This window comes from Synechococcus sp. MIT S9509 (assembly GCF_047303035.1).
Lineage (GTDB): Bacteria > Cyanobacteriota > Cyanobacteriia > PCC-6307 > Cyanobiaceae > Synechococcus_C.
In genome coordinates this window covers 1536722-1588770 of the sequence record NZ_CP138940.1, presented here as the reverse complement: position 1 = coordinate 1588770, position 52049 = coordinate 1536722, and the positions used below count along the sequence as shown (strand labels likewise).

The 52049-nt window shown below is 51.0% G+C and carries 71 protein-coding genes and 1 tRNA gene (2 of these 72 running past the window's edge); 36 read left to right on the top strand and 36 right to left on the bottom strand.

Translation table 11 applies throughout. From position 1 onward, the window contains the following. Together msrA and SIB73_RS09335 are read left to right on the top strand one after the other, a co-directional pair. Positions 1 to 209: the end of a peptide-methionine (S)-S-oxide reductase MsrA gene (gene msrA, locus SIB73_RS09340; protein ID WP_413405669.1), read on the top strand. Its footprint begins 415 nt before the window's first position; 209 of the gene's 624 nt are visible here — the last part of the coding sequence; its start codon lies beyond the left edge, outside the window; its stop codon occupies positions 207 to 209. Positions 210 to 382: 173 nt separating this feature from the next. Continuing rightward, positions 383 to 559: a hypothetical protein gene (locus tag SIB73_RS09335; RefSeq protein WP_413405671.1), complete on the top strand. Its 177-nt coding sequence runs from the start codon at positions 383 to 385 to the stop codon at positions 557 to 559. A gap of 37 nt (positions 560 to 596) precedes the next feature. Here SIB73_RS09335 and SIB73_RS09330 read toward each other — a convergent pair whose 3' ends face one another. From SIB73_RS09330 to SIB73_RS09310, 5 genes are read right to left on the bottom strand one after another with little or no spacing between them, the layout of a single operon-like run. Next, positions 597 to 851 carry a hypothetical protein gene (locus SIB73_RS09330; protein WP_413405672.1) on the bottom strand — a complete coding sequence of 85 codons (255 nt, stop codon included), beginning with the start codon at positions 849 to 851 and terminating at the stop codon, positions 597 to 599. 25 nt (positions 852 to 876) lie between these two features. Beyond that, complete coding sequence (locus SIB73_RS09325; RefSeq protein ID WP_413405674.1) at positions 877 to 2367, bottom strand: leucyl aminopeptidase; 1491 nt, start codon at positions 2365 to 2367, stop codon at positions 877 to 879. 37 nt (positions 2368 to 2404) lie between these two features. Next, entirely contained in the window at positions 2405 to 2992 is a 588-nt protein-coding gene (locus SIB73_RS09320; RefSeq protein WP_413405676.1) for a GIY-YIG nuclease family protein, read from the bottom strand. Positions 2993 to 2997: 5 nt separating this feature from the next. After that, entirely contained in the window at positions 2998 to 3585 is a 588-nt protein-coding gene (locus SIB73_RS09315) for a hypothetical protein (RefSeq protein WP_413405678.1), read from the bottom strand. A gap of 34 nt (positions 3586 to 3619) precedes the next feature. Next, a complete protein-coding gene (locus SIB73_RS09310; RefSeq protein ID WP_413439585.1) occupies positions 3620 to 4381 on the bottom strand; it encodes a response regulator transcription factor in 762 nt (253 codons plus the stop codon). 88 nt (positions 4382 to 4469) lie between these two features. On the opposite strand from SIB73_RS09310, the gene SIB73_RS09305 reads away from it, so the two are divergent. Genes SIB73_RS09305 through pyrF form a run of 3 tightly spaced genes read left to right on the top strand, consistent with a single transcriptional unit; the run spans position 4470 to position 6801 of the window. Beyond that, positions 4470 to 4796, top strand: a complete 327-nt coding sequence (locus SIB73_RS09305) for a DUF1825 family protein (protein ID WP_413405682.1) — start codon at positions 4470 to 4472, stop codon at positions 4794 to 4796. Between the two features lie 41 nt (positions 4797 to 4837). After that, positions 4838 to 6082, top strand: a complete 1245-nt coding sequence (gene tyrS / locus SIB73_RS09300) for a tyrosine--tRNA ligase (protein WP_413405683.1) — start codon at positions 4838 to 4840, stop codon at positions 6080 to 6082. Next, positions 6082 to 6801 carry an orotidine-5'-phosphate decarboxylase gene (gene pyrF, locus SIB73_RS09295; RefSeq protein WP_413405685.1) on the top strand — a complete coding sequence of 240 codons (720 nt, stop codon included), beginning with the start codon at positions 6082 to 6084 and terminating at the stop codon, positions 6799 to 6801. Before tyrS ends, pyrF begins: the two co-directional genes overlap by 1 nt. A gap of 275 nt (positions 6802 to 7076) precedes the next feature. On the opposite strand, the gene SIB73_RS09290 is transcribed toward pyrF, so the two are convergent. The 7 genes from SIB73_RS09290 to SIB73_RS09260 form a co-directional block, all read right to left on the bottom strand. Then, a complete protein-coding gene (locus tag SIB73_RS09290) occupies positions 7077 to 8456 on the bottom strand; it encodes an NAD-dependent succinate-semialdehyde dehydrogenase (RefSeq protein ID WP_413405687.1) in 1380 nt (459 codons plus the stop codon). A gap of 20 nt (positions 8457 to 8476) precedes the next feature. After that, a complete protein-coding gene (locus SIB73_RS09285) occupies positions 8477 to 8782 on the bottom strand; it encodes a hypothetical protein (protein ID WP_413405689.1) in 306 nt (101 codons plus the stop codon). Positions 8783 to 8823: 41 nt separating this feature from the next. Beyond that, positions 8824 to 9423, bottom strand: coding sequence for a glycerol-3-phosphate 1-O-acyltransferase PlsY (gene plsY / locus SIB73_RS09280; protein WP_413405690.1), 600 nt, complete (start codon positions 9421 to 9423; stop codon positions 8824 to 8826). Next, the gene (locus SIB73_RS09275; protein ID WP_413405693.1) at positions 9423 to 10397 is read right to left on the bottom strand and encodes a DUF3086 domain-containing protein; all 975 of its coding nucleotides are present in this window, start codon (positions 10395 to 10397) and stop codon (positions 9423 to 9425) included. Before SIB73_RS09275 ends, plsY begins: the two co-directional genes overlap by 1 nt. Before the next feature lie 125 nt (positions 10398 to 10522). Further along, entirely contained in the window at positions 10523 to 10930 is a 408-nt protein-coding gene (locus SIB73_RS09270) for a DUF3119 family protein (RefSeq protein WP_413405695.1), read from the bottom strand. A gap of 17 nt (positions 10931 to 10947) precedes the next feature. Beyond that, a complete protein-coding gene (locus tag SIB73_RS09265) occupies positions 10948 to 11697 on the bottom strand; it encodes an MlaE family ABC transporter permease (protein WP_413406305.1) in 750 nt (249 codons plus the stop codon). A gap of 23 nt (positions 11698 to 11720) precedes the next feature. Then, on the bottom strand, positions 11721 to 13079 hold the full coding sequence (locus tag SIB73_RS09260; RefSeq protein ID WP_413405697.1) for an MFS transporter: 1359 nt from the start codon (positions 13077 to 13079) through the stop codon (positions 11721 to 11723). Between the two features lie 89 nt (positions 13080 to 13168). Between SIB73_RS09260 and SIB73_RS09255 the strand changes: the two genes are divergently transcribed. After that, a tRNA-Gly gene (locus tag SIB73_RS09255) sits at positions 13169 to 13239 on the top strand. A 36-nt stretch (positions 13240 to 13275) separates the two neighbouring features. Here SIB73_RS09255 and SIB73_RS09250 read toward each other — a convergent pair. Further along, the gene (locus tag SIB73_RS09250) at positions 13276 to 15354 is read right to left on the bottom strand and encodes a glycogen debranching protein (protein ID WP_413405699.1); all 2079 of its coding nucleotides are present in this window, start codon (positions 15352 to 15354) and stop codon (positions 13276 to 13278) included. A 69-nt stretch (positions 15355 to 15423) separates the two neighbouring features. On the opposite strand from SIB73_RS09250, the gene SIB73_RS09245 reads away from it, so the two are divergent. The 3 genes from SIB73_RS09245 to gluQRS all read left to right on the top strand — a co-directional run bounded on the left by SIB73_RS09245 (position 15424) and on the right by gluQRS (position 17466). Beyond that, complete coding sequence (locus SIB73_RS09245) at positions 15424 to 16089, top strand: MBL fold metallo-hydrolase (protein WP_413405701.1); 666 nt, start codon at positions 15424 to 15426, stop codon at positions 16087 to 16089. 152 nt (positions 16090 to 16241) lie between these two features. Next, complete coding sequence (locus tag SIB73_RS09240) at positions 16242 to 16517, top strand: HU family DNA-binding protein (RefSeq protein ID WP_006043393.1); 276 nt, start codon at positions 16242 to 16244, stop codon at positions 16515 to 16517. A 52-nt stretch (positions 16518 to 16569) separates the two neighbouring features. Further along, complete coding sequence (gene gluQRS, locus SIB73_RS09235; protein WP_413405703.1) at positions 16570 to 17466, top strand: tRNA glutamyl-Q(34) synthetase GluQRS; 897 nt, start codon at positions 16570 to 16572, stop codon at positions 17464 to 17466. Between the two features lie 256 nt (positions 17467 to 17722). On the opposite strand, the gene SIB73_RS09230 is transcribed toward gluQRS, so the two are convergent. Next, positions 17723 to 17923: a hypothetical protein gene (locus SIB73_RS09230; RefSeq protein WP_413405705.1), complete on the bottom strand. Its 201-nt coding sequence runs from the start codon at positions 17921 to 17923 to the stop codon at positions 17723 to 17725. A 7-nt stretch (positions 17924 to 17930) separates the two neighbouring features. Between SIB73_RS09230 and SIB73_RS09225 the strand changes: the two genes are divergently transcribed. Beyond that, positions 17931 to 18233, top strand: coding sequence for a hypothetical protein (locus SIB73_RS09225; RefSeq protein ID WP_413405707.1), 303 nt, complete (start codon positions 17931 to 17933; stop codon positions 18231 to 18233). Between the two features lie 24 nt (positions 18234 to 18257). Further along, positions 18258 to 18542 (top strand): lactate dehydrogenase, encoded by a 285-nt coding sequence (locus SIB73_RS09220; RefSeq protein ID WP_413405709.1) that lies wholly within the window; start codon positions 18258 to 18260, stop codon positions 18540 to 18542. A gap of 62 nt (positions 18543 to 18604) precedes the next feature. On the opposite strand, the gene SIB73_RS09215 is transcribed toward SIB73_RS09220, so the two are convergent. After that, positions 18605 to 19246 carry an alpha/beta fold hydrolase gene (locus SIB73_RS09215; protein WP_413405711.1) on the bottom strand — a complete coding sequence of 214 codons (642 nt, stop codon included), beginning with the start codon at positions 19244 to 19246 and terminating at the stop codon, positions 18605 to 18607. 468 nt (positions 19247 to 19714) lie between these two features. Here SIB73_RS09215 and psbF point away from each other — a divergent pair, with 468 nt between their 5' ends. Beyond that, positions 19715 to 20014 (top strand): cytochrome b559 subunit beta, encoded by a 300-nt coding sequence (gene psbF, locus SIB73_RS09210; protein WP_413405713.1) that lies wholly within the window; start codon positions 19715 to 19717, stop codon positions 20012 to 20014. A 561-nt stretch (positions 20015 to 20575) separates the two neighbouring features. Further along, complete coding sequence (locus SIB73_RS09205; protein WP_413405715.1) at positions 20576 to 21172, top strand: pentapeptide repeat-containing protein; 597 nt, start codon at positions 20576 to 20578, stop codon at positions 21170 to 21172. Between the two features lie 371 nt (positions 21173 to 21543). Here SIB73_RS09205 and SIB73_RS09200 read toward each other — a convergent pair whose 3' ends face one another. Beyond that, positions 21544 to 21687, bottom strand: coding sequence for a hypothetical protein (locus SIB73_RS09200; protein WP_413439584.1), 144 nt, complete (start codon positions 21685 to 21687; stop codon positions 21544 to 21546). A gap of 398 nt (positions 21688 to 22085) precedes the next feature. Here SIB73_RS09200 and SIB73_RS09195 point away from each other — a divergent pair, with 398 nt between their 5' ends. The 3 genes from SIB73_RS09195 (at position 22086) to SIB73_RS09185 (ending at position 23606) form a co-directional block, all read left to right on the top strand. Continuing rightward, on the top strand, positions 22086 to 22562 hold the full coding sequence (locus SIB73_RS09195; RefSeq protein ID WP_413405717.1) for a hypothetical protein: 477 nt from the start codon (positions 22086 to 22088) through the stop codon (positions 22560 to 22562). Positions 22563 to 22728: 166 nt separating this feature from the next. Beyond that, positions 22729 to 23040: a hypothetical protein gene (locus tag SIB73_RS09190; RefSeq protein WP_413439583.1), complete on the top strand. Its 312-nt coding sequence runs from the start codon at positions 22729 to 22731 to the stop codon at positions 23038 to 23040. A 200-nt stretch (positions 23041 to 23240) separates the two neighbouring features. After that, positions 23241 to 23606 (top strand): hypothetical protein, encoded by a 366-nt coding sequence (locus SIB73_RS09185; protein WP_413405722.1) that lies wholly within the window; start codon positions 23241 to 23243, stop codon positions 23604 to 23606. Positions 23607 to 23720: 114 nt separating this feature from the next. On the opposite strand, the gene SIB73_RS09180 is transcribed toward SIB73_RS09185, so the two are convergent. Beyond that, positions 23721 to 23909: a hypothetical protein gene (locus SIB73_RS09180; RefSeq protein ID WP_413405724.1), complete on the bottom strand. Its 189-nt coding sequence runs from the start codon at positions 23907 to 23909 to the stop codon at positions 23721 to 23723. An 88-nt stretch (positions 23910 to 23997) separates the two neighbouring features. Beyond that, the gene (locus SIB73_RS09175; protein WP_413406307.1) at positions 23998 to 24228 is read right to left on the bottom strand and encodes a hypothetical protein; all 231 of its coding nucleotides are present in this window, start codon (positions 24226 to 24228) and stop codon (positions 23998 to 24000) included. Between the two features lie 737 nt (positions 24229 to 24965). Here SIB73_RS09175 and SIB73_RS09170 point away from each other — a divergent pair. Beyond that, positions 24966 to 25136: a hypothetical protein gene (locus SIB73_RS09170; RefSeq protein WP_413405726.1), complete on the top strand. Its 171-nt coding sequence runs from the start codon at positions 24966 to 24968 to the stop codon at positions 25134 to 25136. Next, a complete protein-coding gene (locus SIB73_RS09165; RefSeq protein ID WP_413405728.1) occupies positions 25133 to 25378 on the top strand; it encodes a hypothetical protein in 246 nt (81 codons plus the stop codon). Before SIB73_RS09170 ends, SIB73_RS09165 begins: the two co-directional genes overlap by 4 nt. 21 nt (positions 25379 to 25399) lie before the next feature. Here SIB73_RS09165 and SIB73_RS09160 read toward each other — a convergent pair whose 3' ends face one another. Beyond that, on the bottom strand, positions 25400 to 25636 hold the full coding sequence (locus tag SIB73_RS09160) for a hypothetical protein (protein WP_413405730.1): 237 nt from the start codon (positions 25634 to 25636) through the stop codon (positions 25400 to 25402). A gap of 154 nt (positions 25637 to 25790) precedes the next feature. On the opposite strand from SIB73_RS09160, the gene SIB73_RS09155 reads away from it, so the two are divergent. After that, on the top strand, positions 25791 to 25967 hold the full coding sequence (locus SIB73_RS09155; protein ID WP_413405732.1) for a hypothetical protein: 177 nt from the start codon (positions 25791 to 25793) through the stop codon (positions 25965 to 25967). A gap of 42 nt (positions 25968 to 26009) precedes the next feature. Here the strand turns inward: SIB73_RS09155 and SIB73_RS09150 are convergent, their stop codons facing one another. The 4 genes from SIB73_RS09150 to SIB73_RS09135 form a co-directional block, all read right to left on the bottom strand. Next, positions 26010 to 26297, bottom strand: coding sequence for a phosphoribosyltransferase family protein (locus tag SIB73_RS09150; protein ID WP_413439791.1), 288 nt, complete (start codon positions 26295 to 26297; stop codon positions 26010 to 26012). 45 nt (positions 26298 to 26342) lie between these two features. Then, positions 26343 to 26699 carry a hypothetical protein gene (locus SIB73_RS09145; RefSeq protein WP_413439582.1) on the bottom strand — a complete coding sequence of 119 codons (357 nt, stop codon included), beginning with the start codon at positions 26697 to 26699 and terminating at the stop codon, positions 26343 to 26345. A gap of 269 nt (positions 26700 to 26968) precedes the next feature. Beyond that, complete coding sequence (locus SIB73_RS09140) at positions 26969 to 27292, bottom strand: DUF3104 domain-containing protein (protein WP_413405736.1); 324 nt, start codon at positions 27290 to 27292, stop codon at positions 26969 to 26971. Positions 27293 to 27801: 509 nt separating this feature from the next. Next, a complete protein-coding gene (locus tag SIB73_RS09135) occupies positions 27802 to 27948 on the bottom strand; it encodes a hypothetical protein (protein WP_413405738.1) in 147 nt (48 codons plus the stop codon). A gap of 161 nt (positions 27949 to 28109) precedes the next feature. On the opposite strand from SIB73_RS09135, the gene SIB73_RS09130 reads away from it, so the two are divergent. Beyond that, positions 28110 to 28313 (top strand): hypothetical protein, encoded by a 204-nt coding sequence (locus tag SIB73_RS09130; protein WP_413405740.1) that lies wholly within the window; start codon positions 28110 to 28112, stop codon positions 28311 to 28313. Between the two features lie 819 nt (positions 28314 to 29132). Next, entirely contained in the window at positions 29133 to 29330 is a 198-nt protein-coding gene (locus tag SIB73_RS09125) for a helix-turn-helix transcriptional regulator (RefSeq protein WP_413405741.1), read from the top strand. Between the two features lie 325 nt (positions 29331 to 29655). On the opposite strand, the gene SIB73_RS09120 is transcribed toward SIB73_RS09125, so the two are convergent. The 3 genes from SIB73_RS09120 to SIB73_RS09110 form a co-directional block, all read right to left on the bottom strand. Further along, entirely contained in the window at positions 29656 to 29958 is a 303-nt protein-coding gene (locus tag SIB73_RS09120) for a DUF1330 domain-containing protein (RefSeq protein ID WP_413405743.1), read from the bottom strand. A 727-nt stretch (positions 29959 to 30685) separates the two neighbouring features. Next, positions 30686 to 30880 carry a hypothetical protein gene (locus SIB73_RS09115; protein ID WP_413439581.1) on the bottom strand — a complete coding sequence of 65 codons (195 nt, stop codon included), beginning with the start codon at positions 30878 to 30880 and terminating at the stop codon, positions 30686 to 30688. A gap of 369 nt (positions 30881 to 31249) precedes the next feature. Next, positions 31250 to 31828 (bottom strand): glutathione S-transferase family protein, encoded by a 579-nt coding sequence (locus SIB73_RS09110; protein WP_413405745.1) that lies wholly within the window; start codon positions 31826 to 31828, stop codon positions 31250 to 31252. Between the two features lie 272 nt (positions 31829 to 32100). Between SIB73_RS09110 and SIB73_RS09105 the strand changes: the two genes are divergently transcribed. After that, positions 32101 to 32436, top strand: coding sequence for a hypothetical protein (locus tag SIB73_RS09105; protein ID WP_413405747.1), 336 nt, complete (start codon positions 32101 to 32103; stop codon positions 32434 to 32436). A gap of 563 nt (positions 32437 to 32999) precedes the next feature. On the opposite strand, the gene SIB73_RS09100 is transcribed toward SIB73_RS09105, so the two are convergent. The 6 genes from SIB73_RS09100 to SIB73_RS09075 all read right to left on the bottom strand — a co-directional run bounded on the left by SIB73_RS09100 (position 33000) and on the right by SIB73_RS09075 (position 37057). Next, the gene (locus SIB73_RS09100; RefSeq protein ID WP_413405750.1) at positions 33000 to 33557 is read right to left on the bottom strand and encodes a hypothetical protein; all 558 of its coding nucleotides are present in this window, start codon (positions 33555 to 33557) and stop codon (positions 33000 to 33002) included. Positions 33558 to 34331: 774 nt separating this feature from the next. Next, positions 34332 to 34721 carry a large conductance mechanosensitive channel protein MscL gene (mscL, locus tag SIB73_RS09095; protein WP_413405752.1) on the bottom strand — a complete coding sequence of 130 codons (390 nt, stop codon included), beginning with the start codon at positions 34719 to 34721 and terminating at the stop codon, positions 34332 to 34334. Between the two features lie 169 nt (positions 34722 to 34890). Continuing rightward, on the bottom strand, positions 34891 to 35301 hold the full coding sequence (locus SIB73_RS09090; RefSeq protein WP_413405754.1) for a hypothetical protein: 411 nt from the start codon (positions 35299 to 35301) through the stop codon (positions 34891 to 34893). Positions 35302 to 35321: 20 nt separating this feature from the next. Continuing rightward, entirely contained in the window at positions 35322 to 35519 is a 198-nt protein-coding gene (locus SIB73_RS09085; RefSeq protein WP_413405756.1) for a hypothetical protein, read from the bottom strand. A gap of 336 nt (positions 35520 to 35855) precedes the next feature. Then, positions 35856 to 36359: a hypothetical protein gene (locus SIB73_RS09080; RefSeq protein WP_413405758.1), complete on the bottom strand. Its 504-nt coding sequence runs from the start codon at positions 36357 to 36359 to the stop codon at positions 35856 to 35858. Between the two features lie 239 nt (positions 36360 to 36598). Next, a complete protein-coding gene (locus tag SIB73_RS09075; protein ID WP_413405760.1) occupies positions 36599 to 37057 on the bottom strand; it encodes a hypothetical protein in 459 nt (152 codons plus the stop codon). A 340-nt stretch (positions 37058 to 37397) separates the two neighbouring features. Between SIB73_RS09075 and SIB73_RS09070 the strand changes: the two genes are divergently transcribed. Then, entirely contained in the window at positions 37398 to 37553 is a 156-nt protein-coding gene (locus SIB73_RS09070; RefSeq protein WP_413405762.1) for a hypothetical protein, read from the top strand. 1808 nt (positions 37554 to 39361) lie between these two features. Here the strand turns inward: SIB73_RS09070 and SIB73_RS09065 are convergent. Next, a complete protein-coding gene (locus SIB73_RS09065; RefSeq protein WP_413405764.1) occupies positions 39362 to 39658 on the bottom strand; it encodes a hypothetical protein in 297 nt (98 codons plus the stop codon). A gap of 412 nt (positions 39659 to 40070) precedes the next feature. Between SIB73_RS09065 and SIB73_RS09060 the strand changes: the two genes are divergently transcribed. Further along, complete coding sequence (locus SIB73_RS09060) at positions 40071 to 40562, top strand: hypothetical protein (RefSeq protein ID WP_413405766.1); 492 nt, start codon at positions 40071 to 40073, stop codon at positions 40560 to 40562. A gap of 77 nt (positions 40563 to 40639) precedes the next feature. Here SIB73_RS09060 and SIB73_RS09055 read toward each other — a convergent pair whose 3' ends face one another. Further along, positions 40640 to 40996: a VanZ family protein gene (locus SIB73_RS09055; protein WP_413405768.1), complete on the bottom strand. Its 357-nt coding sequence runs from the start codon at positions 40994 to 40996 to the stop codon at positions 40640 to 40642. Between the two features lie 31 nt (positions 40997 to 41027). Beyond that, positions 41028 to 41165 (bottom strand): hypothetical protein, encoded by a 138-nt coding sequence (locus tag SIB73_RS09050; protein WP_413405770.1) that lies wholly within the window; start codon positions 41163 to 41165, stop codon positions 41028 to 41030. Between the two features lie 64 nt (positions 41166 to 41229). On the opposite strand from SIB73_RS09050, the gene SIB73_RS09045 reads away from it, so the two are divergent. Next, positions 41230 to 41460, top strand: a complete 231-nt coding sequence (locus SIB73_RS09045) for a hypothetical protein (protein ID WP_413405772.1) — start codon at positions 41230 to 41232, stop codon at positions 41458 to 41460. 1208 nt (positions 41461 to 42668) lie between these two features. Here the strand turns inward: SIB73_RS09045 and SIB73_RS09040 are convergent. After that, complete coding sequence (locus SIB73_RS09040) at positions 42669 to 43355, bottom strand: response regulator transcription factor (RefSeq protein ID WP_413405773.1); 687 nt, start codon at positions 43353 to 43355, stop codon at positions 42669 to 42671. Between the two features lie 135 nt (positions 43356 to 43490). Between SIB73_RS09040 and SIB73_RS09035 the strand changes: the two genes are divergently transcribed. The 11 genes from SIB73_RS09035 to SIB73_RS08985 form a co-directional block, all read left to right on the top strand. Further along, positions 43491 to 44444, top strand: a complete 954-nt coding sequence (locus tag SIB73_RS09035; RefSeq protein WP_413405775.1) for a PhnD/SsuA/transferrin family substrate-binding protein — start codon at positions 43491 to 43493, stop codon at positions 44442 to 44444. 104 nt (positions 44445 to 44548) lie between these two features. Further along, positions 44549 to 46024: a sensor histidine kinase gene (locus tag SIB73_RS09030; protein ID WP_413439580.1), complete on the top strand. Its 1476-nt coding sequence runs from the start codon at positions 44549 to 44551 to the stop codon at positions 46022 to 46024. A gap of 371 nt (positions 46025 to 46395) precedes the next feature. Beyond that, on the top strand, positions 46396 to 47256 hold the full coding sequence (locus SIB73_RS09025) for an NAD(P)H-binding protein (RefSeq protein ID WP_413405780.1): 861 nt from the start codon (positions 46396 to 46398) through the stop codon (positions 47254 to 47256). A gap of 343 nt (positions 47257 to 47599) precedes the next feature. Continuing rightward, positions 47600 to 48196: an AAA family ATPase gene (locus tag SIB73_RS09020; protein ID WP_413405782.1), complete on the top strand. Its 597-nt coding sequence runs from the start codon at positions 47600 to 47602 to the stop codon at positions 48194 to 48196. Then, positions 48184 to 49110, top strand: coding sequence for an alpha/beta hydrolase (locus tag SIB73_RS09015; RefSeq protein WP_413405784.1), 927 nt, complete (start codon positions 48184 to 48186; stop codon positions 49108 to 49110). Before SIB73_RS09020 ends, SIB73_RS09015 begins: the two co-directional genes overlap by 13 nt. Positions 49111 to 49422: 312 nt before the next feature. Continuing rightward, positions 49423 to 49626: a conjugal transfer protein TrbI gene (locus SIB73_RS09010; protein ID WP_413405785.1), complete on the top strand. Its 204-nt coding sequence runs from the start codon at positions 49423 to 49425 to the stop codon at positions 49624 to 49626. A 157-nt stretch (positions 49627 to 49783) separates the two neighbouring features. Beyond that, positions 49784 to 49906 carry a hypothetical protein gene (locus SIB73_RS09005; protein ID WP_413439579.1) on the top strand — a complete coding sequence of 41 codons (123 nt, stop codon included), beginning with the start codon at positions 49784 to 49786 and terminating at the stop codon, positions 49904 to 49906. A 50-nt stretch (positions 49907 to 49956) separates the two neighbouring features. Then, complete coding sequence (locus SIB73_RS09000; RefSeq protein ID WP_413405789.1) at positions 49957 to 50661, top strand: class I SAM-dependent methyltransferase; 705 nt, start codon at positions 49957 to 49959, stop codon at positions 50659 to 50661. Positions 50662 to 50831: 170 nt separating this feature from the next. After that, on the top strand, positions 50832 to 50990 hold the full coding sequence (locus tag SIB73_RS08995) for a metallothionein (RefSeq protein ID WP_413405791.1): 159 nt from the start codon (positions 50832 to 50834) through the stop codon (positions 50988 to 50990). A 191-nt stretch (positions 50991 to 51181) separates the two neighbouring features. Beyond that, a complete protein-coding gene (locus SIB73_RS08990) occupies positions 51182 to 51634 on the top strand; it encodes a hypothetical protein (protein WP_413405793.1) in 453 nt (150 codons plus the stop codon). A 255-nt stretch (positions 51635 to 51889) separates the two neighbouring features. Further along, positions 51890 to 52049: the 5' portion of a SemiSWEET transporter gene (locus tag SIB73_RS08985; protein ID WP_413405795.1), read on the top strand. The gene runs 110 nt beyond the window's last position; 160 of the gene's 270 nt are visible here — the first part of the coding sequence; the start codon lies at positions 51890 to 51892; its stop codon lies beyond the right edge, outside the window.

Sequence of the window (52049 nt, the reverse complement as noted above, 5' to 3'; positions counted from 1 at the left end):
CGGCAGGCGAGCTGGGTGTGTCTGAATCAGCGCTCAAGGTGGAGATCAAACCGTTGGAGAAGTTCTGGCCCGCCGAGGATTATCACCAGAATTTCGCTGAGCTGAATTCGGTCAAATACAAGTACTACCGCTGGGCCTGCGGAAGGGATAAGCGCCTGGATGCGATCTGGGGGGACAAGGCGCGCAGCAGCGAGTCGTGGGCGAAGTAGGTGTTCGGGCGCCATCGACAAGGATTGATGGCTTAATGACGCGAATCTGAGGAAATTCTGTAGCGATTGATGCGCTCAGATCCAGTCACTCCGCAGTGAAGGTGCGGCTTTTACGCTATCGACGACACAGAATGGACTGCGTACCATTCGAGAACGAATTGTGAAAGGTGTGTATGTATCTGCTGACCATCAAAGACGGTCTCGTGACCCGTCATGTTGGTCCGTACCCTTCTCCGAAGCAGGCATCCGACGATCTTGAGCGGGTGATGGCCAGTTGTTCGGAGCGGGCGCGCTGGCAGATTCATGCGCTGGAAAATCCCCACACGCTCACGATGGTTGCAGCCTCCTGACTGAGTACAGGGTCTGGAAATTCAACCTTTAGATGAGTCAATCCTTGGTGTCTGAACCGGCGGCCCTGCGACCGGGATAACCACGCAGCAGTCCTGATTCGATCATCAGGCCGACCCCCGCGTTGATGACGATCAGGCTGAGAGTTCCGTACCACCACCAGGGACCACTGTCGCTTCCCGCCATCTGAAGGGTTCTGCGGCTCACCGCTTCTCCGAACAGGCAAAGACCTGCGGGTAACAGCAGAACACCCAGCTGGGCGCGTACATACCAGCGAAGCGGGCTGGAGGCCATGCAGCTTGATCCGTTAAGGCTGAATTTAGGCCTCTGCGGTTGAGGCCTGTTTCATCACCCAGTTCACCAGCGTGCGAACGCCGTAGCCGGTGGCGCCGGAGGGATTCAGGCCTCGGCCCTTGTCACTCCAGACCGTTCCGGCGATGTCGATGTGGGCCCAGGGAATGCCGGCATCCACAAACTCCTTGAGGAACAGGGCGGCTGTGATCGATCCACCGGGGCGAGGCCCGGTGTTCTTCATGTCGGCCAGCAGCGATTTGAGGCCCTTGCGGTAGGAGCTGTGCATCGGCATGCGCCAGATGCCTTCTCCGGCATCGCTTGCAGCGTTTTCCAGGTCAGTTGAGAGCGCATCATCGGGTGTCCAGAGTCCGGCGATCTCATCCCCGAGGGCGACCACGCAGGCACCGGTGAGTGTTGCCAGATCAACAATGGCGTCCGGCTTGAGCTTGGAGGCGTAGACCAGCGCATCGGCGAGGGTGAGCCGTCCCTCCGCATCGGTGTTGTTGATCTCGATCGTGGTGCCGTTGGAGGCCGTGACGATGTCACCGGGGTGAACCGCGGAACCGTTGATCATGTTCTCGCAGGCGGCCACCAGCATGTGCACCTCCACCCCTGCAGGGCGCAGCTCGGCGATGCTGCGCATCGCTCCGAACACAGATGCACTTCCGCCCATGTCGAATTTCATCATGTCGATCTGGGCGGCACCGACTTTGAGGTTGTATCCGCCGGAATCAAAGGTGAGTCCTTTGCCCACCAGAACCAGTCGCTTCTTCGCCACGCCGCCTGGGCGATAGGTGAGGTGGATGAATTTGGGATCCATGTCAGATCCCTGGCATACCGAGAGGTAGGAGCCCATGCCCCGCTCCTCGCAGTCGGCTCGCTCAAGCACGGTGAGCTCAAGGCCGTGCTCATGGGCGAGCGCCGCCGCGGTGCGGGCCAGTTCCTCCGGGGTGACGCTGTTGGGAGGTGCCGCCACCAGTTCCCTGGCCAGCTCCACCCCGGCACAGACCGGGTGCACCGTTTCCAGCGTCGGGTTTGAGCCCGCTGGCCATTGGCCCAGCAGTTCCAGTTGTTCAGGTTTCTGGCTGGGTTCGGGCTTGCTGCGAAAGCGCAGGTCGCTGTAGAGCGCCAGTCGAACGGCTTCAGCAGCGGCAGTGGCATCACCGCTGGGGTCTTCTGACCCCCAGGGCAGTAGCAGTCCGAGGCTGCCGCCCTGACCCTGCGCCGCACGGGCGGCGGCGGCGGCGGCCATGCGCAGGCTGTCCCGCTCGATGGACCCTGCTTCTCCCAGCCCCAGAAGCACCAGGGTTGTGCAGTCACTGCGCAGCAATTGAAGGCTGGCCAGATCTCCGCTCTTGCCCGTGAATGGCTTCTGCTTCAGCCATTCCGTCAGCTGAATGTTGAAACGCTGCTCCATCGCTACGACCAGGCCCTGGGGGTCGTCCTGAGCAATGCCAATCGCCAGAACCGAACCACTCCAGGCCTCAGGTGTGGCCGGAGAGAGGGAGATTTTCATGGGGTGCCGTTGCCTGAACTGATGCTAGGAGCTGTGCTCAGGCTGCCTGGAACGGTGTGGCCCAGCGGTCACGCGATTCCTTGTTGAACGGTGGCTGCCAGCGGCGGATCAGGGTCTGTTCCAGCGTCCTTCGAGCCCGAGTTGCCCTGGGCACGTCCCCCCAGAATCGAATGCTTGTGCTGCAGGTCAGACCGCAGCTCACGCAAGCCTCCTGATAGGCCGAGAGGTAGGCCTTGCAATCGTGCTCACCCTTCCAACGCCTGTCTGCTGCAAGGGTTTCGCCGATGTAGAGCAGAATTGGGTGCTCCAGGCCAGCGGGCCGATCCATCACCCAGTACAGCGCCGCCCCCTGATGGGGGCTTTGCGGCCAGCGCCAGAAACTCAGTGGCAGCGGCTTGAGCGACAGCGGCTGAATCTCGACGGCTGAAAGCCTGTTGCTGCCGAAAAGGCTGCCCTGCTCTTCAGCCGGGGGCGCTGCCTCGAAAAGAGGCTTCTGGAAGCTGTGAATGCGCTGCTGCCAGGTCTGCAGCTGCCTGAGGTTCAGCGATAATTCAGCTGGTTCGTTGTCATGACCTGCCGATTCGCACTGGTCGAAAAGATTTCCCTGGCGAGGGGGTGCGGGCATGGAGCTCAGCCCCGTGGAGGCAGGCTGGGGCCTGCGGGTCTGGCACCAAAGCGCACACGTCCGATCAGTGCTTCGACAGCTGACGGGGGCAGGCACAGGCGTTCCTGCAGATCCGCGAGATTCTGAAACGGTTCTCGGCGCCGCTCCGCAATCAGGCGTTGCATCCGCTCTTCCGGCCACAGCAGAGTGCTGGACAGCACCTTGGGGCTGTCGGCATTCAGATCCAGCGGAGCCTGCTCTGGCAACTGGGGCGCGTCCCCATGCCAGCGGAAAATCAGATGGGGTCTCCACTGTTCGCAGAGCAGTTCGGGAAGGTCGAGCAGCTGGGCCAGGTCCTCCAACTGGCTGAACTGCACTCCGCCCTGCTGCAGACGCAGCAGCTGATCCACCATCACCTCGCTGCACCCTGGCAACTGTCGCCACTGTTCTGCCGTGGCCCGGTTCACATCGATGAACCAGCTGGGAGTGACCGATTCTCCTTCTACTTCTGCGGGCCAGCGACCTTCGTTCACACGCGCTGGTTCCCTGGGCAGATCACCCATGGCCTGGAGCACCCTGCGGGCCAGTGGATCGAGCCAGTGCCGGCGAGCCATCGCCGCGTTTCTCCCTTGCAGCCTGGTCAGGACCCTAGGTCCAGCGCGGCGGCCTGGTGGGAACTTGCACCAGCCCCTCACGAAACGCTGTCACAACCGCCATGGTCCGATCCCTTGCCGGCAACTTGCGCAACAGGCTTCCGACATGGCTTTTGACCGTGTCGATCGAGACGACCAGAGCATCGGCGATCTCCTGATTGGTCATGCCCCTGCAGAGGCCACGCAGCACGTCCTCCTCCCGCATCGTCAGTTCCTGGAGAGGGACCTGTTCGCCGCTGCGTCGCAGCCGGCTGTGGTGCAGAACACCACTGATCACCGGATCGAGGTACTGCCCGTCGGTGTCGATGGCGGTGAGTGCGGCAGCCACCGTGCCTGTTCCGGTGGCCTGGGCCGAGCAGATGCCGTGACAGCGCGCATTGATCGCATCCAGAATCGTGCGCGGGATAGGGCGCTGAAGCAGCATCAGCACCTTCAGCTCAGGGTTCTCCTTCCTGGCCTGCCGCACCAGGCTGGTACCGCAGCCGCCCTCCAGGGTGTCAGTGCACAGAAGCAGGTTGGCCGCGCTGCTTCTCATTCTCTGCAGGCAGTCGGTTTCGCTGGTGCAGGCCGCCACCAGAGGGCCCTGGCCTACGAACCAGAGCGTCCAGCTGCTGAGCAACAAATGGTCGCCTGTCGCAATGGCCGTGCGACTGCGCTTGAGCAGGCTGTGGCCCTGGCGGGAGCGTTGCTGAAGAGTTGGGATCCTTTCGCTGAGATCCAAGGAAGGGAGAGGCTCGGGGCCATTGCCGCTGACCAAGATATGTTGATCGGAAACAGAGGGCGTGGATCCGCACTGTTACGGGCCGCTCAAATTGTTCAGAATCACGCCAGTTGATGGGTGGGCCATGGCGTTCTTCGACTCGGACATCGTGCAGGAAGAGGCCAAGCGTCTGTTCGGCGACTACCAGCAGTTGATGCAGCTTGGATCCGATTACGGCAAGTTCGATCGCGAGGGCAAAAAGAAGTTCATCGACACGATGGAAGAGCTGATGGAGCGCTACCGCGTGTTCATGAAGCGCTTTGAGTTGTCGGAGGACTTTCAGGCGAAGCTCACGGTGGAGCAGCTGCGCAGCCAGCTGGGCCAGTTCGGGATCACGCCGGAGCAGATGTTCGAGCAGATGCAGGGCACCCTTGAACGCATGAAAAGTCAGCTGGATCAGCCACCCAGCTGAAGCGGCCCGTACGATTCAGCCCGCAATCGCTCCGCCCGCCCATGGCCTCGACACCGTCACTGCCGGTCTGGTTGTCGCGTGGCATGGCTGATCTGTTCCCAGCCGGGGAGGGAGATGACGCCGATCAGTCTCTGGCGGCTCGCCTGAAACAGGCGGAAACCGAAGGCAGCCCCCTGCGCATCAAGCTGGGAATTGATCCCACCGGCAGCAACATCCATCTCGGCCACAGCATCCTGTTCCGCAAGCTGCGGGCTTTCCAGGATGCGGGGCACACGGCGGTGTTGATCATTGGCGACTTCACCGCCCGCATCGGTGATCCCACCGGCAAAAGCGCCACACGTGTGCAGCTCAGCGCTGAAGAGGTTGAGGCCAATGCCGCCACCTACCTGGCACAGCTGGGCCAGGGCCAGCCGAAGCAGACGGCACTGCTCGATTTTGAGACCCCTGGTCGCCTGGAGGTGCGCCGTAACAGCGAATGGCTCGCAGGTCTGGATCTGCCCCAGATCATCGGCCTGCTGGGGACGGGCACCGTGGGCCAGATGCTGGCCAAGGATGACTTCTCCAAGCGCTATAGCAGTGGCACCCCAATTGCCCTGCATGAATTCCTCTACCCCCTGCTGCAGGGATACGACTCCGTGTCGGTGAACGCCGATGTGGAGCTGGGGGGAACCGATCAGAAGTTCAACGTGGCTATGGGCCGCGACCTGCAGCGTTATTTCGACAAGCGTACCCAGTTCGGCCTGCTGCTGCCGATCCTGGTGGGGCTGGATGGTGTTCAGAAGATGAGCAAGAGCCTCGGCAACGTGGTGGGCCTGGATGAGGATCCGCTTTCGATGTACTCCAAGCTGGAGAAGGTCGGCGATGCGGCGATCAACGACTACCTGACGTTGCTGACCGATCTTGATCTGGCGGCATTGCCTGAGAATCCGCGGGAGAAGCAGAAGGCGATGGCTCTGGCTGTGACGGCCAGCCGCCATGGCCTGGAAGCAGCCCAAAAGGCGCAGAGCGATGCGGCCACCCTGGTAAGCAGCGGCGGTGACGCCAGTGCCGATGTGCCCGAGGTCTCTCTTGCGCGGGTGAACTTTCCTGCCAAGGCGTTCTATCTGCTCAGTGCCGTGGGTATCTGTGCCAGCAGCAGCGAGGCCCGGCGTCAGATCAAGGGTGGTGCCGCTCGGCTGGAGGGAGAGAAGATCACCGATCCCAATCAGGAGTTCGCCTCGGCGACGGAACTGGAAGGCAAGGTGCTGCAGCTGGGCAAGAAGACCTTCCGCAGGCTGGTGGGCTGATGGCGATCCATCCCGCCGATCGGATCATTGTGGCCCTCGACGGCATGGCACCGGATCAGGCCCTTGGCTTTGCAGTGCAGGTGGAGGGCTTGCGCTGGGTGAAAGTGGGCCTGGAGCTGTTCGTGCAGGCGGGGCCCGGGATCGTTGGCCAGCTGCGGGAGCAGGGCCTGCGGGTGTTTCTCGATCTCAAATTCCACGACATCCCCGCCACGATGGCTGGTGCCTGCCGGAGGGCAGCGGCGCTGGGGGCTGAATTAATCACCGTGCATGCCTGCGCCGGAAGCGAAGCACTGCAGGCGGCCCAGGCCGCGGCGGCGGAGGGGGCGCAAAGCACGGGATTGACGGTGCCCACCCTGCTGGCGGTGACGGTGCTTACCAGCTGGGAGGAGCAGCGTTTGCAACGTGAACTCGCCATTGTTCAAGGCATTGCCGAGCGTGTGCCGGCGTTGGCGCAGCTGTCGGCAACCGCCGGCATTGGTGGATGTGTCTGCTCACCGCTTGAGGCCGCGGCACTGCGGGAGCAACACCCCGAGCCTTTCGCCCTGGTCACGCCGGGTATTCGCCCGAGGGGCGCTGCTGTTGGGGATCAGGCCAGGGTGATGGGGCCCGCAGAGGCGATCGCAGCGGGGGCAAGCCAGCTGGTGATCGGCAGGCCGATCACTAAGGCCGCGGATCCCTGTGCGGCATTTGCAGCCTGTTGCGTCGAGCTCAGAACCTGAAGCTCAGCCGGCCTCGCAGACCAGGTGCATTCCGCATCAGGAATAGGCCTGTGTTGGCGAGTCATTAATGGAGGCCGATTTGGTTCAGGATGCTGAGGCTTCGGTTGATGACGCAGCACTGAACGCCAAAGTCCGACCGCCATGCATCCACCCATATCTCTGCGCTGGCAGCACTGCCGGATTCGTAAACGCCTCAGTAGCAGTGCGGCTGAGGGCGGTGCCCCGGCCTGGTGGGTGGAACTGGAGTTGGCAGACAACCCCCGAATCAACAACATTCAGTCAGCCATCACGATGCTTTTGAAGTTCACGAACTCGTGAATTCCAAGTTTCCCGAGTTCGCGTCCGAAGCCACTGTCTTTGCAACCCCCGAATGGAACCCTTGGATCACTTTTCACAAAATCGTTAATGGCGATCGAGCCTGCCTGGAGCTGTTGAGAAGCCAGAGCAAGGGCACGACTGCGGTTCGCTGAAAAGATGGCTGCACCGAGTCCGAAACGGCTCATGTTCGCCAGCGCGATGGCTTCCGTTTCATCTTTTGCCCGCACAAGGCTCACCACCGGACCGAACACTTCATCGTCAAAAACAACGCTGCCCGGTTGAACGTTGTCGAGAACAGTGGCCGGGTACCACCAACCGGGTTGATCGGGAATCATCCCTCCTTGGATCAGTTCACATCCCTTTCCAAGACTGGCCTGCACCTGGCGATGGACCTGATCACGGAGATCACGGCGTGCAAGGGGCCCCAGTGAGCACTGTTCATCCATTGGATCGCCGGAATGAACCGACTCCAGCCTCTGCAGCACTGCACTGCGAAAAGCGTCGTACACCGATTCGACGACGATCAACCGTTTGGCAGCAATGCAAACCTGTCCAGAGCAGAGCATCCTGCTCTGGACACATTTTTGTGAGGCGAGTGCGACGTCTGCATCCTCCAAAATGATGTAGGGGTCCTGTCCGCCAAGTTCGAGAACACATTTTTTGAGATGTCTGCCTGCCAGAGCCGCCACAGCCCGTCCTGCAGCTTCGCTGCCGGTGAGCGTCACACCCCGGACAAGGGGGTTGGCGATGACCTTTTCGGTGTCAGCTGCTCTGATGGCCAGGTTGCAGACCACGTGGTCGGGGAGACCGGCTTGACGCACCAACGTTTCAATGGCCTGACTGCAGCCGGGCACGTTGGAGGCTCCTTTGAGAACCAGGGTGTTTCCAACCATCAAGGCCGGCGCCAGTGCACGGAACACCTGCCAGAACGGAAAGTTCCAGGGCATGACCGCGAAGATCACCCCCAGGGGGCTTGCAATCACATCGGCGCGGGATTGATCAAGTTCTATGCCGTCCTCATGGAGATACTGCTGCCCCATTGCGGCGAAGTGGCGGCAGACCCAGGCACATTTATCGAGCTCAGACCTTGATTCACGCAAGGGCTTTCCCATCTCCTGGGTGATCAGGCAAGCCAGTTGCTCGCGATCCTCTTCGAGCTGCGTGGCAATGGCCAGCAGAGCACTGGCGCGATCCTGGGCTGAGGACTTCTGCCATTTCAAAAAGGCCTGATGGCAGCACAGAATTTTCTCCTGCGTTTCAGCGGGACTTAGTGCTGGATGCCTGGCCAGTTCATTGCCGCTGGCTGGATTGATCGAGACGAATTCAGACTCGCTCATCAGCGGTTTGTGACCTCTGCTCAGCATCCTTGCAATGGTCTGTTCAACTGACAGAGGTTTTTAAATCGATGGGCATCCGACGTGCTGGCCTGCTCTTCCACTGCGTTCACGTGCTGCTCGGCATCCAGTTGCGCGGCCAGTTCCTGTTGGCGGAAGTGTTGCAGCCGGTGCGTCGCCTCATGCATCAGCGTTCTAATGAGTGTCACATCGCTGCTATGGATGTTGCCGCAGAGGCCGATGCGATTGCGTGCAGGAGCGTAAAAGCCCTCCAGTCCATTCGGGCAGTCATCCAGCAGCAGCACCCGTGTTCGGCCTGCGCTCTCCACCTGGGCGATCAGGGTTAGAAGGGCGATTCAGGCCGCCGCACTCAAGGCTTCTGCCCTACCTGCGGTTCTGTGCCGTTGATCAGTCGCTGGATGTTGCTGCGGTGTCGCCAGAGCACCAGCAACATTGCCACCAGGGCTACCACCAGATTGGCGTTGCTGTCTGAACCGGCGGCCATCAGCAGTGGCAGGCTCACTGCGGCCACCACGCTTGCCAGCGACACGATCCGGCTGATGCTGAACACCGCCATGAACATGCCGAAGCAGGCCAGTCCCACCGGCCAGGCCAGGCCGAGAAACATGCCAAAGCCAGTGGCCACCGCTTTGCCTCCCTTGAACCCGAGCCACACCGGCCAGATGTGGCCGGCGAGGGCCGCAAGACCTGCCAGCACCTGAATCCAGTCGATCAGCGCCGATGTCGGGTTGAGGCTTCTGGCCAGCAGCACCGCTGCAGCTCCTTTGGCCACGTCAACAAAAAACACAGCCAGAGCAGGCCCTTTGCCCACATTGCGCAGCACATTGGTGGCGCCGGTGGAGCCGGAGCCGATCGTGCGCAGGTCAATGCCCTTGCACCATTGGCCGGCCAGGAAGCCGCTTGGAATCGAGCCGAGCAGATAGCCCAGCAGCAGCGTGAGGAGGGGCATCAGAGCAGGTCTTCGTCGTAGTCGTAGGTTTCGCCTGGGCCGGCTGCAAAAGCCAGCCAGAGCGGAAACTGAAGCACGGGGATGTCCACCACCCGTTCCGCTGCGTCGATCAGGATCAGGGGAACTTCACCGCGTTCCTCCAGTCGGTCCGCCCGCTCCACAAGGGCATCTCCACGTTCAAACAGAACGATGCCGCTGCTCGGACCGAAATCCTCCCGACCCAGGCCCAGAGCATCCTGCAGGCCTCGTCTCCAGTCGCCGAGGCGTTCGGGCTGTCCTGCCAAAACCAGGGTCTGGAACTGATCGCCGTAAAGCTCGCCGATGACTGCGATCAGGGCCGCCCCAACCAGCACATTGCGAGGTCGACTGCCGCGACTGGCCTGAGCTCCCCTGCCTCCCTGATTGAAAAACCAGTCTTCAAGCAGAGCAATGTCGCTGTCGTCCAGGCTGCGGCGCAGTTTCCAGGGCTCTGCGTAGAAGTCGGGCTGCTCCAGAAAACGTTTGAGGTTGCTGCGAATCAGCTCCTCATCGGGGCGGAAGGTGTCGGCCAGAGCGGGAGCGCCGCTGGCGTTGGCCATCGCCTGTTCAGCGGCGGCTTCAGCGGCCTGCGCATCCAGTGGTGACGGCTTCACCACCACCGGCTGGGCCACCAGCTCCAACGTTTCCACCGACTGTGCCAGCCCCTGCAGGGCCCCACCCAGATACTCCTGAAACCCTTTGACTCGTCTGGCGATCGCATCGGACTGGCCAGCAAAGCTTGCAGCCATCTCCTGATCCAGCTGCTCCTTGCGCTGTTGGAGAGCTTCGATCTCCTGTTGCAGGTTGTCGCGCCGCGACTGGAGATCGATCAAGGCCAGCCGGATCAGCGTTTCCGGCGCAGGCTCTTGGTCATCACCTGCGGCGATGGATTCCTCACTGGGCGCCGCTGGGGCCTGCGGCGCCTCTTCGAGTGGCAGATCGTTGTCGTCAGGCATGGTCGACTTGTCCTGAACTCATTTCAGCGGATCGCCGGGTTCATGGCCCGAACACAACGTTCTCGTTGCGTTCTCTTGATGATTCTGTGATCTTGCCCAGGCGCTAAGAGAGCGATGTCGCTTGTTCAGGGCTTGGGAGTCTCCAGGGAACCCACCCGCTGTTCCAGCTGCTGGCGCAGCTCAGCGGGCTTGAAGAGAATCGGCAGGAAGTGGATGCTCTTGACTTCGCGGAAATAGAACAGTCCTGGCAGCCAGGGGGCAAACAGACGCCAGCTCTGCCATTCGGCGTAGGGAAACCGGCGCAGCTCCTGTTGTCCTCGCCACACCACAAGCGTGTCAGCGGTGAATTCAAGACGCAGGCTGTAGGTCTGCACCAGTAAAAACACACCGAAGAGTCCCACAACCGCTGTGGGCCATGGGCTCAAGGGCAGGGGCAGCAGGCAGGCACTGAACAGAATGATCAGCAGCGCCAGTCGCGGGCTGGGGCTGATGCTCACAGTGTCTTGATCTGACCCGGAGGATGTTGCGGACATGGTTTCAGGAGGAGGCTTCAGCCTCCAAAGAGGATTTGAGTTAAGAGGACGTCCATCAGAGCCACGGTCACCAGGATCATCACCACCGCGCCTGTGGTGCTGGTGCCCACCTCTTTCGGGCCACCCTGGGTGGTCATGCCCCAGCCACAGGCCAGCACGGCGATCTGAACTCCAAAGACCAGAGCCTTCACCAACATGAAGGGGAGGTCATCCGGGACGAGCCAGGTGCGTGCTGAATTCCAGAACACAGCAGGTGGGATCTGATAGATCTCCGTGCTGCTGATCTGGCCTCCCAGGAGCGCCACCGCAAAAAACAACAGGCACTGCACCGGAGCCATCACCACCATGGCGATCAGGCGTGGAACGACCAGATATTCCACGGGGTCAGTGCGCAACATGGTGATGGCGTCGACCTGTTCGGTCACCTTCATGGTTCCCAGCTGGGCCGCATAGGCGGTGGCCACCTTTCCCGTGAGCAGCGTGGCCGTGAGCAGGGGTGCGATTTCACGAGCCAGGCCAATCGCCAGAACGCCGCCAACCGTGGTGCTGGCCCCCATGTTGCTCAGTTCCTTGGCGACCTGAATGTTGAACACCGTGCCGGCAGCTAGTGCCGTGATCACCACAATCAGAAAACTGCCGGGCCCGGCTTCCTGGAGCTGATCGAGCAGGTCAACGGTGTTGATCCTCCCTTTGGCCGTTGCCGTCACCGCCTGTCCGCCGATGATCAGGCTGCTGCCCAGCCTGTTCAGCCAGCGTGGCGATTTCAACTGAGTTCTGAATCGGAAGGAGGTCATGCGCGTTGCAGATGGGCTCCGCGATCGGGCCAGTTTCGGGTCACCATCAGACCGAGCAGGACCATGCTGGCTGGTATCAGGCCCATGCTCATGCGAATGGCGAGAAGAGCATTCTGGGGCTGTTCGATGAAGCTGAGAGCGCCATCGCAGATTTCGGTGGAGATGTAACCGGTGAGTGAAAGCAGTGCGCCGAACACACTCATGCTGATGCCGATGATCAGCTTCTGGCCAAACACCATCCAGGCCGTATAGAGGCCGGCCGGATGGGTTGGATCGGCATCAATCGCATCCGGTAGCAGCGACCAGGGGATCAGATAGGCGGTGGCTGCTCCCAGGCCCACCAGCATGATCAGGCAAATCAAGGGAATCAGCTCTGCCGTGGTGCCTCCGTTCTGCATGGGCGGGAAGACCATCGAGAGCAGGCAGGCCAGAATCCAGATTCCAGCTCCCCAGCGCAGCGCAACCAGCCTGCCTTTGCGATTGGAGAGCAGGCTCCAGAGTTGCAGGCCGAACAGAGCGCTCAGCTGGAAGGGCAGCAGAATCCAGGTGGACAGGTCGGGGGGGACTCTCACCACCTGGACCAGCCAGATCAGGGCGACCACCTGCATCAATTGCAGCCCGAACCACAGCAGCAGGTACAGCCCGAGAACCATCAGAAAGCGCGGATTTGAGCGGATCCTCCTGAACTGTTCCAGGGCGGGTTCAGCCTGGTTGCTTGGTCGCTGAGCACGCTTGGCGAAGGGTGCGAGGCCCCAGCAACAGCACAGTGTCGCCAGGGCGGCGATGCTGCCGGTGATCTGCCCCATCCGCAGATAGCCATCGGCGCCGTCGGTCAAAACGATGGAGGCGACAATCAGACCGCTGAGCCCGGCGAGAATCGAGCCCGTGAAACGGGCAGCATTGAGCCTGGTGCGAATCGCCGTGCTGGTGGTCAGCTCCGTGGAAAGTGCCGCATAAGGCAAATTGACGCTGGTGTAGGACGACATCAACAGGACGGCCATCACCACGTAGTAAGTGGTGCGCTGAAAGGTGTTGCCGTCTGGGACCCACCACATCGCTGCGAGCGTGATTCCCAGGGGGAGTGCTGCACCGAGCATCCAGGGAATGCGTGGTCCCCAGCGGCTCTGGGTGTGATCACTCATCCAGCCGATCAATGGATCGTTGATGGCATCCCAGACTTTGATCACCGTGAGCAATGAGCCGGCGATGATCGCCGGAAGCCCGGCGGCACAGGTGAAGAACGGGAACAGGTAAAAGCCAAGCTGCGTCGCAGCCAGTCCTGTGCCTGCATCACCCAGTCCGTAGGCGACCATCAGGCGGCGGCGGGATCCCCCGGGAAGGGTGCTGGAGCTCATCAAGCAGGGAGGGGCAGACGGACCGCCATAATGAATGCGCACAACACCTGCGATCACGCCTCTCAAGGCGTTGGTACAGATGTTTCTGTGCGGGCGTAGTTTAGTGGTAAAACCTCAGCCTTCCAAGCTGATGATGCGGGTTCGATTCCCGCCGCCCGCTTCGATTTCAAGCTTGAGAGATCTGAGGTTTCGCCGCTCAGACCCTCAGGTCGCTGGTGTACTCGCGAGCCACCATCACCACCAGGCTTCTTGCTTCGAGCGGAACTCCATCAGCACTCCAGGGTTCAGGTGTCTCGGGAAGGTCTTCACCTGCGGGACGTGCTGTGTCGATCAGGCGGTGCCAGGGAGATGCCGGCTTCGGCAGATCGAAGTGCATGCCCTTGTAGTAAGCGTTGAAGCCAGCCCAGAGCACGGCTCCCCGTTTGCCTCGGTGCACGCTCATCGCCAGGCAGTGGGACCAGCTGGCCCAGTCGGGTTTGCCCAGTTGCACACCGTGCCACTGGCGCCACAAGCCATCGGGATCACTGCTGCGGCGATGCGGCTGTTCACTGTGACCAACCGCCGGATTCAACAGTTCGGTCAGCTGTGAGCGCAGTTTCAGCAGTCGCCGCACGAAGGTGAGCAACTCTCCGTCGCAGTGTTCTTTCGACCAGATCATCCAGCTGAGTGGGGTGTCCTGGCACCAGGTGTTGTTGTTGCCTCCCTGGCTGCGACCCACCTCGTCGCCCATCAACAGCATGGGCACGCCGCGTGCAAGCAGCAGTGTGCTCAGCATGTTGCGTTGCTGGCGTTTGCGCAGGGAGTTGATGGCATGGTCACTGCTGGGACCCTCAACGCCGTGGTTCCAGCTGTTGTTGTGATTTTCTCCGTCGCGGTTGTCCTCACCGTTGGCAAGGTTGTGTTTGCTGTTGAAGCTCACCAGATCCATCAGCGTGAAACCGTCGTGGGCCGTAAGCAGATTTACGGAGCGACCCAGACTCACCGGCTTGCCGTTGTACAGATCAGGGCTGCTGCGCAGACGCTGTGCCATCGACCAGGTGCTGTCGTCGTCGCCTTTCCAGAAGCTGCGCACGGCATCACGGAAGCGGCCGTTCCAGGTCCCGATGCGCTTGGCCGGGAAATCATTCAGTCGATAAAGACCACCGCAATCCCAGGGTTCGCTGACGAGTTTGAGATCGCTGAGCTGAGGGTCGGCCTCCATCGCCTCAAACAGTGCGGGCTGATCCAACGGCTTCAGTCCTTCGCCCCGGCTCAGCGCAATGCCGAGATCGAAGCGGAAGCCGTCCACACCCAGCTCCACTGCCCAGCAGCGCAGCGATTCCAGGATCAGTTCCCGGCTGAGCGGCTGATGGGCGGCAATGGAGTTGCCGCAGCCACTCACGTCTAGGTAGTCACCTTTGTCGTTCTGGTGGTAATAAGTGAGATCGGCGAAGCCACGCCAGCTCAGTGTGGGCCCAGCCACATTGCCTTCGGTGGTGTGGTTGTAGACAACATCGAGCAACACCTCCAGGCCGGCGTCGTGACAGGCCGCCACCAGTTCACGCATCTGCGCCCTGGCCTGCAGAGGGTCGTCGCCGCTGATGTATCCCTGATGCGGCGCAAACCAACTCAGCGGGCTGTAACCCCAGACGTTGTCTCGCCCCGGCGGTGCATCCTGCGGATCAAATGCCTGTACGGGGAGCAGTTCGAGCGTGGTGATGCCCAACTGCTTGAGGTAGGGGATCTTGTCGATCACGCCCAGCAGACTCCCCTGTCGATCCTGGGCCACGTTGCTGTCCCTGCGACGGGTGAAGCCGCCCGCATGCAGCTCGTAGATCACGGTCTGTTGCCAGCTGTGCCGTGGCCTGGGGTGGGCATCGAAATCGAAGTGGTCCCGCTCGCAGACCACTCCCTTCAGACAGCAGTCGGTGTTTGGTGACGCACCGGTGGCGGCTTCGCGCTTGTAGACCGACCAGCCCGTGATGGCACGGGCACAGGGGTCCAACAGCACCTTCGCGGGCCTGAATCCATGGCCTCCAGGTGCGAGAGGTCCGAACACCCGGTAGCCATAGCAGCAACCTGCTGTCAGGCCCTCCACCTCCACATGCCAGTAATCGCCGGAACGGTGGTTCCCATCGCTCAGATCAATCAGCTGTTCCGGGCTGCTGGCCTCTGCGGCGGCGAAAATCAGCAGTTCCACGCGGTTGGCCCCTGGGGCTGCCACCGAGAAATTCACGCCATGGGCCGTGATGCTGCTGCCAAGGGGCCAGGGTCTGCCTTGCCGGATCGCGCTCAAAGATCCACTCCCAGGGAGCAGGTGAAGCCTTCAAAGTAGTGACAGCTCCGGTGATGCATCGTGTCTGTGATGACCTCCTCTCTGGAGCCAGGCCGTCCGCCTTTGCAGATCCGGCCTGATCTCTGGGTTTTTCCACCCAACCGAGACTGTCGCGGAGGCTCGTCCTGGTGGCTTGATGTTGGTCCTGAGCCCGTTCTGATCGACTGTCCGCCGCTCAGCGAAGCCACGTTTGCAGCCCTGCGGGACCTCTCGCAAGGCCGTTGTGCCCGCATCCTCCTCACCAGTCGTGAGGGGCATGGACGGCTCCGGCGCCTGCAGGAGCGCATGCCATGGCCTGTGCTCGTTCAGGAGCAGGAGGCCTATTTGCTGCCAGGCGTTCAGCAGCTTGAAACGTTCTCCGAAGAGACCGTCACGCGCTCGGGTCTGCGACTGCTCTGGACGCCAGGCCCCACTCCCGGTCATGCGGTTGTGCATGCGCCGGAGCCTGTGAATGTGCTGTTCTGCGGACGTTTGCTCGTGCCATGCGACAAGGATCAACTGGCACCTCTCCAGCATCGGCGCACCTTTCACTGGCCCCGGCAACAGCGCAGTCTGCATCGACTACGACATTGGCTTCCCCCAGAAGCCGCTCCAGAACTGGCTTCTGGAGCGGGGCTGGGTGCTTTGCGTGGTGCCCATCTGGCCCCCTTCCACAGCTGGAATCAGCAGACAGAAGCAGCATTTGACACGCCCTGATCCACACAAGATTCGGTGAAAGCATTGCGGCACGGTGTTTTTCGGTTGCCGCACAGCGATTGTCTCCATACGATTAGCGCGCTCAGGGAAGCCGTGCGGATGTCGACCTCCGCATCGTCGATCCAACCGCTTCCGCCACTTTCCCCCACTCAATGAACAAAGCCGATCTCGTCAACCTGGTTGCCGCCCGCACCGAGCTCACCAAGACCGATGTCTCCCTTGTGGTGGATGCCGCCATCGAAACCATCATTGATTCCGTTGTGGAGGGCAAGAAAGTCTCCATTCTCGGCTTCGGTTCCTTCGAGCCTCGCGAGCGCTCTGCCCGCCAGGGTCTGAACCCCAAGACCGGCGAGAAGATCAAGATTCCCGCCAAGCGCGTTCCTGCTTTCACCGCCGGCAAGATGTTCAAGGACCGCGTTCAGGGCTGATCGTCTCCGGATCTGTTGATCGGGGTGGTCCTCTGGGGCCACCCTTTCTTGTGTGAATCTTCCTGATCCTCTTCGGTCTGTTTTTGAGCGGGGGCGACAACTGCGTCTGCGCGGCTACAGGGGTCGTTTCGCTCCGACTCCCTCTGGCCCACTGCATCTGGGCAATTTGCGCACGGCCCTGATCTCCTGGCTGCAGGCTCGGCTCAATGAAGGGGAATGGTTGCTTCGGATTGATGACCTCGACACCCCGCGCATCCGGGTCGGTGCCGTTGAGTCAGCTTTAGAGGATCTTCGCTGGCTTGGGCTGCACTGGGATGGTCCAGTGACCATGCAGAGCCAGCGCCTCGCTCTTTACAACGCCTGTCTCTCCGCATTCCGGAATGAACAGCTGCTCTATCCCTGCCGGTGCACGCGTCGTCAGCTTGGTTCAGGCCAACGCTACCCAGGGACTTGCCGAGAGATGGCCAGGGGCTGGGGCCTGCAGGACGGTCGATTGCCGGCCTGGAGGCTGAGAGTGAATCCTCTGGATGAATCACGCTGCGGCGACTTGGTTCTGCGCCGCTCTGATGGATTCATCGCCTATCACCTTTCAACAGTGGTGGATGAGCTGGCACTGGGAATCACAGAGGTGGTGCGGGGCTCCGATCTGGAGGTGGTGTGCATTGCCCAGCAGGCCGTGATTGCCTCGTTGGAGGAGCAATCTCCTGGCTATCGACACACACCGCTGCTCTGTGATCCACAGGGGCAGAAGCTCTCCAAACGAGACCATGCAGCAGGGCTGGCTCCTCTTCAGGATCAGCAGTGGTCGCCGCAGAGGGTGGTGGGATGGCTCGCCGGTTCTCTGGGACTGGTTGACCAGCACTGCTCTCTGTCGGTCGACGAGCTGTTGCAGGAGATGCGAGCCAGATCAGTGCCGTTGCGCAGTTGCTTCGAAGATCAGGATTCTTAAGGAAGCCTTCGGGATCACAGACGCCCGCAGCTCCCACACTGAAGATGCTTTGACGGCGTGGACATGGCGATCTGCTCGAGCTGCGGTGGCAGTGGCATCAAACGCATCAGCGAGCAGCGCTTCCGCACTTGTCAGGATTGTCTGGGCAGAGGAGTTCTTCAGTCTGTCTCCTCATCCCGGGCAACATCTTTCACCGTCGCTCACTCTCCTGGGGAGAGCATTGAGAAGCCTTCAGAGGTGATCGATAGAGGATTAATCAAGACAGTGGAGACTTCCGCTTCTGCCAGATAAAGAATGTGGCCGCCGCCACGACAGCCAAAAGGGGTACAGCGGTGAACAGCAGAAGCGCGACCGCGGTCCAGTCGGTGTACATCCAATCATCGCTCGAGTGTTTTGATTCTTTCAGTTGATCTCGGTCCCATCTCTTGATCAGCCACTTCTCGAACGACTGGCTCAAGGCATTGATGTTCGCAATCGTTGCTGTTGGAGTCGGCAGCGTTGCAGCGCCGGTGCATGCAGCATCTCTGGATCGGGCGCGTCCGCTTCTGATCGCCTGTTTCCGCAGTGCCCATGCGCCCAGCTGTAATCAAGCTCTTGTGCTCACTGAAGCAATGCAGAGCCGTGCCGCTGATCGCGAGCTCTATCCCTGTCAGACCCTTTTGCTCGGACTGCAGGCGGAAGTGGTGATGGTGCAGCTTGCTGAACAACGTGGTCAGAGAGCCTTCGAGACGCTGCGTGACAGCGAGCGACTTTGTGCAGGCCTTTGATCAGATTTCACCATTCCGTCCAGAATGGGGGTGTTTGCATCAGGCGTTTTGCGAGTGTTTCTGGTGAATCTTGCCGCGCTGGTCTCGATCAGCTCAGCACTTTTCAGTTCTGTTCGGGCACAAGTGCGTTTCGACGATTGCCAGCCTGTTGCCGGTGGCGGGATCACCTGTAACACCGTTCCTTACGGAAACACCCGTGCCGATATGGTCGACGGTGAATTTGATTTGATGGATCAGGCCAGTCCTGGATGGGCTGAATACAACCCCTATGAGGGGTACGACGACATGCTCGGGGGCAACCAGACCTGATGGAGGGAGCATCAGGATTTCTGTTGGATTCACTCCATCTGGGTTAACCCCATACAGAGAGATCAACGAAGCAGCAACAGCTTGCTCAGGAAGTCATGCATCTGTTGCACAGCCAGATGCAGATTGGCGAGTTCACTGTGGCCTGAACGTTTTCTTGGTTTGAAGCTGTGATCACCATCGGGAATCCAGGAGGGTTGCAACCGTTCTGAGAGTGCGTACTTCACCACGTCCTCTTTTCTGCCCATCGGATCACGTTCTCCCTGAACAATCAGGGTTGGTGTTTGCAGATTCTGTAAGTGCCCAATGCGTACTTTTTCCGGTTTGCCAAGAGGGTGAAAGGGATAGCCAAGACAGATGCATCCCAGAATTCTGTTATTGCTCCACAGCTCATCCGCCAGCATGCTGGCGATTCTTCCTCCCATGGATTTTCCTCCGATGATCAGTGGTTGGTTGGTGGGTAGAGACTTCACCTGGTTGTCAAAACACTCCAGGAGGATGTCGGCTCTGTTCGGCGGTGTTTTACGGCCGCTTGTGCGTTGCTTGGTCATGTAGGGAAATTCGAACCGGATCACCTGCCATGCGTTCGCCGCAAGGCCTTCAGCCATCTGCTGCATAAAGGGGCTTCCAATGCCGGCTCCATCACCATGGGCCAACAGGATGTTGGCCAGCCCAGGGTCAGGACCACACACAAGCGTGTTGTCCATGGTGACTCGTTCTGCATTGGCCAAGTCAAAGCTCGTATGGCCTGAATGTGCAGAGCAGGAGGGATATTGATATTGACCTTCTCCTCTCGGGAAATCACCAAAATTTTCGTAGTTGTCAATTAACTAATATTTTTCTTTAAAAAATGTCGTATTTTTACTGCAGCATGCTGCAGGCCTGAATCATCTGTATCGAAGATTTGTAAAATCACGAGCCAGAAAATGTCTATATGCTGCTGATCTCAATATCAAGATTGGCGTTGCTGTTGCAAATAGTGTGACTGGCTATCAAATCAGACCACTTGCTTGCGCCAAATGAGGCTTAAGTGCATTAAAAAGTCACCTGGTTCGCATTGATTTGATCGATAAAAATGACTCGACGACTTTGAAACATTGAATTCAAAATTGTGCATCAATCAATACCTCTTGGGCAATGCTCCTTCTTAATGTGTTTAAAACAAAGTTGTTGCTGTGTTCAATTACAAAATTCTTTTGGTTACATCACCAATAGCTTTTTCTGTGATCAGCACAGCGTTCTGGCTCACCAGATGGGAAATTCTTGTCTGGGGTAAGCAATTTTTTGGAGTTCCCTCAATTCAGAATCGCAAAGAGTGGATTGACAGCCCACTAGCACCCTTTAAAAGGAAAGATGGTGGCTACCCTGTATTCACCGTTAGGACTCTGGCTGTCAATGCGCTGGGTATCCCTACGGTGTTTTTCTTAGGCGCCCTTGCTGCGATGCAGTTCATTCGTAGAGCCACCCTTTATTGACGCATGGACTCATTCGAATTTCTTGAAGAATTTGTTTTTGCTGCTGTTTATTTCTCAGCATTGATTTGGTTTTCAATGTATTTAGTTACAGGTTATATTTATTTAATTGGGTAGCGCGAAGAATTCATCAAGCAAGAAAATTATGCCAGCTCTCAATTCAGAGTGTTTGGTTTAATTAAACAAAAAAGCTCACTTGAGTCAGTTTACTGCAAGGTAGATGCAATATTTTCAATAATATTTTGCTCTTGCAGAGTGTAAATAGCCCTATAAAGGGCAGAGTCTGCGCCTGCCTCCCCGCTATGAATTCGTATCAATGCTTGTCGAATGAGTTCTGCAAGTAGAGCTTGAGTTTGGTCTTCCAATTTCGGCAGAGAACTCTGTGAAAATTCTACTTAGCAACTAGTTTTTGCTTATTCATCTCGGACTCGCTGAGACGATCAATGAGATCAAGGTCAGTTAGATTTTTCCCCTGTCGTTGAGCAATTTGTTGCGTCTCGGCGGGTCATGTTGTCAAAGTGCTGTACTTGCTTGCCTTAAGTTTTTCAATAAAGGGTTTGTGAAATGAATTCCATTGAGCGCATTGCCCGGCAATTGTTTTGCTCACTTGCAGTGATTCTATTCTGCTCGCTGCTGGTTCTCCCCTCGAAAGCTTTTGCGATTTATCCGAGTGGAGGGGGTCTTCCTGATCTTGGTCTTGATCGAAGTCTTCAGGGAAGTGACCAGGCTACAGAGGCTTTCAAGGAAAAATTTCCCTTCTACGAGCGAGATGAGGATGGAAAGCCGATCACCAAGGAATTCGTTAAATACGATCTGGCCAACTACGACTTGTCTGGTCTTGATCTGAGAGGTGCTCTCTTCAGTGTGGCAACACTCAAGCGAGCAGATCTTGAGGGAGCCAATCTTGAAGGAAGTATCGCCTACGCCACACATTTTGAAGAAGCTAATCTCACAAATGTGAATTTCAGAGATGCCGTTTTAACAAAGAGCTTTTTCATGGCAACAACGATTGATGGAGCAGACTTTTCCGGTGCAATTATTGATGCTCCTCAGCGGGAGGAGATGTGCTCAAGAGCTGCTGGCGTCAATCCAGTGACTGGTGTTGAAACGTATGACAGTCTCGATTGTCTGAGTCTGAATATGCGCTCTTCAAAGTCGTAGCTAGTTTCAGATCTCCAATCTTTTGAATAACTGAATTTGTGGATTTGGCTTCGCATAAATTCATGCGAAGTCAAATTTTATGTTGTGATGAACTGGTACTCAGGCTCCTTTCTGAATGCTTGCTGTTTACTCGGATAGTCTGCCGAGTCGAATCTGTCGTTGGATTACTTTCTGAAGATGTTCCACCTTTCTTTCTAGCTCTTCTACTCGGTCTTGAAGCTCAGCATCATTTTGCTGTTGACTAGCTCTTTTGGTCTGCCTGCCTTCGTTCATCATTTCAGTGTAAGTTAGAGATCTTTGTTGGTCGTTTCTTTTGGTTGATGACATTGTTGATTTGTTTTTTGTGGAAACATAAAACTCTGTGGGCTTATTCAAGCTAAAAGAATAGTGAGCAAGATTCCTGTTAGTACGCCTTTGGCGAAAGTGATCCACAGAATTTGATAATCAGAAAGACCCGTTTTTTGTTGTATTTTGATAATTAATTTCTTGTGAGCACGAACAATACGGTTGCTCATCAAGCGTCTTTGTAGGTAACGCCATCATGAACTTATCCAGTCCACTTGGCAAGCCTCTTTCCCTGACAGCAATTGATCTGTTTGTGACCATACAAAGCTATTGCTTCAGCAGAGATCAACAGTCAAGATTAGAAGCCCTTTTCAGGTGTCTCGAACTCTCTGAACAGAGCTCCTGCTTCTTCAGTGCAATCCTGTCTTATCAGGTCGCGAATTCGAGCTTCCCACCAAGGCCCAACTCTGGCCTCGGCATGTTGGAGAAACACGGGATCAATGAATCCCGGAGTCGCTTCTTCAGATTCTCCGAAGTGGCGTGTTGACAAGGATTCACTTGATAATGGGAAAAAATTAGTCCATTGCTTAAAGCAGGATGTATTGATCAGATCAAGCTCAAGTAGCGATTGAAATCCCATCTCCTTGCCGTGCTGACGATGGTTATGTCCTTTTCACGGCCTGAGTCCGACTCGCATCGCAGCTGTGAAGCGTCATGTCATGCTGCTGTTGTCGTTCCATGGTTTGTTGTGAAGCGTGTCCCCGGGATCGGTTTTCTGGCGCTGCTCGGAATCAGCTGCGGAAGCCCTGCGCTGGCCAATATCAAAGATGAGTTTCAACGAGCTCAGGGCTGTGACTACTTCAAAGCTGATTTTGTCAGTGATGTAGGTGTTTATAAGGATTCGGAGGTACGCTTTTGCATTAGCGATGATCAGCAGGAGCTGATTTATGTCATGGCTATGGGAACATCCTGGGTCGTCCCATTTAATCGACAATATCGCTCCAAAGGTCTTCTGAGTTTCAATACTTTGGAAGAAAATCGCCTTGTTCTCTATCAAAAAAATGGGGGTGTGGTGCAGAGAAAAGTTTTGGGCCGAAGACGATGAGTTTATTGACTCAGCTCTTTTTGTGATTCAAAGGTATCGATTTGCAATCGCGCTAGCTGCTTTCGGATGATTTCGTTCAGCTTCGGTTGTGCTGATCTGTTCGCTTTGCTTCGTCTTCTTTGAACGTTCTGTTGGTTGGCTAATTGACAGTCTTCCTTCCGTTCAGATGGAAAGCTTCTGTAAAACGATTGCCATGGCCTACCAAGCTCGAAATTCCCAGGCACCACGACGAGGCTCCATGCCTCCAAAACATCAGGATTCGGCAAATCTGAAAATCGCCTCTGCAACCTCTTTCACCGAAGAATGGCAGCCAAGCGTCTCTCAGCTTGAAAACCAGATTAATGTTGCGATTGAAGATATTCGTGTGATTTTGCAGACTCTTCAATCTGAAATCGGAGCCAGTGATCGGTATGTTTTAGGTCTTCTGGATGTAGTTGCTGACGATTATCGAGCACAGTTACCAACCGGAAAGTCCTGAGCGACCTCAGTGCAAGAATCCGCGGGTTAAACCTAGGCAATGACGCGCAAGAGTAGCAATTGATTGACCACTTTGTTCGAAATGTGCTCTTAGCCGCATGTTCCTTCAAATGACCTTTCTGTTTGATTCATGTGTCACTTGTGGTCCTTGCATTAAGCGGATGATGGTTTGTTAGTTCATGTCCACAGGGTCTTTTCAGCATGGTGATGCTCAGTGCGTTAATCGGTGTTTCGCTGATTTTCTGGTTCACTGTGGGGTTCTTCAGCCATGTCAACTGGTTCCAGAACGCCTTCAGGCGCGAGGCTGAGAAGATCGATCGCCAGCAACGTGCCAGCCAGGGGCAAAGTCAGATTTTGGCCAGTTCTGGAAGCCTGACCGCCAAGAAAGGATTCGTTCTCGCTTACTGGGATGATATCAACCAGGCATTTTCCAGAGGTGGATCAGTTCAGGCTGAGCGAAGCCCTCTGATATTCGATATTGCTGCAATTAATCTCGTGGCATTCACCTCTGTTTGTATGCTTGTATTTGTAAGCAGAGGTTTGTTTCACGCTTTGGGATTGATGTGATTTTGCCGTGAATGCATTGAATTAAACTTTGCTCCCTGCAAACAATCTATATTGCTAGTTGTCAATACGTTTCAGGAGAACATTGCAATTCGTATCTGTTTTGATTTCCCACTTTTAATTATTCCTGATTGCTTCAAACTCGTATAAATCATCATCGATATCCTTGTCGATGATATTGAATCCTTGCCCAATTAGTTTTTGCTCGCACTCTGAACTTGGTCGGGGTTGTGCGCTGGCGCATAGCCCCGCCATAGAGAACATCCCAGCTTCCAACAGCAGAATGGCTTCTGGGAGACGTTTCATTGCTACATCGTTGCTGTTAATGGATCTTTAGTAATGGTCTCTTGATTGTGCCGATGCGGTGTCTGCAGGATCGATATTGGATCGCAGCTCATTTTTTTCTGCAATAGCCAGCGCCAACATTCATCCACCCTTCTTTACAGGCTTTTCCGTTAGTGGGTTCAACCTCATAGTAAATCGGTGAAACACAAGTCGTGCCAAGTGTATTGACGTATCCGAGAGGGCACTGGTCGTGTCCCTGGGCTTTTGGGATTTTTTTCTGAGCAAGTGCTGCGGCAGGTGCCACGAGAAGAGCAAGCAGAAGCAGTAGTGATGATCGCATTTGAGCTTCGGGTAATCCCTGGAGCGTGACTGAAGACAGGCTCACCTTAACCGCCAACAATCCAGAGACATCCAGTCCTGTGACAAGTTCTCTGGTTGGGCGACATCAACTTTCAGCCAGAATGCACTGTGGATCGATTGTGCAGGTTCATTGGCTTGCTGACGAGTGTTCTTTGTCTATACAGCGAATAGGCTGAACCAGTCCTTGTATTGCCGAATTAGTCCTGTGGTTTTCTGGAACAAGGCCTCTGTTCTGTGTGTTGTTATTGCCCTGATGAGGTGGTGTGGTTACTGTTGATTCAGTGTAATGTTGCGTCATTTAATCGCGTCGAACATGATTGGAATTGTGATCGGAAATCTCGAACTGGATGTGCTTACGTCCACTGTTTTTGCAATTGCTGCAATTTTTTTTCTTGGAAGTTTTATCTTCGTTTCTAGAACAAATGATATGATCGGTGCTTTAAAATCATTATTGCCTCAAAGAAAGAGTAGAAAGCCTCTTCCAGGGCCTGACGAACCTCTTTGATTGCATGATGATCTAGCTATAAGTTGATTGCATCACATCACTGTTTTATTGCCCGGTTTTCCCTGGTTTTTGCTGATTGATTGTTTTTAGCCGTAGCCTTCTTGGGCGCTGAACTCCTCGATATCTCTATGGGTTGTTTGTCAACTTTGAGAGGAAAAATTCAGGTTTTTAAGCTGCGATCAGCTCAAGCCAAAGCAGGCCACTGAGAGAAAATGCTGCGATGGCGAGTGAAAGCCAGTGGTTTTTCAGAACGCGTTCCATTGATGTTTGACTTCAGCACTAAAACGCGTTGCTGCTCAGAAAGCAAGTTGTTCAATCCAGCTCAATCAAGCCTGGAAATGGCTGTATTGGTCAGAATGGCCTTTGATGGTCAAGTTGAATGACGCAAGAGATTCCACTCCAGGAACAGGCGAGAAAGTGGTTTCGCAGCCACCTGCTTGGGCGCGAGGTTGAACTTCAGGAGCTTTATGAGTTGCCACAGATTGAACTTGACCTGCTGATGGCTGAAACCGCTGAGATTCGTTCAGACATTGAAAACCGTGCTCGCAGCCATGGCCGCTGGTGTACGGCTGGATACATGCTTCAGCTGGCACGGATTATTGACGCCAGGAGGGCTGAAGCTTGATCAGGGTTAGTTGTTCTGGATTCACTGCGAACTGCGATCCATCACTTTGTTGAGCACAGCTGTCTTGATGCGAGCGCGGTCACGTTCCACGTAGATCGAGGCCCAGTGCTCTTGCTTGTTTTTCTCTTGTATGGCCTTGATCAGATCGCTGAGTTTGTCAACCATCTCATCCACACAGGATTCCGGGCTATCGCCAAAGCTGTCGTGCTCGCTGAGCAACCTGTCGAGCTTTTTGATGAGTCGCGTGGCTCGTGTCATGAATCCGGTCAGAAGTGCTCCTGATCATGCCTGCTGGCGATCCAGAGGAGCTCACTTGATCTCAGTTCGCTGATTGTTTGCGACGTGAGTGGCGAATCAGCAGTGTCGTTGTTGATCAGTTAAAAGGAAACTGCTTGATACCCTCGATCCATCCATGGCCAACACCTTGCCCCAGTCCTCCGGATTCGATCCACTCGCCATGGTTGATATGTGGCAAGACATGCGTGCTCTGGTTGAGCAATGGGAATTAAAATATAATTCGACTCCTTCAGATGCTGCTATTGCATTTCAGGAATTCTCATCGGCTCTTGTCGACCAAGGAACGATGTAATGAAGGCTGCATTGAAGACTTTTGGGCTTTCAACTCAAAGACTCAGTTTTGTGCAACGTATTCAGCTCCATGCGCATATTGAATATTAATCGGTTTGTCTGATTGACAGAGAGGACAGTTTTGTCCGGGCCATGCTGGCAAGTGAATTTCGTCGAGAAAAATAAAGTTCTTCACCCCAAGCTCACTTGCACCAACATTTCCACGGTTCACATAAGCGGCGATCCCGATTGGTTTTCCACCGGCTTTTGCAATCGCCTCGTATGTTAATCGCACCGAAAATCCTGTATTAATAATGTCGTCGACAATTAAAACAGATTTATTTTTTACAATTTCGTCGTAACCCCTTTTGATCTCAAAGTTCGTGGTGTGGCCTTTCTAATTCACGACTTGTTCGCTGAAAACGCAGCGACTGCCAAGTTCCAAAGCTGTGTATTGGGCGCAAATCACTCCGCCTATGGCTGGTCCACAGACCATCTCAGAGTTTAATCCATTGTTCTGGATTTCTTTTCCTAGTAATTGGCCAAGTTGATAGGCCAATTCAGGTCTGTGATTAATGAGATCTTTCGCTATCCATCCGGAGCCATGGTCTCCCGAAGCGTACACAAAATGATCGTTTTTGATCAGTGTGCCACTGGATTCAAGGATTCTTCTTGTTGCTTGTTGTGTCGGTGGGCCAGCCATCGTTAGGGCAGATGAGCATGTCTCAAGGGTGGCCATTTTTTCAGGATCCAACCATTCAGCCCTTCTGATCTTGTTCGTACGCTTATCTGGCTTCAGCGAGAGGTCAGGATCCTGGTTTGTCGATGGTCAGATTGGTTTCGGTTGATAGCAGACCAAGCCCCCCTGCGACAATGAGTATGTGATCTCAGGCACATGTTCTATGCGATACACATACTGAAGTCAGGAGAGGCGTCGAGCACTTCTCCTTTGGTGATAGGTAGACGGAGGCCGCGAAGGCCTCCTTTTTTTGTCCGGCAGCGGCGGTTCGCTCTCGACGTTGACTAATCCTCAAACCCATCCCAACCTTCCTGGCCAATCCCATCCAGTCCATGCAGTACATGGGTCACCTGGGTGGGGTGGACCCAGCGAATAGCGCCGTCGTCGACGTCAGCCACCTGAAACAGTGAGTTCATCCGGGAATGTTGTGCCCATCCCTCACAGAAGATCACCTGTCCAAGCCACCAGTTTTTTTCGATATCAACCCTTTCACTGGCCGGAGTCAACTCCTTGACGATGACGAACTGACCAGGTCGGATGGACAGGAAAGCAGAGGCTGCATCAATGACATTCGAGCTGGGTGGGCCCAGGGGAGGATAAGTCGGCATTGAAGTACGTTTGTTCTTTCTCGGGTCTAACCCCCTTTGGTCCCTCAAGAAAAGAGTAAAGACACGCACTCCCAAGGAATCGGTTTTGGTGATTCCCAGTCGATCTGAAGTCTCGTCGTCGACTGAGTGGTCTCGTCAGCCATTGTTCTCTGCCCTGGGATCGCCTAGTCCGGAGCTGCCACTGTCGGGCAGCTCCGGAGTCGCAGTTAGACGACCAATCGAACCTGTCAACGATTGGACCTCCACGCTGACTCACCTTTGCTCAGCTCCCTGCTTCACATGCTTCACGAAGACAGATGAAATGAATCCAGTTCACTGAAGTTGTGTAGCTGGGGAAACCGCCAAATCAATTCTCAGGGTCTTGCTGGTTCTTGTCGGTCAAAGCCAGGGCCAAGCCATGGGACGTTTGTGTTGCTTTTTTGGTTCCGGTTCTGCGAGGTCGTCTCAAAGTGCTGCATTGAACCAGCCTGATCCTTCGCGAAGCAGAGCAGGAACTTCCGGCTCTTTTTTCAGGCAGCTTTGTTGGGGCCTTCTGAAAGCTTGCGATGAGCCTTATCCGCTTTGCGAATGATTTTTTGAGCCTGTTCCCTCGTGAGGCACTCCTCGGCTTTGAGTTTGAGCTTGACCAGCTTGCGGTGTTGTTTGTCTGGATTCATCGATTCACCCCGTTGTCAGGACCTCTGTCCCTCTTCATTGAGAGCTCTAAGCAAGGTTAAAGCGTGGTTAAGCAGTTTCAGACTACAAGCTGTCACTGTGTCAGGGGACTCTGCCCGGCGCGGCCTGATCACTCTGTAAGCGGAGCAGCAGCTGCTCGCAAATGGATGTCATCACCGTCATTTCTGCTGGCAAAGCTCTGAACGGCCCAAGCTTGGTCGCCATCGACCATGTGTTGGGTGTTGATCTGCTGTGGTGTCTATGCGTGGACCATGCTCTGGCTTTCGTCAAAGCGACGATCGACCGATACCTAGACAGATGGTCAATGGGCTGCTGCCAAGCGACAAGACTTGGTCTCATTCAGTGATCGATTCATGTTTTGATCAAAGTTCATCAGACTATGGATCCGATCGGCAGCATCAACTGTCGAGCTGCTCGTTTGCAAAGACCTTGCAATTCATGGTCGTGCTCTGACCTTTCATCGTTATTACGTTGTGGCGTACGACCTGAGTATTGACTAAGCAATGGGAAGCTGCTAATTCCACGGCCTCCGTAGCTTTTGACTTCACCAGATGTAGCCTTCATGGGTTCTTAATCGTTCGCAGAAGTTCGCGGCAAGAGGCTTTAACATTTGCTGATTATTCCCCCATGACAGTTAATTTGTCTTGGGCAGATCACCTCTGTCTTGGTGAGTGCCATGTTCATACATTTGTGTACATGGAGCTGCGTCGTGTTGTCTCTTCGGTGGTTGCATTCGTTTGTAATTCGCAGATCGAATTATCGAGTGAGTGCTAATCTTTAAAGGCTGCAATGATGGCAATTGTAAATGCTTGCCGAAGCAATCGTCACAGCAAGAGCTTTATAAGCGGCCAACATTCATCTAGAAGTAAAAAGGATTCATGGAGCTTGCTAACCAAGATCTTTCTGCATATCTGATGATTGGATCACTGGCGGTTTTAGTCTTTGGGGCTCTCCTCTACGGGATTTACGCCGCTTTTGGGGCCGGGTCCCTGCAGTTGACAGATCAGATTGAGGAGCATTCCAGGCTACATAAGCTTGGCATTGCACATTCTCATCAAGGAAACGGCCGTGCTGTCGCTCGAGGCAGTCACTCACATTCGAGCCAAGACACAGTTCATTCCTGATTCTTGCTGCTTTTGCATGTCCTCATCAAAGACTATTCATCTTGACCAATGACGCAGGAGCTCCTCGGTTTCTCAGGCTTTCACAGGTCATTGAGATGACCGGTGTTGGAAAAACATTTATTTATACACACATGGAAAAAGGTAGTTTTCCAAAGCAGATACAAATTAGTTCGCGCACAGTGGTTTGGCTGGAAAAAGATATTATTGAGTGGATGAATACGAAGATAAGCCAAGGGTAGTCGCAACGAATTTTTTCTATTCTGAGTGCACTTGCATTTAAAAAATAAGGTTTATTTTTGTAGCTTTTATTAGCCCTAAGCTTGAATAAGCGATCTCATTTCTTGTTGACGGACCTGCATTCGTCTAATCCGGCACTGCAGAGGATGACAGTGCCGGTTGTGCCCTAGACGACCAATCGCATCCTGTCGAGACCGCGATTAGATTTTTAAATTGGCATGCAGTTTTCGATATGTCTGCATCAGTTGTGTCCGCCAGTTGGCAGAAATGAAGCGGGTCAATTCGTGATCGCTCTCTTTCGTTCGTAGTCAAGCGCCATCCATAAAATTAATGGGCAAGTTTGTCGCCTTCCTCCAGAATGCTTAAGCAGGCTTCGCTGTTTGGAGATCGGAGATGAATCATCTCCTGATATTCAGGTGCTTCATAAGCTGCTTTGGCTGCTTCAAGAGATGGAAATTCAATCAGAACAGTGAGATGGCCCGGGTCACCTTCCCTGATATCGGTATGGGCATCTCTGATGAACATTTTTGCGCCACACTTCTGAAGATAGGCTTCAGCAGCGGCTGCATAACTCATGAAGCCCTTGGGATCATTGATGTTGCCTGTTGCCAGCCAGTAGCCTTTCGCCATTGATGCATGCATCGAGTGTGTTGATTCTGGCGATGACTTCCGCTGAATGCCATTCAGGTTGATTCTGTAAGCCTGTCACCTGTCCAAACCCTCTCAGTCTGTGAATAAGCAATGTTGTTGAGTGGCTTTTCAGCACTGTGGTCTTTCCTTGGTTTTCCTCCAAGGGTCGCTTTTGGGTTATCTCTCGACGTCTGACAGGCAGAACGAGAGAAGCAGCAGCAGCGCTACAGCAATCAGCATTAGCCGTCTGAATTCATTTCATCATCTCTGAACCGGAAATACACTGTGAGTAAAAAACCCCAGAACAAGGCCAGAAACGCAATCATCGTCAGAGCGGTGGTGCATTCACCCGTGATTGAACATCATTATGTACGGCAATGAGTATTTATACTGTGTTCCGCGCGACGTTGTGCTCCGGGATTGTCCAGCAGGTTGCTTGCTGACTTCGTAGCTGTTCTGTGTTCCTTTTCAGGGAGCTGGTGCTTCATGAGAGACAATATCGATGTAACTATTGAAGTCATTGCATGCATATATGAGCCCCCATTTGTCTGGCCAAGCTCAAGGAAATTTGCGAACTGATCCAATGGAATCGATCGAGACTTTCATCGTTACTATCAGTTTATTTTTTATAATCTCAAATGTACTTTGTCTGATCTCTTGGCAGACCATTGAATTGTTAACAACATAATGTTAGTAGTCTTATTTTTGACAACCCTTTCGCTCTGAATTAAGGTTTTTTGGGCGAAATGACCAAAGGCTCCGTTGTTCTGTTTTCAATGATGATGGTGTGGTTCTGACGAGTCGCGATTTTTTCCAGAGGCTCGTGGATCACTAATCCTGCTCCGAAGATACAAAGTCCAGTGAAGGCAATAGAAACAGGAAGCACCCAAGTTGCGGGCGCTTTTGGATGAGATCGATCCATGAATTATCCCAAGATACACCCATATTCAAACCTCCGAGCTTGATGTTGAAAATGAAAAATGGTGCTTTCTCATGTAGCAGGCCCTTCAAGGCGCTGGTCCTTGTTCCTGTTGATTGATCAATGATTCTATCGAGCTGCAATGTTACTCACAATCTAGATCGAGCGAACCGACAACAAGACCAATTATTTTCTCTGCTCTTCATGAATTGATCGATCTCCTATGGTTTTGCCTCTGGGAATACGCTGCAGTTTGAATGATTTCAAGATTTTAAAACGCTGGTCAGTATATTGAAATCTTTAAAGCCAGGAGAGTTTACCCATAGGGTAAAATAACCTGATTTATTTCGTTTAAACTGTTGAAATAACTAATCAAATCCCCATTACTTTTCTGTACAAAGGCCTGTTGCTGGTTTTCTCAATCAGTGCAGTAATCTGAGGATATTCGTTGAGGTCTTCGTTGGGAAAAAACATTTTGATGTAGGCAAGATAAGCTGTCACTGCGCAATCAGCAGCACCCCAAGCATCGCCAACAAGGAAGCCATTTGACAATTGCGTGTTGAGTTGTTTTAGTAACCTGGGGAGAATTTTTGCTTTCTGGTCTGGCACAAAAATTGCAAATGCCAGAGTCGAATTGGCGAAATGAGTCCACTGGCTGATCAGTGCTTTCTCATAGGAAGTTGTCGCTTCTCCACCATGATGTTCGGCAAGGTGAAGCAGAATTGCACCCGACTCAAATAAGGTAAGAGGATCGCCTTGTGAATCAGTGATGGATGAATCACGCATTGCTGGAAGTTTTCCAAACGGGTTGATCGATAGGAAATCAGACTGCATGTTCTGACCTGTACTCAGGTCAATGTTCAAAAGTTCATAAGCAATTTTTTTCTCTTCCATGTACCAACGAGGGATTGATGCTCGTGTATGTGGGCCTCCGTAAATCGTGATTGTCATGGTTGTAGGGCTTTTAATGCCTAGAGTTTAGGATGGCAGATGAGAGCTTGAAAAATCTCAACTCAATGAGTCTGTTTGATGCACCGGCTACTCATGGGAGTTGATGATTCCTGCAGGCATGCCTGATCAGAACTTTCACATGATGGAAGCAGTTCAATTTTAAGATCAATTGATGGCTCGCTTCAAATCACATGAGTCATGCATTGAGGCTTTGTCTGTCAGTCGCTAGTTGTCGAGAGTGATACGAGCCATGCAATGAGCATTAGTCAGCAATGCCAAGTCAAAAAGTATGGAAAAGTGCTTGTGAATCTGCTCTTTGGAGCAACAAAATTAATGATCGCATTGAGTGGGAATATTATAGAAAGCAACATTCTGGTGGTGAAGTCAAAGTTGTCAAGGCAGGTGAATGTAATTTGGTTGAATTTTTCAGGAATTGGTCGCCAAGTGATATTTCAGACTTGGGACTGATCAGATTGAGTGATTTAATCATCAAGTCATTGAGTGATCAACAAATGTATGAATTCAATGTCACAGTTAACCGGGATTTATTGCACAAAGCCAAAGGCCGTATTGCCCATCGCTTTGAGCCGCGTAACTACGATGAATGACTAAAAATTAGGGTGCTGGATCCTGGGGTTCAGCCGAACCAGTGAACGTTGATTGTTTGTAGTTGCTTTATATCTGCTGTAGTCCCAGCTTGCAGTAAGAGGAACCTGTTCTTTCACCTTTGATTTCGTTAAACTAAAAGCCTTATTACTTATCTTTTGTGTTTGCTGCATCAGAGTCTATGTTGGAATGAGTCGCAATTAAGTGATGTTAATGACCAATGACAAAAATGTTATTCTATTGCCTGATAATTCTTAATAAAGGGACCTTTTGTTTGTCAATTAGATTGTATTGAATAGGATGAATTCTTTGCATCGTTTTTTATAGGCTTTTACTGGCTTTTCAGTCGCTGATGTCATTGTTGGAACATGAACCACAGCGTCCCGAGAGGTTGCAAAGTCAAGGTCAAGGGAAGCCCAGTGAAAGTCAAGGGGCGTTATGGTGATTTGTTCAGTTGTTGATTATGCCCACCGTTATTTTGATTTGACCGGAGTGTAGATTTGTTTGGAGCTGAAGATTTTTGCTTATTTAGGAGGGTGTTGATTGAATAACTTTCAGTTGAAGCCTATGGCTGTGAATCAGTATTCGTTTCTGTGATCTGATATCCAAAAATATTGAGCATCTGATTTCGTAATGTCGCTGCAGTTGTCAATGCTGATAGCAGGCGCTTCTCCTGCGCTGGTCGTTTTTGTATGACATATTCGATATCTTGCATCACCATGTGAATCATGTTCATAGCGAGTATGCATTGAGCATCTTCGCAGTGGTTTTGTTTTGTGTCTGTGTACAGAGCGACCACTTCTTTGATGTAATCAATAAAAACAACTTTCGATGAATCTTCGGCAAATACGGTTTTAGTTTTCCAGCCTAAGCTCTCAACGAGATGACAGCAGCTATTGAGTGCAGAACGTGTCTGGTCATTATCCTGTATCTGTGTCTTGATGAAAAAATAAATGTTTGAGATGCAATACTGGATTCCATAAATAAGACTGTCTTTATGTTCCAAGTCGTTTTGTATTCTGGCCCAGACAATTCGTGCGATTCGGTCGTCAGGAGTCATTATTGCTAGCTGTTTTAATTCAATTGATCGATTTGCCAGCTCTTCGTTTAAGTTATTTTCCATGAGGTCCCAGTCTTGTTGACGAGTTTTCAGTATTGTTGACTTTTGCCTGAAGCTTATCAAACGGATTGTGGTTTCGCGTATGTTTCGTCTTCGACTGCTGTTCTGTTTTTAAATTCTTTGTTGGCCTCTGTCAGATAGAAAAACCACCGAATGATTGAATCGTTAAAAGTTATCAGCGATTGAAGCTGCTCGATTGAATTTGGACTTGTATACTTAAAATCCATGAATATTTTGTCTGCAGTTTTTCGTTGCATTTTGCAGAGTGTACTGATCGAAATCACTAGCATCCAAAAAAATAGAAGTTAATGCCTTTATCAAGTATTGTAAATAAGTAGATGTACTTCCTTGCGTGCTTGGCTTTGTTGGGACCTGTTGTTCAGTTAACGATTCGCGACTCCGTCGGCGGTAAAGTTGACAGCCCAGCCAGTCATGATTAATTAATAGATAGATGCAGGCTACGTTCGATGGATTTCAGTCAGTTATCAGGTCTTGTCTTGGTGGTTGTTGGTGCGGTTCTCTTTGTGACCACAGTCCAGCTCTATAGCTTCTGGGCCAGTGAGGCTGTGCTCGCTGCAGCTGCAAGGAAGTTTGATGAGACAGTCGAAAGCTTCAAGCATTCAGTACCTTATCTCTTTCCACGGCGTCGTAAGGCTGCATAACAGATGCCGCTCTTAACGATGGCCTCGTGGCTGAACTGTTGTATGGAGGCCAATACTTTTGTTTATCAGTTCAGCAACAGAAGTCTTTCTTGAGTAACTGACACCAATAAAATCATCAACTCTTCGTTGAGCGCTCCTCCATAACTTCTGTCAGGCGCGTGATCGCAGACGCAAGTACAACCTGAGGGTCAGGTGTTTTGGATTCTGCCACTTGTTCTTTACGCTTCATTTTTTCAACGGCTCTTACAACAATAAAACAGACAAAAGCAATTACAATGAAATTTATAGTTGATACAATGATATCACCGCCTGGCAACTGAGCCACCGACTTTACATTGGCCGCTTTCAAGGACGGTTCCAGTATGTTAGTCATTATTAATTGAACTGTTGAGTTCACAACTTTCCCAAATGCACCTGCGATGATGACAGCAACTGCCAGGTCAACGACATTTCCTTTATTGATAAAAGCTTTGAAATCTGATAAAAACGTGACTGCTCTGCTCATGCTGATTTGATAATCTTCTTTTTCTTAGCTACGGATTCCATCTTCTATCATTCTTGTTGTTAAATATTTATGAGTACCAGTGAGCCCGCCTGGCTACATTAAACTTTCCATTTCAGGCATCATCAATTTGAATTGAATTATTTCAATTTCGTCGAGGCGTTGGTTCGCTTTAACGAGTTGATAATATTTTTTCAGACCACGCAGGCAGATTTCCTGTAAGGCATATTTCCAGGTCAGTTTTAATATTATCTCCTTTAGAGATAATAAACCATTTTTCTTTTGCGTTTACAGGATCATCTTCTAGATACAGGTCTGTCGGGGCGCGGCTCTTGCATCGACCAGTCATCAGTACTGTTTTATCTGCTGTTTCAGTATCTTGAACAAGTAAAATCCTTTCTGCGTTCAGGCCATAAAATTCGTCAGTGACGACATTGTATTGCTGAATAATGGCGTTGGCTGATCGTGGAGACGTTACTAACAAGATGAGCGCCATCACGAGCTTAAGGATGTCTTGGTGAATTGAATTGTTTATTTTTCTTCCCAGGTTGATTGGTCTTTTCTCAGGGGGTGTTTTTTGCATGTTTCAACGAAACCTATTGTTCATTTTTTGGCATAGATTTGTTCCAGAAATAGTGCTGTCTCTTCAATTTCCAGCATTAAATCGTCCATTGACATGATCAATGTCCATGCAGCGATTGCTGCATCCTGATCGGTTTTGTAAATTGCCATGAGTCTTCTTCTCCATCTTTCTGGTTGCGAATCGTAGTTTGTTTTAAAATCGTTGAAACTTGGTCTCATGGTAATCATCCGTATTCGTAGTGTTTAGCTGCCATTATGCCAAGGCTGTCATTATGGCAAGGCTGTCGAAGATCGGCTTAGTACTTGTTCCTGTAACATTTTGACCTTGATTGCGATTGCTGTAGGCGACCGTTTAATTTCTAGCTTATTCTCTGAAATTATCACGTTGATTTTATTGTCATTTACGCTCAATAGAGTGAGTTTTATGCTGTACATTTTTACTTGAATAGATATGCCTGAATAGTGATCACTATGCTTTAATTGCTTTGTTGAAGGTTGGTTTGTGTTGTGATATCAAATGACTGTGTAACCAGCAGGATTTCGTTGATAGGTGTCTCAGGTTTGACAAGACTGAATGATCCAGTGGATTTGATGTTCCTCAGCGCTTTCTCTGCGCGCAAGAATCAACATTGGAACTGTCGTCATGCCCTGATTAATCCGATCACGATAGAGACCTACCAGTTGTCTGTAGCGGTTTGCTGACCATCCATAGTGGTTCCTATCTCGGCTTGCCCAGTATGCATGAAGGGCTCGTTGGCAATCTTCCATGCCAAATTCCTGCCAACAACTCTGTTCAGCAAGCAGTGGATCAATTCCTTCTGCTCTGAGTTTTCTGTAGTGGAATAGCTCAGGCGCCTCATCGCGTCCATCCGGTGGTAGTTGTCGTATCAGCTGGCTGAGGCGAATCCTGTCAAGGCGTAGCCAGCAGCGATCTCTCAGAAGCACTGGCAGATCCCAGGACCAACCCCCTGCATTGCGTACATCCAACAGAACATCACGCAATCCGAGTTGTTGAGTTCTGGTGAGCCCTTCCAAAGGTTGTTGGTTAACGATCCCCATCTACTCCACCTTCATCTGGATTCTCACGATGATGTCTGCCCTGGCCTGTTCATTGTGGCCCAGGTCGCACTATCGGTCGCATCATTCGATTCGGGATTGGAGCGCCGATCGCGTGAGATTTTCATGATTGGTGTCATCCAGGTTTTGATTGGCTGGTTTATTCACTTTTGATACATGAATGTCTTGTGAATCAATCGTCTTTTCTTTGCTGATGCCACCTAGCGAGATCGGGTTGGAGATTATCTGGTTTGCCAGATTTCTGAGCCTGGGTCCCATACCGGCTTTGAATAAGAGCCCCGCAGCTCTTTTTGCGGATCAGTGATGCGAAGGCTTTGATGGCACTGCTCTGCAATTTTGATGGATTCCTGGTGATACTCTTTCCAGGCCACGAGTTTTTGACCGTCCCAGATGGGTGGTAGCCCTGTTGCATCAAACAGATGGTTGAATTCGTCATAATGCGCTTGAAGGTTTTCCGCATTTAAAGTAGTTATTGAACTAATAGATTGTTGTGAGCTTTTGAAAGGCGCTATTTCCATGCAGCTTTCAAAAGCGGCTGTTAATGTCGTTTGTTCGTTCCACTTTTGATGGCCAAGCTGGACCATCAGGCAGAACATAGCGAAAACAACTATTCCCGCTACGCTGACGATTGCACGAGCTGCATGGTCTTTTTGCATCATTTCACTTTGGTCCTTGATCAAGTGTCTGAATTTTTTCTTTATTGTTCAGATAGTTATTGGCTCATAAAATCATGTTTCCGTCGTATTCTTTTTGATCTTTGCAGGCGTTCGGTAAAGTAAACAACTTTTATTTCGTTCTTTTGCTACTCAATTGTGATTTTTATTATATTTTGCATTTGTGCGCTGTCAATTGTTGTCAGTGCTTCCACCTGTCAATTTTCCAACCTTGCAAAACTGATATCATATGCATTGTATGATTTTGCAGGTTTGAGATAAATATGGTGTTTGCTATATTTTCGTTGGTTTTATCTGATCTTCAGTGTTGTATTGACTACAGTGTCACCATCAACCATGAGACACAATGCTGACCAACGAGGAAAGAGCCGCATTGCTTGCTGTTGAAAAGGGTATTTTCCCAGATGATCCAGACCTTGGTCGTGTTGATACGAGAAAAGCCTCTATTTCTGGTCAGGCATGGGTAAAGATGCGTCGCGCGCAGATTATGCAGGAAAGTTGATCTTTGCAGATCTTGTCATCATCACTTCGCCAATGAAGATTCGTAATGGTCTTCTGGATCCGTTTTTACGATTATTTTCGTGATTGAGTAGCTAACTCCTTCACTATTCAAAGAGGAGATTTTGGTTGGACTTATCAGTCTTTTTATGCGGTTTTTCTTATTATAGATTTTATTCTGCTTTTGCAACTTGTGTGCTCTTCCCCATCTGCCTGGCATCTCAGCGTTTGGGGTATGAGCTTGTTGTGTTGAAGCTATCAGGCCCGTTTGTTTCCTTTGAGTCTGTGCGTGCATCCTGCTTCTCTTCTCATGCCGTGATTTCAGTCGATCCGAAGGCTTTTCGTAACACTCCAGCCATCGATCTGAGAAGACTTGATGGATTTGAGGACATCCTCCATTTTCGTGAGTAACTTTTGAGAAAGGACCGAGCGAAGATCATGGCATTTGAAGCGAAGGACAAGACAGAGAGGTTCATGGATGCGGCTAAAGAGCGTGCCAGGGCTGCAATGCACGAGACGTCGCCGAACTCACATCGCTAGAAAAGGGAATGCTCAAGGCACTGAAAAGTCGCCAGAGGCCCGTCAAGCATGAGCAAAAGACCACTGCCCGAGGTTGATGTGCACACAAACTTTCCTATTAGTTTGATTCACTGAGCTTTGCTCATGGTTTTCCCTGCTCAGATGGTTGTGGATCCCCATGCATTTTCGTGAGAAGACCAATTAATATGATTCCTACTGACGTGTTGCAGTGGGTAGTCTCTTTAGAGGTAGTTGGTAATGTTTTTTAATCACAAAAGCTTAAATCGAAATTTCTATAACAATATTGAGCGATCAAGTGCTTGATTATACTGCGAATTTTATTTGGAACAATTCAAGGAATCTGATCAGTCATTTCACTTCGCTTATGTGAAGCTTTTGGGTCGTATCCATGATTAATCGGTGTTTTTCTGTTTACTTCTTATTTATGAATGGTGTTGCTTTAGTGCAATGCTACCTTGCGATGAATTAAGAGCAGATCAGCAATATTCAGCTTTTCCATTTCTTCAATTAGCTGTTCATACGGTATTGAATAGTTTTTCAAGACAGGACGATGACGGTCAAGCATTGAGCATGAACACAAAAGTTAATAAATTGTAGCCCGACTGTGACGGTTTGTAAATGCTCAAATGATGCGCTGCTGGGGTGCGTCGTCTTTCTTCCTTTGTGTACCAGCAGAGCGCATGTTTGACAGTAACTAAGCGACTTATCTCCAATCACGGCCAATCAGTCGGAGTTCTGTTGTGATTGTCTTGAGGGAGTGTCTTCAAAGTTCCAAGGCTTGTCTTGTGCGATCACAGACCCCGTAAGTCAGGTGTGGACATATATCTTTTGGGTCTCTCTGTATTGCCAAAATCCAAAACACCATCATCCCCAGTCGTGCTTTGACACGACTGTTTTCAAATGATGCCTTGGAACGGTCATCATTGATTGGTTCAAGGAGAGACAGAATGAATTTTTATTGGTGGTCAATTCTTATCACAAGTGTGAAAAGCTCGATGTGTCCGATAGATGCTGCTGCAGCAGCATTTCTTTTGTACTTAGACAAAATGCTTGCATGCGTGAATCTGATGCAGGGAAAGCATCGCTCCTTGATAACTTTTAATCATTGGCACTGAGGTTGGCAAGCGTTGTGTTTTCTTTTGTGTTCCCAAATTTAAAATTGTTGGATGATTCTTGACATTCCAGCTTTTTTAACAGCATCATCATTCTCAATGTTCTACATCTATTAGCTCAGTTCCAGAGTTGAAGTGTCAATCCTCTTTATTCCAGTGGTTATCGCTCTTCACTGTCATGTGCAGGAACCAGATTTCTGATTGACGTGATCCCCCAACGCTCGGAGAGAACGGAAATGACACCATCTGCCGCTTGATTCAAGACATTCTCCAGTTGTTGATTGTGCTGTTCACTGGTTTCGCATCCAAATGCGCTGTCTTTTCTGAGATCTGCGTTGCTCACCCATTCCATACGTGCACGTTCTTCTTCGGTGCAATTTGCTCGGATCCACATCACAGCAAAAGCGATTAGCGATTCCCTCGCTGCGGCTGCACTTTTGTAAAGATCGGATTCCATCAATAATTGTCCTATCTCAATTGTTAAACCCAACTTAAGCCGTCTTTCAGCTTGGAATCTGATCAGATGATTCCAGGCTCTGTCGCATGGTCAATGCTGGGTTCAAGTGTCTTGCGGTGATTGCGTTGGTACGGGGTGCTTGATGGTATGAACTCTTGGACTGGACTGGACTGGACTGGTCTGGTCGTGTCTTGTCTGGTTAGGTGGCAGAATTACTAGTAGAGAGAAGTCGCGCAGGCAGCAGCCAGTGCAGCAGCAGCCTGATATTGACCATCAGTTGTCTATAGCCCAAATGGACGTATGCCTGAGAGACTGATAACGTCAATAATGAGCTGATTAGAATTTTTCCATGTTTTATCAATCAATTCCTTGCTTAGTTGTTTAGCCCGTGCTTTTTCCCAGAAGTTATTTGATGCGTGCCAAAAGCCGTCCATCAATGAGCCATGCATTATTCATAGCTTTGCTTTCATTGGTTGTCGAGGGTTGCAGCTATTCATCTAAGACGATGGCGATAAAAGCTTGTGGTGACTGGAAAGCTAGACAAAACAAAGTTATAATAAGCAGTTATCGTGATGAACAACCATTAACCCCTGTGGATCGGCGAAAGGAGTTAAAGCATATTTTACGTATGGCAGAAGCAGAAGATTTAAGTGCTTATAGAGATGCTGAACAATTTCGTGCCGAGACAATAGAATTTCATCAAGATTTTTATAAAGACTTGGAAAAGGAGGATACAGAGGGTCGTGAAATGATTGATCACAAGGTCACTGCTCGTTGGTGTAGTGATGACAAAGATTCCAAGCAAATTCTCGGCTTTGAAAATAAAGCAGTCATCAGCAAAGCCTGGCAGAACAAGCAAGGAGCAAAAGGAAAAGGAGATTTGGTTAAGCGTTTCAGGTATTGATTAATGCCAAACATCAATGGGTCTATGTGCCGAAATCAATACGTTGTTGATCTTTGATAAGCTGATTTATTTATCTCTCATGGTTTACTATTTTTGGCTTTGATTTGAATGGTCAAGATTGCAATTAAACAACCTACCATCAGTCCCGTCGTGTTAGCAATCAAGTCCACCCATTCTCCGTGCCGATTGACAAGAGGTTGTATGAGCTCAATCACCCCTCCATAAATTGCGAAAAATATAAGAATCTTCTGCCAACCTTTTGGTCTTCTCAGCGATGTTGGGTAAGCGAGAATGGCATAGGCAACAAGATGATGTGTTTTATCCGAACCAGGCATCTCGGGAAGTTCATTTAATGGAATTAATGAAAGAACTGTTATTCCACCAAGGGTTATTAAGCTGATGATCAGCCAGTGTTTTTCAGTGGTTCGTAGCACTAATTGCCTCCATTGTTGCTGGGATCTCAACTTATTGGTTTAAAGCCTTAGTCTCTGGCATTGCTTCAATTTGTTCAGAGGGACTTGTTTTCATTCCCTGAGCGATCGCAAGCAGTCCTGCAAGAATCCCGCCACTCAGAGCAATCATCAAAAATCTGTTGGTGGTCATGGCTGGATTCCGATCATTGAGCATAACCGGTTGTTGGTAGTCTTTACTGATCGTTCTGATCCTTATGAATCAGTTGTTCAATGAGCTTGCCCGAGTAGCAGGCCTTGCAATTTGTCTGCAGTTGTATGGCCTCGTCCACACACTTGCTGCAAACTATGGCACTGATGAAAACAAGGCCAAGAAGATTGAGAGAGATGGTTTTTTCTCAAGTCACACTTGGAAGGTTGCATTAGGCGGTGCTGTGTTCTTCTGGGTTTTGATATTCAACTGGGGCAAAACTTGTCTGAAAACCTAGCTGGTTGCTCAGGCCCTGCCTGGTGTAACCTCTTTGGAGGTATTTTTGTAAGTTTAACAGCATCAATAATTTTTCAAAAGATTATCCGATTGTCAAATGTTTTCTTAACGGCTTGTCACCGAGTGATCTAAAACGATTCGATTCTAAAAGTGCTCTTTATTTTTTTACCTGAGTTGATTGTCGTAAAAACATTAACGATTCACAATGCTATTCTTCTCTATTAACATCGGTGAAGTGCAGTCATGCCAGTTAGGTTTGTCAGTATTTTCTTTTGGTTCCTAGGAATAAGATGGTTAGCGCTTGTTCTTGGTCGGGGGATTTCCCTGAGCTGGCTCGTTGTGACTTCATAGTTCACCGATGCTGCCCCCGTTTTCCGTGGGGTTGGCCAGAATTGGTTCACTCCATTTATCCGAATGTCCTTTAACAACCCGCATCCAGATGACATTACGCAGCAGTTGCTGCGATCTGTGAGTTTCCTGCTGGTCCTCAGTGTTGCGGGAGTTATAGCTTTGCTTATGGTTAAACCGTCTTCCTACTGGCATGGAGCAACCGGGGAATCGAATCAAGCTCCATTGCCTTGTATTAAGGATCCATCGATGGAGATGTGATCACCGCCAGCTTCTCAGGTTGTTGGATCTCAAGCTCTGCAGGTTTTTCTTAGAACCCCACAGGTGAGAATTGGATTCACCGATAATTTTGTGTCTCTTATGGCCCTTTCAGTGGTGGCACCGATGGGATGAATTCAGTTCCGCTCACGGATTTGTTGTTAGGGTCCTGCACCTTCTATCACTGTCAAAGCTTTGCCACATCTGTACTCCTTTACCCATGGTGTTGATGAGGTTCTTGTCGTACAACAACCTTCTGTATTGTAATCAGAATCAACAGTAGTTGGAAACTGCCAATGAATGCTTCTCTTTGTTGGCAATGAGAGATTAAGATCATTAAGTCGTGCTTTTGCTTGAGTGACTCAATCCTTCTCTCAGTGCAAATAATGTCATGTGAAGTGTGTTTGCGAAGTCTTGATCCGCAAAATGATTCCTAGATCTTGTCCCGTAACTACCTCAGTTGTCAGGGCACCAACGTCTAGACAGTCTCTTCAAAACTGTAGCCGACTTCAGCACTCGGTTTCAATCTGGCAAATTCAATAAAGTGTCCATGCAGTTGTATCCATGAGGTAATTCACTCAGTTTGTACAGTTGCTGATTGTTTTATTCATTTTCCGTTCTCAGAGCGAAGCCGACACCACGGATGGTCTGAATGACCCGTTCTGCTTTAACCTTTTCAAGTTTTTTCCGTAGATAACGTACATAGACATCGACAACATTCTCGTCACCGAAGTAATCGTTTCCCCAGACGTTCTGAATCAGCTGAGACCGGCTGAGCGCTTGCCGTGGGTTGCGAATAAAGCACTCCAAAAGATCAAATTCTCTTACTGTCAGGTTCAGTTTCACTCCTGCATATTCGCAGGATCGTTCTGGTCCATTGAGATGCAGATCTCCAAAATTCAGCTGATCCGGACTTTTTGAGTTGCTTCGTCTCAGCAGTGCTTTGACTCTGGCCAGGACCTCTCGAATGTTGAACGGTTTGGCGATAAAGTCGTCTGCTCCGGCTTCCAAGGCAGCAATGCGATCATCCATTTCATCACGGGCCGTGATCATGATCACCGGTAGTTGATTACCTGTTTCCCTTAGCCTGCGGCACACATCCAGTCCTGTAATGATGGGCATATTCCAGTCAAGCAGTGCTATTGCCGGTGTCGATTCTCTGATTTCAGCCAATGCCTTGCCGCCATCGCTGCAGCCGATGGTTTTAAACCCCTCCGCCTGTAGTTCCATCTCGAGAAGCATCAAAATATTGGCCTCATCGTCGGCAATGAGAATTACATTGTCTTCCATTGATTTTTAAGCTTCTCTCATCGCTATTATGAATCCGTTGATGATGAAAAGTCTTTTTATTTAATAAAGAGATCGTCTTGGATCTTTTTGATGATGCTATTTTAAAATTAGCCAATAGATTGTCGGCGAATCCGTTTGGTAAAAACTTTACTTGCTTTTGTCTTTTTATGGTCTTGCTTGCTTGGTTGTAATCGCGGCAGGAATGTTGCTGGTAACAGCACTGTAGTTCCAGCGGCGTTATCGGCGGATGTTCGCATCACAGAAGAGCCTTATTATGCTCAAGACATAATGAATGAAAAAATGGATATTTTAATTGCTTACCTCGAGCAAAGTACGGGATTGAAAATAGATTATGTCCCCGCTATTAATTACGCTCACTCTCATGAACTTCTTCTGTCTGGAAAAGTTGACCTTTTATGGGCAGGTTCTTTAGGCGCATCGAAGGTATTGGATGCTAATGATAAAGCTCAGCCTATCGCCACTGAAGTGAAGTCTTTTATTAATGTTTTGCTTGTTGATCGTAAGCTCATCAAAAACGTTAAGAATACGCTTGCGAGTGAAAGGCCTCTGCAGGTTTTAAAGGGCAGGCACGTTGTTTTTGGCTCAAACTATTCAGGGTCTTCTTTCTTGACGCCACTCATAGAAATGAAAAATCAAGGTGTCGATATAAATGATTTAAAAGGTTGTATGCATGAACCAAAGCATGGTCATCGTGCGATGTTTATTGCTGATAACGATAAACAAGACTTTGCTTTTGTTCCTGGCTCAGAAGGCAATCCTCTCAAATTTGTTCCTGATCAAGCGCGATCAGAAGTTATGGTTGGCTGGGTCAGTGAAATAAAAAGAAATTACTTCATCATTGCTTCGCCTCAATCAATTTTGCATTCAAATAATATTCTGAAAATTCAAGACGCACTTCTTGCTTTAGATCAATCATCAAGTGCGCATGAGGAGATTCTCAACCAACTCGGTGTTACTGGGTTTGAGTTGCCAAATCCCGAGACGGATCTTGATAACCTTAATGAAATCACACGGTTTTCCGCTGTTTTGGGTGACGCGACACGTTGCAAAAAAAACGAAAAGGAATAGAAGGATAATTTTTGGCCATTTCCCTTTCCACTGGGTTTTCACCAGAAAATCACCAGAATCATCTTGACTTCAAAGTTTAATATGTCAATACAGCAGGGCTAGCAATGAATCCTTTTAATCGTGATCCTCGATCATCTCCACCCTCTAAACGACGCTGGTCAATTGCTCGTAGGTTTTTTATAACTTCATTTGTTTTGATCGTTGCTCAATCAGGGATTAGCCTGGCAATATCCGGGGCATTGTGGGAGAATTTTACTTCACGATTTTTAGGTTCAGTACTCTCCCGTCAGATTTTAAGTCCTCTGAATCTTGTTGATAATAAACTAGATTTGCTCTCCGCTCAAGAGGCTATGGAGTGTTGTACAAAAGACGATTATCGTAATTTCTTGGCCGGAATACACCTGGCTGATGGTAAAGCAGTGATGATTTCCGGCAGTGCAGGGCTTGTTGCTGGTAAGGGAGCTCAAGCGCTTTACGACTCCGCACGTTTACGTGAGTTTGCGCGTCTTGCTACCGAAAGCCAAAACCGTTTTGCCCTTGTTGATTTTCGCAGCGATGATGCAGTTGCAGTGAAGTCAGTGAACTTGTCTGGCGGATCAGAGACCGGTTCCCTTATTTATATCAGACCCATCTACAGCATGTCTTTGTTCAATGCACTCAGTAGAGCAAGGCTTATTTCAGAAATAGTGTTAATGCTCTCTCTGGTGGTTTTGCTCGCTGTTGCCCTTACTTATATTCTCAGGCCTCTCCGCTCAGTCCGTTCCCGGATATCCAAGGTGCAACTCAACAATCTTGATACTGCACTTATTCCCTTGGATGGACAACCTCTTGAACTTCAGCCGATTTTAATGGAGTTCAATCGTATGGTTTCACGTTTAGAGATTTCTGCTCAGAATCAAAAACAATTTGCTTCCACAATATCGCATGAATTCAGAACTCCGCTTACTGTAATTTCAGGCTTTATTCAGTCTGTTCTGAATCGAGCCGATAATCTTGATGTCAATTATCGAGAGTCTTTGTTGATTGCTGACAAGGAAGCTTTCAGACTTAACCGAATGCTGAGTGACCTTCTGGACCTGAGCCGCGCGGATAATAATCAACTCAAAGTTTTGCGTGAACCTTTTGATTGTCTTCTGAGCTGTCATGAGGCCATACGGCTCACACAATTTGCCTTTCCAGATAATCGCATCATATTCAGCGACGCTTCTCATGTGGATCCCCTCATGGCTATTGGTGACTCTGACTGTCTAGTCAAATGTTTAGAAAATTTGATTGGGAATGCAGTGAAGTATTCTGAAAAATCGAGCACCATTAATCTTCATATTAATGGTGATGATCGTTGTATTTATTTCAATGTTCAGGATCATGGGCAGGGAATTCCCCTGGATCAATGTGATCTTATTTTCGAACGTTTCCAGCGTGCTGAAGGTGTTTCTTTACGCAGAGGTGACAGCAGTTCAGGGTTGGGGCTTTCCATTGTCAAAATGTTGATGGAAAGTATGGGTGGTAGCGTGGGGGTGCAATCAGAAGTCGGTGTAGGCAGTTGTTTCACCCTCACTCTGCAGCGCTCTGATGTCTAGTCGGTTGTGCACTAATCTGTCTCCTTCCTGCAAAATAGATGAAATGATAAATGCTTAACCAGCTTAATACTGGATTCATTCCTGTTGCCACTTTTTCTTAATTCTTATTCTGGTTTGATCTTTATCCTTGCAGCTTCGCATATCCACGTCGACTGTCTTTTTGTCTGATCTGTTTTATTGAATACCTATGACTCAACGCCGTGTAACAGTTGTTTGGTGCTTTTTTATAGCAGCTACGTCTTGCCATGATCCATCACTTAGTGCGGCTCGTTGAATGCGATTGCTGATCGATCCATGCTGGATTCGTAGCGCGTTCATGGAATGTTGGCTAATCCCGGGCTAGGCGTTGTTGGTTTCCAATGATTCTGGTTATGGCGTCCACCGGTATGTTTGGCCGCCCTGTTGTGGAAGGCTTAGCCAATCGCGGCATGCCAGTCAGGGCGACAGGGCGTTCTGAGGCGGCGTTGACCTCATTGAACGCACCCGGGGCTGAATGTGTGGTCGCCGACATGGATGACCCATCCACATTGGCCAAATTGATGAGCGGTGTTGACAAGGTCTTGATCAACGCGCCCATGGATGACAGAAAAGAACAACGAGAGTGCAATGTCATCGAGGCGATGATCCGTTCGGGCTCAGAAGCAACGATTGTGCTTTTGACCGGAGGTGTACAGCATGATGACGCCCTTGGTCAGGCTGGTAAAGCGACGGAACGATTCATGCGGTCCTCGGGGATTCCTTGGACCATTGTTGGTCCCCAGACCGTAATGGAAACCAATTTCAAACCATTCCGGGAATTGATTCAATCCGAAAGCATGTTGATCTCATGTGTTGGGTCGGCGAAGGTTGGTTTTGTTGCATTGGACGACGTGACCGATGCCTTCGTCTCGGTTTTGTCATCTTCAACTGATGATCATGTTGGCTGTGAATACGTGATTACCGGACCTGAAGCGGTGTCTTTCAATGATGTTGCATGTGCCGCCTCCGATGCTCTGAACCGGTGCATTACCTACCAAGACATGCCAAGGGATGCATTTCGCGCCTTGATGATTTCAGAGGCTGGTTATTCGGAGGCTGTCGTGGATATTGAAGTGATGTGTCATCTTGATGCTTTCCGTGCAGGTAAGGCTGCCAGAGTTACTTCGGACTTCAAAAAATTGACTGGAAAGGATTCAAAATCAATCTGTCAATGGTGGATCGAGAATTCTGCTTTCTTTCTTGGTGCCCCTTGAGTGTCTCATGAATTCTGTTCGCATTCATGTCTACTTTTTTTCGGCTGAACTGCATTGTCGGATTTGATTGATCCTGTTTTTACATCTGTCGTTGTTTGCTTTCAACGGTTTACTTGCTTTCAGCTCTTCAATGACAGTTTCGCTATATCTGTTATGAGGTTGAGATTTGCCTCTGCTTCTTATTCTGATGTTGGTTGAATCGCTGATTTGATGACATTTGTTTTGGCCATGTTTAACGTTGTTTTGTTGGTTGCCGTTTCATTGCTTGATCACTAGTGTTGCAGCATTCCCATGTCACGAAATTCATTTCATAATTTAGTTAACGGTTCCTTTTCAACAGATCATGCGCATTGCTATCAGCGGATCTCATTCCCTTGGTAAAAGCACACTTGTCTGGGATTGGGTCAGGACACATTCGCACTACACCCGTGAAGAGGAGCCGTTTCGGGCACTTGATGGGCAGATGTATGACATCCGATTTCGTCAGGAAAGTAACCGCTTACACAATGGAATCCAGATGTATTACAACGCCAGTCGTATCAATCTTTATTCATCGGCCAGAGACTGTGTGATTTTCGACCGTGCTCCGGTGGACTATCTGGCTTATTCGCAATATACCGCCGATAAGAAAACAACGGATATCGATGATCCATTTGTATCTGCCATGGTTCCACGAGTCAGGGAAACTTTACAGAGGCTTGATCTTGTGGCTTTTGTGCCAATGACTGATCGTTGGCCGGTGGATATGGAGGATGACGGTATCAGACCTGTTGATCTTCCTTACCGTGCCGAAGTCGATGCGATTTTCAAACAGATTTACCGCGACAAGCGCTTTTCTGTCATGCCGGATACCAATCAACCAACATTGATTGAAGTCTGGGGCTCACGTGAGCAGCGGATCAATCAACTTGAACAGGCCATCAAGTCATGCATCCGCTGATCGCGTCTGCAATCTCGAATGGTGCTGCTGCGGATCTTTATTCCTCACTGATTCCTGACCCACCAATGAGCAGTCAATGGCTGAATGAGATCAGAACGCGCTGGGGTAATCCCAATCACCCCAGTCTCGATTGTTTCCCTGAAGTGACGATCCACTCCATTGATTTGCCATCGCTTGAAAGGCTCAATGTGGTGAATGTAAGCCTGTTGGTTCCATCCAATTCAACAGAGGATGTTGTTGTTTATCTGCACGGCGGAGGTTGGATTGCGCCTATGGCAGGAAAGCACCTCGGATGGGCGAAAGCACTGGCGTTCAACAGCAGGCGTTCGGTTTATGCTGTTCATTACAGGTTGGCACCTGAGAATCCCTTCCCAGCAGCAATATTTGACTGTCTGGGTGTGCTCGAAGAGGTGTTTAAGCGTCATTCAGGCAATGTTTGCATTGTTGGCGATTCTGCTGGTGCCAACCTTGCGGCTGCCTGTGATCAATGGAGACGCAGGCGGGAAGAGCGTCGAACCGACAAGATTCTGCTCATCTGTGGTGTTCTCGATCTAGAGCTCGAAGCACATCGGTCCATGATTGATTTAGGCATTGGGCACCCTTACAACGGGTTGGAACTGCTTGCTCTCCAGAGAGCGCTCTATGCCCCTGATCGTTCCTACTGGACCAATGCTTTGGCCAGCCCGGCGCATGGTTCATTCAATGACCTGCCACCCACACTGGTTATCGTGGGTGAACATGACCCTCTCAGGGATGACGGTCTTGATTACGCCCGCAAGGCCAGAAGTGAAGGGGCTGATATCAAGACACACGTCGGCAAGGGGATGCCACATTGGTTCGTGATGCAGCAACACTTGGTACCCGAAGCCTCTGCAGAGGCTGAGAAGCAAATACTGGCTTTCCTGGCTGGATAAACCATTCACAAACACCCGATGGCTCGATGATTCAGTTTTCGAAATTTTCATAGCGTCTGTCATTGGTCAGTCTGACCCACAGTCTCCTGTACCTCGATTCAGCGTATTTTTGATGGTTCGTGGACATGATCTGTGCATCGACCGAATTGTTTCTCTCGGGTCTATCGAAATCAACTGGTCTTGCCTAATTCCGGTCTGCATTTGCCCCTGCTTCTTATTCTCAGGACAATGGTTCTAAATGTTCGGATCACCACCAGCGAAATGATTCTGTGGAGGTTGTAGACCGAATGAGTTGTTAAGGCGAATGTGGAAATGACTGAAGCTCTGCTGTTGTGTGACTGTTCTCTCTGTAAGTGCAGTGTTGAAGAATCCCGTTCAATCAGGCTCGGCGGGCAGCATTTCTGTTTTGAGGCTTGTGCCAAGGGCCACCCCAGCTTGGAGCCTTGTCACGGTGCGCAGGATGGCTGTCACTGCGGGACTGGAGAGTTGGCACACTTATTTGCCGCCAACCATTAGCTCTGTCTCAACGCGTGGTGGCTACCGGAACAACTGAGATCTGCTTTTCGTGTTCTTTCAAAGAAATGGTCCTGAAAGCGCATTTTCCAGCATGTCTGAGCCGTTTCCAACGAATCGTGGTGCTGCAAAGACTGATCTGGTTCTACCTGAAGTCACCATGGCTTCAACAAAGCCTCAGGCACGACCAGGGATCGACTGCGCGCAGAGTCACGAGGAGTTGCGCCAATTTGAACTCGCTGATCACCTGCTGGGTCAGAGCAGGGGTGCTCACCAGAAGTAATTTCTTCCAGGTAGGCGTCATCCTGAAGGGTGTGTGATGGTGCGGAGTTGATGTCTCTGTTTGAAGAGCAGTGGCAGACCTACAGAACTGTCCTCGAACACGATTCGATGGAGCACAGAGCGATCGCAGAGGCCACCGCTGCCATGCTCGGGGCTTGGTTCGATCAACGTGGGGATCAGTCTCCAAGCGTTGCTCTGGTGGATTTGGGCTGTGGGGATCTGGCCCGCCTCTCGCCTTTGTTCCGATCATTGCCGCTGAGTTCTTTCACAGGAGTTGACCTTGCTGCCTCCGTGCTCGCTCTCGCTGAACGTCAGATGGGCCATGTCCGGTTTCCCTGCCACTGGGTTTGTGGAAATCTGCTCCAATGGGCAGAGGAGGATGTCTGCAGATCGGTGGATCTGATTCACTCGGCCTTCGCCATTCATCACCTCAGTGACTCTGAAAAAGTTCGTTTTCTGAACGGGGCCCGTCGGCGTATTGCCCACGATGGGCTGCTGGTTTGGACGGACGTGTTCCAGGAGGAGCATGAGTCGCGAGCTCGTTATCTGGAGCGCTACGTCGCGCGGGTTCTTCAGTGGCCAGGTCTCACGGGCGTGCAGCGTGATGCCGTTATTGATCATCTGCAGCGTTGTGACTGGCCGGCACGATGTGGGTGGGTTGAGTCCGTTGCATCAGACAGTGGCTGGTCGTTGACCTGGGGTTGGCGCGGGCAGCACCAGGCAGAAGCCCTTGCCCTGCTTAGGCCATGCATTTGAAAAAAGCTCTGGAGGGCTGCCACTCCGTCACGGCACAGAAGCGTCAGAAAGGGGCTTTTTGTTGTGGCGCTACTGATTGCCATCCCTCGAAGTGGTGCTGATTCACTCAGATGGGTGATGACAATGGTCCCCAGACTGTCCTATAGAGAAATGAGATACGAGGATTGTTGATGGTCAACACAACCCCTACCTGTGCATGCGAGCCCTGTGGATGCACCGTTTCACCTCAGACAGCTGTTGAAAAGGATGGCAAGTTGTTCTGTTCACAACCCTGTGCTGATGGCCATGCAGGGGGAGAACAGTGTTGCACCAGTTGTGAGTGCTGTTGATGGCTGATTTAGGCAGGACATCAAAAAGCCCTGCTTTATAGAGCAGGGCTTTTTGATGTCTTGTCTGTCTCTCATCAGCACTGGCTTCCATGGGCGTCATCACCATCCAGTAACAGGTTCATCCAGTGTGTGAATCTCCCGCTGGTCCGAACATCCACCCTTTGCTACAGATTTCTGACAGTCAACCTGCGATGGATGCCCCTCCAATCTCTGTCTGGCTGTTTCATCCTGTTCTGAGAGTTAAGACGGCCTCAATCTGTGTTCTTTGCTATGTGGTTGGTAGAACATTAGTCAATCAGCAAATGAATCGTTTTGCCATCGGACTTTTGGCGTTGGGCACCTTAAGCGGATCAACATCGTTTGCTCACAACTATGAAGGTGGTATTACCGCCGATCCAATCACGATTCAGAATCAATCCACTGATGTTCTCGGTAATCCCTTCGATTATGCTGAGGGAACACCCAGTGTCAAACCTCTGAATGTCACCCTGGGGCCAGGAGAGGAGACCAACTGGCATCAACATAATGTGCCTTTGTGGGTGTATGTGACAGAAGGATCATTTGTTGTTGATTATGGATCCAAAGGGGAAAAAACATTCAGCAAAGGGCATGAGCTATCTAGAGCCAATGAATTGGTGTCATAAGGGCATTAATGGCACTAAACAATCGAAGGCAATCATTGTTTATATGGGTCAGGTTGGCATCGAAGATCACACTGACTGCAAGCGCCAGTAGGTCAGCTTCAAATGTAATAAATTAGCTTGATTGGACTTCTGAGCCAGATCTATGCACTCATGGTCCCAGAACCGGGGCCATGGCCAATTCCAACGCCAAATGTGGATGGGGTGAAGCAATCGGGCAGTAGTTTGTGGAACACTTTTGCGCCGGGTATTTTTTGGATGGATGGCAACTCAATCGGTTATGTAGCTGCGGCTCTCACCACATCGAGCTTCTTTCCGCAGGCAATCAAAACGCTGCGTACGGATGACACACGCTCCATTTCCCTGTCGATGTACAGCCTGTTCACGAGCGGGATCGCTATCTGGGGAGTGTTTGGTC

Excerpts from the sequence above, each read along its gene's own strand:
- SIB73_RS09325 (WP_413405674.1), bottom strand. The coding sequence starts at position 2,367 with ATGAAAATCTCCCTCTCTCCGGCCACACCTGAGGCCTGGAGTGGTTCG.
- SIB73_RS09045 (WP_413405772.1), top strand. The coding sequence starts at position 41,230 with ATGAATCAGTTGTTCAATGAGCTTGCCCGAGTAGCAGGCCTTGCAATT.
- SIB73_RS09305 (WP_413405682.1), top strand. The coding sequence starts at position 4,470 with ATGGCGTTCTTCGACTCGGACATCGTGCAGGAAGAGGCCAAGCGTCTG.
- SIB73_RS09065 (WP_413405764.1), bottom strand. The coding sequence starts at position 39,658 with ATGGAATCCGATCTTTACAAAAGTGCAGCCGCAGCGAGGGAATCGCTA.
- SIB73_RS09155 (WP_413405732.1), top strand. The coding sequence starts at position 25,791 with ATGGCCAACACCTTGCCCCAGTCCTCCGGATTCGATCCACTCGCCATG.
- SIB73_RS09090 (WP_413405754.1), bottom strand. The coding sequence starts at position 35,301 with ATGCAAAAAACACCCCCTGAGAAAAGACCAATCAACCTGGGAAGAAAA.
- SIB73_RS09335 (WP_413405671.1), top strand. The coding sequence starts at position 383 with ATGTATCTGCTGACCATCAAAGACGGTCTCGTGACCCGTCATGTTGGT.
- tyrS (WP_413405683.1), top strand. The coding sequence starts at position 4,838 with ATGGCCTCGACACCGTCACTGCCGGTCTGGTTGTCGCGTGGCATGGCT.
- SIB73_RS09275 (WP_413405693.1), bottom strand. The coding sequence starts at position 10,397 with ATGCCTGACGACAACGATCTGCCACTCGAAGAGGCGCCGCAGGCCCCA.
- SIB73_RS09000 (WP_413405789.1), top strand. The coding sequence starts at position 49,957 with ATGTCTCTGTTTGAAGAGCAGTGGCAGACCTACAGAACTGTCCTCGAA.
- SIB73_RS09030 (WP_413439580.1), top strand. The coding sequence starts at position 44,549 with ATGAATCCTTTTAATCGTGATCCTCGATCATCTCCACCCTCTAAACGA.
- SIB73_RS09020 (WP_413405782.1), top strand. The coding sequence starts at position 47,600 with ATGCGCATTGCTATCAGCGGATCTCATTCCCTTGGTAAAAGCACACTT.
- SIB73_RS09140 (WP_413405736.1), bottom strand. The coding sequence starts at position 27,292 with ATGCCGACTTATCCTCCCCTGGGCCCACCCAGCTCGAATGTCATTGAT.
- SIB73_RS09215 (WP_413405711.1), bottom strand. The coding sequence starts at position 19,246 with ATGGACAACACGCTTGTGTGTGGTCCTGACCCTGGGCTGGCCAACATC.
- SIB73_RS09080 (WP_413405758.1), bottom strand. The coding sequence starts at position 36,359 with ATGGGGATCGTTAACCAACAACCTTTGGAAGGGCTCACCAGAACTCAA.
- plsY (WP_413405690.1), bottom strand. The coding sequence starts at position 9,423 with ATGCCCCTCCTCACGCTGCTGCTGGGCTATCTGCTCGGCTCGATTCCA.
- SIB73_RS09130 (WP_413405740.1), top strand. The coding sequence starts at position 28,110 with ATGGATGTCATCACCGTCATTTCTGCTGGCAAAGCTCTGAACGGCCCA.
- mscL (WP_413405752.1), bottom strand. The coding sequence starts at position 34,721 with ATGAGCAGAGCAGTCACGTTTTTATCAGATTTCAAAGCTTTTATCAAT.
- SIB73_RS09225 (WP_413405707.1), top strand. The coding sequence starts at position 17,931 with ATGTTCGCAATCGTTGCTGTTGGAGTCGGCAGCGTTGCAGCGCCGGTG.
- SIB73_RS09240 (WP_006043393.1), top strand. The coding sequence starts at position 16,242 with ATGAACAAAGCCGATCTCGTCAACCTGGTTGCCGCCCGCACCGAGCTC.
- SIB73_RS09290 (WP_413405687.1), bottom strand. The coding sequence starts at position 8,456 with ATGAGCGAGTCTGAATTCGTCTCGATCAATCCAGCCAGCGGCAATGAA.
- SIB73_RS09245 (WP_413405701.1), top strand. The coding sequence starts at position 15,424 with ATGACCTCCTCTCTGGAGCCAGGCCGTCCGCCTTTGCAGATCCGGCCT.
- SIB73_RS09040 (WP_413405773.1), bottom strand. The coding sequence starts at position 43,355 with ATGGAAGACAATGTAATTCTCATTGCCGACGATGAGGCCAATATTTTG.
- SIB73_RS09010 (WP_413405785.1), top strand. The coding sequence starts at position 49,423 with ATGACTGAAGCTCTGCTGTTGTGTGACTGTTCTCTCTGTAAGTGCAGT.
- SIB73_RS09315 (WP_413405678.1), bottom strand. The coding sequence starts at position 3,585 with ATGGCTCGCCGGCACTGGCTCGATCCACTGGCCCGCAGGGTGCTCCAG.
- SIB73_RS09260 (WP_413405697.1), bottom strand. The coding sequence starts at position 13,079 with ATGAGCTCCAGCACCCTTCCCGGGGGATCCCGCCGCCGCCTGATGGTC.
- SIB73_RS09120 (WP_413405743.1), bottom strand. The coding sequence starts at position 29,958 with ATGGCGAAAGGCTACTGGCTGGCAACAGGCAACATCAATGATCCCAAG.
- SIB73_RS09160 (WP_413405730.1), bottom strand. The coding sequence starts at position 25,636 with ATGACACGAGCCACGCGACTCATCAAAAAGCTCGACAGGTTGCTCAGC.
- SIB73_RS09330 (WP_413405672.1), bottom strand. The coding sequence starts at position 851 with ATGGCCTCCAGCCCGCTTCGCTGGTATGTACGCGCCCAGCTGGGTGTT.
- SIB73_RS09205 (WP_413405715.1), top strand. The coding sequence starts at position 20,576 with ATGAATTCCATTGAGCGCATTGCCCGGCAATTGTTTTGCTCACTTGCA.
- SIB73_RS09190 (WP_413439583.1), top strand. The coding sequence starts at position 22,729 with ATGGAAAGCTTCTGTAAAACGATTGCCATGGCCTACCAAGCTCGAAAT.
- SIB73_RS09175 (WP_413406307.1), bottom strand. The coding sequence starts at position 24,228 with ATGCGATCATCACTACTGCTTCTGCTTGCTCTTCTCGTGGCACCTGCC.
- SIB73_RS09170 (WP_413405726.1), top strand. The coding sequence starts at position 24,966 with ATGCTGCGATGGCGAGTGAAAGCCAGTGGTTTTTCAGAACGCGTTCCA.
- SIB73_RS09050 (WP_413405770.1), bottom strand. The coding sequence starts at position 41,165 with ATGACCACCAACAGATTTTTGATGATTGCTCTGAGTGGCGGGATTCTT.
- SIB73_RS09320 (WP_413405676.1), bottom strand. The coding sequence starts at position 2,992 with ATGCCCGCACCCCCTCGCCAGGGAAATCTTTTCGACCAGTGCGAATCG.
- SIB73_RS09180 (WP_413405724.1), bottom strand. The coding sequence starts at position 23,909 with ATGAAACGTCTCCCAGAAGCCATTCTGCTGTTGGAAGCTGGGATGTTC.
- SIB73_RS09100 (WP_413405750.1), bottom strand. The coding sequence starts at position 33,557 with ATGGAAAATAACTTAAACGAAGAGCTGGCAAATCGATCAATTGAATTA.
- SIB73_RS09060 (WP_413405766.1), top strand. The coding sequence starts at position 40,071 with ATGCGTGCCAAAAGCCGTCCATCAATGAGCCATGCATTATTCATAGCT.
- SIB73_RS09085 (WP_413405756.1), bottom strand. The coding sequence starts at position 35,519 with ATGAGACCAAGTTTCAACGATTTTAAAACAAACTACGATTCGCAACCA.
- SIB73_RS09115 (WP_413439581.1), bottom strand. The coding sequence starts at position 30,880 with ATGGATCGATCTCATCCAAAAGCGCCCGCAACTTGGGTGCTTCCTGTT.
- pyrF (WP_413405685.1), top strand. The coding sequence starts at position 6,082 with ATGGCGATCCATCCCGCCGATCGGATCATTGTGGCCCTCGACGGCATG.
- SIB73_RS09015 (WP_413405784.1), top strand. The coding sequence starts at position 48,184 with ATGCATCCGCTGATCGCGTCTGCAATCTCGAATGGTGCTGCTGCGGAT.
- SIB73_RS09070 (WP_413405762.1), top strand. The coding sequence starts at position 37,398 with ATGCTGACCAACGAGGAAAGAGCCGCATTGCTTGCTGTTGAAAAGGGT.
- SIB73_RS09135 (WP_413405738.1), bottom strand. The coding sequence starts at position 27,948 with ATGAATCCAGACAAACAACACCGCAAGCTGGTCAAGCTCAAACTCAAA.
- SIB73_RS09005 (WP_413439579.1), top strand. The coding sequence starts at position 49,784 with ATGGCTTCAACAAAGCCTCAGGCACGACCAGGGATCGACTGCGCGCAG.
- SIB73_RS09110 (WP_413405745.1), bottom strand. The coding sequence starts at position 31,828 with ATGACAATCACGATTTACGGAGGCCCACATACACGAGCATCAATCCCT.
- SIB73_RS09220 (WP_413405709.1), top strand. The coding sequence starts at position 18,258 with ATGGGGGTGTTTGCATCAGGCGTTTTGCGAGTGTTTCTGGTGAATCTT.
- SIB73_RS08990 (WP_413405793.1), top strand. The coding sequence starts at position 51,182 with ATGGATGCCCCTCCAATCTCTGTCTGGCTGTTTCATCCTGTTCTGAGA.
- SIB73_RS09185 (WP_413405722.1), top strand. The coding sequence starts at position 23,241 with ATGGTGATGCTCAGTGCGTTAATCGGTGTTTCGCTGATTTTCTGGTTC.
- SIB73_RS09165 (WP_413405728.1), top strand. The coding sequence starts at position 25,133 with ATGACGCAAGAGATTCCACTCCAGGAACAGGCGAGAAAGTGGTTTCGC.
- SIB73_RS09105 (WP_413405747.1), top strand. The coding sequence starts at position 32,101 with ATGCCAAGTCAAAAAGTATGGAAAAGTGCTTGTGAATCTGCTCTTTGG.
- SIB73_RS09025 (WP_413405780.1), top strand. The coding sequence starts at position 46,396 with ATGGCGTCCACCGGTATGTTTGGCCGCCCTGTTGTGGAAGGCTTAGCC.
- SIB73_RS09200 (WP_413439584.1), bottom strand. The coding sequence starts at position 21,687 with ATGAGCAACCGTATTGTTCGTGCTCACAAGAAATTAATTATCAAAATA.
- SIB73_RS09270 (WP_413405695.1), bottom strand. The coding sequence starts at position 10,930 with ATGTCCGCAACATCCTCCGGGTCAGATCAAGACACTGTGAGCATCAGC.
- SIB73_RS08995 (WP_413405791.1), top strand. The coding sequence starts at position 50,832 with ATGGTCAACACAACCCCTACCTGTGCATGCGAGCCCTGTGGATGCACC.